This window comes from Rhizobium sp. P1_B8, from assembly GCF_056406515.1.
In genome coordinates, this window is record NZ_JBFTZZ010000010.1 from 57,672 (window position 1) to 115,342 (window position 57,671).

At 60.0% G+C, this 57,671-nt stretch carries 50 protein-coding genes; 29 read left to right on the forward strand and 21 right to left on the reverse strand.

Annotated elements, in window-relative coordinates:
• Window positions 1-71 precede the first annotated feature (71 nt).
• On the forward strand, window positions 72-578 hold the full coding sequence (locus tag AC1D2N_RS14265) for an FxsA family protein (protein WP_112906693.1): 507 nt from the start codon (window positions 72-74) through the stop codon (window positions 576-578).
• Window positions 579-679: 101 nt separating this feature from the next.
• The gene (gene secB / locus AC1D2N_RS14270) at window positions 680-1,162 is read left to right on the forward strand and encodes a protein-export chaperone SecB (RefSeq protein WP_477981462.1); all 483 of its coding nucleotides are present in this window, start codon (window positions 680-682) and stop codon (window positions 1,160-1,162) included.
• Between the two features lie 67 nt (window positions 1,163-1,229).
• On the opposite strand, the gene dnaQ is transcribed toward secB, so the two are convergent.
• The 5 genes from dnaQ to AC1D2N_RS14295 are packed head-to-tail and all read right to left on the reverse strand — an operon-like array spanning window position 1,230 to window position 4,860.
• Entirely contained in the window at window positions 1,230-1,952 is a 723-nt protein-coding gene (dnaQ, locus tag AC1D2N_RS14275; protein WP_112905593.1) for a DNA polymerase III subunit epsilon, read from the reverse strand.
• Complete coding sequence (gene coaE / locus AC1D2N_RS14280) at window positions 1,945-2,556, reverse strand: dephospho-CoA kinase (protein WP_477981464.1); 612 nt, start codon at window positions 2,554-2,556, stop codon at window positions 1,945-1,947. The genes dnaQ and coaE overlap by 8 nt, the downstream gene beginning before the upstream one ends.
• Window positions 2,556-3,413 (reverse strand): shikimate dehydrogenase, encoded by an 858-nt coding sequence (locus AC1D2N_RS14285; protein WP_130653335.1) that lies wholly within the window; start codon window positions 3,411-3,413, stop codon window positions 2,556-2,558. The genes coaE and AC1D2N_RS14285 overlap by 1 nt, the downstream gene beginning before the upstream one ends.
• Window positions 3,406-4,005, reverse strand: coding sequence for a Maf-like protein (locus AC1D2N_RS14290; RefSeq protein WP_018448408.1), 600 nt, complete (start codon window positions 4,003-4,005; stop codon window positions 3,406-3,408). Before AC1D2N_RS14290 ends, AC1D2N_RS14285 begins: the two co-directional genes overlap by 8 nt.
• Window positions 4,006-4,038: 33 nt before the next feature.
• Window positions 4,039-4,860 (reverse strand): pyruvate, water dikinase regulatory protein, encoded by an 822-nt coding sequence (locus AC1D2N_RS14295; RefSeq protein ID WP_011649834.1) that lies wholly within the window; start codon window positions 4,858-4,860, stop codon window positions 4,039-4,041.
• A 401-nt stretch (window positions 4,861-5,261) separates the two neighbouring features.
• On the opposite strand from AC1D2N_RS14295, the gene hemE reads away from it, so the two are divergent.
• The 8 genes from hemE to AC1D2N_RS14335 all read left to right on the forward strand — a co-directional run bounded on the left by hemE (window position 5,262) and on the right by AC1D2N_RS14335 (window position 14,056).
• On the forward strand, window positions 5,262-6,308 hold the full coding sequence (gene hemE, locus AC1D2N_RS14300) for a uroporphyrinogen decarboxylase (protein ID WP_130653334.1): 1,047 nt from the start codon (window positions 5,262-5,264) through the stop codon (window positions 6,306-6,308).
• 2 nt (window positions 6,309-6,310) lie between these two features.
• Complete coding sequence (gene hemJ, locus AC1D2N_RS14305; protein WP_032994780.1) at window positions 6,311-6,847, forward strand: protoporphyrinogen oxidase HemJ; 537 nt, start codon at window positions 6,311-6,313, stop codon at window positions 6,845-6,847.
• A 198-nt stretch (window positions 6,848-7,045) separates the two neighbouring features.
• Window positions 7,046-8,311, forward strand: a complete 1,266-nt coding sequence (gene rho, locus AC1D2N_RS14310; protein ID WP_011654069.1) for a transcription termination factor Rho — start codon at window positions 7,046-7,048, stop codon at window positions 8,309-8,311.
• 106 nt (window positions 8,312-8,417) lie between these two features.
• Window positions 8,418-9,737 (forward strand): tRNA uridine-5-carboxymethylaminomethyl(34) synthesis GTPase MnmE, encoded by a 1,320-nt coding sequence (gene mnmE / locus AC1D2N_RS14315; RefSeq protein ID WP_130653333.1) that lies wholly within the window; start codon window positions 8,418-8,420, stop codon window positions 9,735-9,737.
• A 70-nt stretch (window positions 9,738-9,807) separates the two neighbouring features.
• Window positions 9,808-11,685 carry a tRNA uridine-5-carboxymethylaminomethyl(34) synthesis enzyme MnmG gene (gene mnmG, locus AC1D2N_RS14320; RefSeq protein ID WP_130653332.1) on the forward strand — a complete coding sequence of 626 codons (1,878 nt, stop codon included), beginning with the start codon at window positions 9,808-9,810 and terminating at the stop codon, window positions 11,683-11,685.
• Window positions 11,686-11,710: 25 nt separating this feature from the next.
• The gene (rsmG, locus tag AC1D2N_RS14325) at window positions 11,711-12,328 is read left to right on the forward strand and encodes a 16S rRNA (guanine(527)-N(7))-methyltransferase RsmG (protein ID WP_112905587.1); all 618 of its coding nucleotides are present in this window, start codon (window positions 11,711-11,713) and stop codon (window positions 12,326-12,328) included.
• A 19-nt stretch (window positions 12,329-12,347) separates the two neighbouring features.
• Entirely contained in the window at window positions 12,348-13,142 is a 795-nt protein-coding gene (locus AC1D2N_RS14330) for a ParA family protein (protein ID WP_130653331.1), read from the forward strand.
• A gap of 32 nt (window positions 13,143-13,174) precedes the next feature.
• Window positions 13,175-14,056: a ParB/RepB/Spo0J family partition protein gene (locus tag AC1D2N_RS14335; RefSeq protein WP_018244153.1), complete on the forward strand. Its 882-nt coding sequence runs from the start codon at window positions 13,175-13,177 to the stop codon at window positions 14,054-14,056.
• Window positions 14,057-14,160: 104 nt separating this feature from the next.
• Here AC1D2N_RS14335 and holA read toward each other — a convergent pair whose 3' ends face one another.
• Genes holA through leuS form a run of 3 tightly spaced genes read right to left on the reverse strand, consistent with a single transcriptional unit; the run spans window position 14,161 to window position 18,353 of the window.
• Window positions 14,161-15,201 carry a DNA polymerase III subunit delta gene (holA, locus tag AC1D2N_RS14340; protein WP_130653330.1) on the reverse strand — a complete coding sequence of 347 codons (1,041 nt, stop codon included), beginning with the start codon at window positions 15,199-15,201 and terminating at the stop codon, window positions 14,161-14,163.
• A gap of 10 nt (window positions 15,202-15,211) precedes the next feature.
• Complete coding sequence (lptE, locus tag AC1D2N_RS14345) at window positions 15,212-15,733, reverse strand: LPS assembly lipoprotein LptE (RefSeq protein ID WP_018244151.1); 522 nt, start codon at window positions 15,731-15,733, stop codon at window positions 15,212-15,214.
• Window positions 15,723-18,353, reverse strand: coding sequence for a leucine--tRNA ligase (gene leuS / locus AC1D2N_RS14350; protein WP_130653329.1), 2,631 nt, complete (start codon window positions 18,351-18,353; stop codon window positions 15,723-15,725). Before leuS ends, lptE begins: the two co-directional genes overlap by 11 nt.
• A 200-nt stretch (window positions 18,354-18,553) precedes the next feature.
• Between leuS and AC1D2N_RS14355 the strand changes: the two genes are divergently transcribed.
• The 3 genes from AC1D2N_RS14355 (at window position 18,554) to AC1D2N_RS14365 (ending at window position 22,297) form a co-directional block, all read left to right on the forward strand.
• Complete coding sequence (locus tag AC1D2N_RS14355; protein ID WP_047622468.1) at window positions 18,554-19,213, forward strand: YggS family pyridoxal phosphate-dependent enzyme; 660 nt, start codon at window positions 18,554-18,556, stop codon at window positions 19,211-19,213.
• An 82-nt stretch (window positions 19,214-19,295) separates the two neighbouring features.
• A complete protein-coding gene (locus AC1D2N_RS14360; RefSeq protein ID WP_130653328.1) occupies window positions 19,296-21,206 on the forward strand; it encodes a propionyl-CoA synthetase in 1,911 nt (636 codons plus the stop codon).
• Between the two features lie 155 nt (window positions 21,207-21,361).
• On the forward strand, window positions 21,362-22,297 hold the full coding sequence (locus AC1D2N_RS14365; protein WP_018244147.1) for a flagellin N-terminal helical domain-containing protein: 936 nt from the start codon (window positions 21,362-21,364) through the stop codon (window positions 22,295-22,297).
• A 79-nt stretch (window positions 22,298-22,376) separates the two neighbouring features.
• On the opposite strand, the gene AC1D2N_RS14370 is transcribed toward AC1D2N_RS14365, so the two are convergent.
• On the reverse strand, window positions 22,377-23,081 hold the full coding sequence (locus tag AC1D2N_RS14370) for a DUF1013 domain-containing protein (protein WP_007632151.1): 705 nt from the start codon (window positions 23,079-23,081) through the stop codon (window positions 22,377-22,379).
• Window positions 23,082-23,313: 232 nt separating this feature from the next.
• Between AC1D2N_RS14370 and acs the strand changes: the two genes are divergently transcribed.
• Window positions 23,314-25,269, forward strand: coding sequence for an acetate--CoA ligase (acs, locus tag AC1D2N_RS14375; protein WP_130653327.1), 1,956 nt, complete (start codon window positions 23,314-23,316; stop codon window positions 25,267-25,269).
• Between the two features lie 96 nt (window positions 25,270-25,365).
• Here the strand turns inward: acs and AC1D2N_RS14380 are convergent, their stop codons facing one another.
• Window positions 25,366-25,590, reverse strand: coding sequence for a DUF1674 domain-containing protein (locus AC1D2N_RS14380; protein ID WP_018448393.1), 225 nt, complete (start codon window positions 25,588-25,590; stop codon window positions 25,366-25,368).
• A 110-nt stretch (window positions 25,591-25,700) separates the two neighbouring features.
• Between AC1D2N_RS14380 and htpX the strand changes: the two genes are divergently transcribed.
• From htpX to purH, 4 genes are all read left to right on the forward strand, one after another.
• On the forward strand, window positions 25,701-26,663 hold the full coding sequence (gene htpX / locus AC1D2N_RS14385; RefSeq protein WP_018448392.1) for a zinc metalloprotease HtpX: 963 nt from the start codon (window positions 25,701-25,703) through the stop codon (window positions 26,661-26,663).
• Window positions 26,654-28,042 (forward strand): RsmB/NOP family class I SAM-dependent RNA methyltransferase, encoded by a 1,389-nt coding sequence (locus AC1D2N_RS14390; RefSeq protein ID WP_477981470.1) that lies wholly within the window; start codon window positions 26,654-26,656, stop codon window positions 28,040-28,042. The genes htpX and AC1D2N_RS14390 overlap by 10 nt, the downstream gene beginning before the upstream one ends.
• Before the next feature lie 216 nt (window positions 28,043-28,258).
• Window positions 28,259-29,932, forward strand: coding sequence for a heparinase II/III family protein (locus tag AC1D2N_RS14395; RefSeq protein WP_130653325.1), 1,674 nt, complete (start codon window positions 28,259-28,261; stop codon window positions 29,930-29,932).
• Between the two features lie 205 nt (window positions 29,933-30,137).
• Window positions 30,138-31,754, forward strand: coding sequence for a bifunctional phosphoribosylaminoimidazolecarboxamide formyltransferase/IMP cyclohydrolase (gene purH / locus AC1D2N_RS14400; RefSeq protein WP_130653324.1), 1,617 nt, complete (start codon window positions 30,138-30,140; stop codon window positions 31,752-31,754).
• 138 nt (window positions 31,755-31,892) lie between these two features.
• Here the strand turns inward: purH and AC1D2N_RS14405 are convergent, their stop codons facing one another.
• Both AC1D2N_RS14405 and AC1D2N_RS14410 read right to left on the reverse strand, forming a co-directional pair.
• Entirely contained in the window at window positions 31,893-33,281 is a 1,389-nt protein-coding gene (locus AC1D2N_RS14405) for an MFS transporter (RefSeq protein ID WP_130653323.1), read from the reverse strand.
• Window positions 33,282-33,308: 27 nt separating this feature from the next.
• Complete coding sequence (locus AC1D2N_RS14410) at window positions 33,309-38,084, reverse strand: NAD-glutamate dehydrogenase (RefSeq protein WP_130653322.1); 4,776 nt, start codon at window positions 38,082-38,084, stop codon at window positions 33,309-33,311.
• A 276-nt stretch (window positions 38,085-38,360) separates the two neighbouring features.
• Here AC1D2N_RS14410 and pdxY point away from each other — a divergent pair, with 276 nt between their 5' ends.
• The 3 genes from pdxY to AC1D2N_RS14425 all read left to right on the forward strand — a co-directional run bounded on the left by pdxY (window position 38,361) and on the right by AC1D2N_RS14425 (window position 41,665).
• The gene (pdxY, locus tag AC1D2N_RS14415) at window positions 38,361-39,236 is read left to right on the forward strand and encodes a pyridoxal kinase PdxY (protein ID WP_026188562.1); all 876 of its coding nucleotides are present in this window, start codon (window positions 38,361-38,363) and stop codon (window positions 39,234-39,236) included.
• Window positions 39,237-39,307: 71 nt separating this feature from the next.
• A complete protein-coding gene (locus AC1D2N_RS14420; protein ID WP_018244137.1) occupies window positions 39,308-39,949 on the forward strand; it encodes a carbonic anhydrase in 642 nt (213 codons plus the stop codon).
• A gap of 96 nt (window positions 39,950-40,045) precedes the next feature.
• The gene (locus AC1D2N_RS14425; protein WP_130653321.1) at window positions 40,046-41,665 is read left to right on the forward strand and encodes a GGDEF domain-containing protein; all 1,620 of its coding nucleotides are present in this window, start codon (window positions 40,046-40,048) and stop codon (window positions 41,663-41,665) included.
• A 68-nt stretch (window positions 41,666-41,733) separates the two neighbouring features.
• Here the strand turns inward: AC1D2N_RS14425 and AC1D2N_RS14430 are convergent, their stop codons facing one another.
• From AC1D2N_RS14430 to AC1D2N_RS14440, 3 genes are all read right to left on the reverse strand, one after another.
• Window positions 41,734-42,555 carry a lytic murein transglycosylase gene (locus tag AC1D2N_RS14430; RefSeq protein WP_026188561.1) on the reverse strand — a complete coding sequence of 274 codons (822 nt, stop codon included), beginning with the start codon at window positions 42,553-42,555 and terminating at the stop codon, window positions 41,734-41,736.
• Between the two features lie 274 nt (window positions 42,556-42,829).
• On the reverse strand, window positions 42,830-43,864 hold the full coding sequence (locus tag AC1D2N_RS14435) for an aspartate-semialdehyde dehydrogenase (RefSeq protein WP_012759513.1): 1,035 nt from the start codon (window positions 43,862-43,864) through the stop codon (window positions 42,830-42,832).
• Window positions 43,865-43,975: 111 nt separating this feature from the next.
• Window positions 43,976-44,188 carry a hypothetical protein gene (locus AC1D2N_RS14440; protein ID WP_018244134.1) on the reverse strand — a complete coding sequence of 71 codons (213 nt, stop codon included), beginning with the start codon at window positions 44,186-44,188 and terminating at the stop codon, window positions 43,976-43,978.
• A gap of 87 nt (window positions 44,189-44,275) precedes the next feature.
• On the opposite strand from AC1D2N_RS14440, the gene AC1D2N_RS14445 reads away from it, so the two are divergent.
• The 5 genes from AC1D2N_RS14445 to AC1D2N_RS14465 all read left to right on the forward strand — a co-directional run bounded on the left by AC1D2N_RS14445 (window position 44,276) and on the right by AC1D2N_RS14465 (window position 50,793).
• Window positions 44,276-46,030 carry an alkaline phosphatase gene (locus AC1D2N_RS14445; protein WP_130653320.1) on the forward strand — a complete coding sequence of 585 codons (1,755 nt, stop codon included), beginning with the start codon at window positions 44,276-44,278 and terminating at the stop codon, window positions 46,028-46,030.
• 212 nt (window positions 46,031-46,242) lie between these two features.
• Entirely contained in the window at window positions 46,243-46,710 is a 468-nt protein-coding gene (locus AC1D2N_RS14450) for a hypothetical protein (RefSeq protein ID WP_130653319.1), read from the forward strand.
• A gap of 6 nt (window positions 46,711-46,716) precedes the next feature.
• Window positions 46,717-47,409 carry an ABC transporter ATP-binding protein gene (locus AC1D2N_RS14455; RefSeq protein ID WP_130653318.1) on the forward strand — a complete coding sequence of 231 codons (693 nt, stop codon included), beginning with the start codon at window positions 46,717-46,719 and terminating at the stop codon, window positions 47,407-47,409.
• Window positions 47,406-48,668, forward strand: a complete 1,263-nt coding sequence (locus AC1D2N_RS14460) for an ABC transporter permease (RefSeq protein ID WP_130653317.1) — start codon at window positions 47,406-47,408, stop codon at window positions 48,666-48,668. The genes AC1D2N_RS14455 and AC1D2N_RS14460 overlap by 4 nt, the downstream gene beginning before the upstream one ends.
• Before the next feature lie 238 nt (window positions 48,669-48,906).
• A complete protein-coding gene (locus AC1D2N_RS14465) occupies window positions 48,907-50,793 on the forward strand; it encodes an MFS transporter (RefSeq protein WP_130653316.1) in 1,887 nt (628 codons plus the stop codon).
• Between the two features lie 166 nt (window positions 50,794-50,959).
• Here the strand turns inward: AC1D2N_RS14465 and lpxE are convergent, their stop codons facing one another.
• Together lpxE and leuB are read right to left on the reverse strand one after the other, a co-directional pair.
• Window positions 50,960-51,694: a lipid A 1-phosphatase LpxE gene (gene lpxE / locus AC1D2N_RS14470; RefSeq protein WP_130653314.1), complete on the reverse strand. Its 735-nt coding sequence runs from the start codon at window positions 51,692-51,694 to the stop codon at window positions 50,960-50,962.
• A 263-nt stretch (window positions 51,695-51,957) separates the two neighbouring features.
• Complete coding sequence (gene leuB, locus AC1D2N_RS14475) at window positions 51,958-53,070, reverse strand: 3-isopropylmalate dehydrogenase (protein ID WP_018244127.1); 1,113 nt, start codon at window positions 53,068-53,070, stop codon at window positions 51,958-51,960.
• Window positions 53,071-53,240: 170 nt separating this feature from the next.
• Here leuB and AC1D2N_RS14480 point away from each other — a divergent pair, with 170 nt between their 5' ends.
• A complete protein-coding gene (locus AC1D2N_RS14480) occupies window positions 53,241-54,173 on the forward strand; it encodes a pyridoxal-phosphate dependent enzyme (protein WP_477981476.1) in 933 nt (310 codons plus the stop codon).
• A gap of 61 nt (window positions 54,174-54,234) precedes the next feature.
• Here AC1D2N_RS14480 and leuD read toward each other — a convergent pair whose 3' ends face one another.
• From leuD to AC1D2N_RS14495, 3 genes are all read right to left on the reverse strand, one after another.
• Entirely contained in the window at window positions 54,235-54,843 is a 609-nt protein-coding gene (leuD, locus tag AC1D2N_RS14485; RefSeq protein WP_130653312.1) for a 3-isopropylmalate dehydratase small subunit, read from the reverse strand.
• Between the two features lie 134 nt (window positions 54,844-54,977).
• On the reverse strand, window positions 54,978-55,400 hold the full coding sequence (locus AC1D2N_RS14490; protein WP_018244125.1) for a VOC family protein: 423 nt from the start codon (window positions 55,398-55,400) through the stop codon (window positions 54,978-54,980).
• 113 nt (window positions 55,401-55,513) lie between these two features.
• On the reverse strand, window positions 55,514-55,747 hold the full coding sequence (locus AC1D2N_RS14495; protein ID WP_018448376.1) for a hypothetical protein: 234 nt from the start codon (window positions 55,745-55,747) through the stop codon (window positions 55,514-55,516).
• A gap of 138 nt (window positions 55,748-55,885) precedes the next feature.
• Between AC1D2N_RS14495 and AC1D2N_RS14500 the strand changes: the two genes are divergently transcribed.
• Both AC1D2N_RS14500 and AC1D2N_RS14505 read left to right on the forward strand, forming a co-directional pair.
• Window positions 55,886-56,806 (forward strand): HpcH/HpaI aldolase/citrate lyase family protein, encoded by a 921-nt coding sequence (locus AC1D2N_RS14500; RefSeq protein ID WP_130653311.1) that lies wholly within the window; start codon window positions 55,886-55,888, stop codon window positions 56,804-56,806.
• Window positions 56,806-57,012, forward strand: a complete 207-nt coding sequence (locus AC1D2N_RS14505; RefSeq protein WP_018244122.1) for a DUF1737 domain-containing protein — start codon at window positions 56,806-56,808, stop codon at window positions 57,010-57,012. Before AC1D2N_RS14500 ends, AC1D2N_RS14505 begins: the two co-directional genes overlap by 1 nt.
• A gap of 100 nt (window positions 57,013-57,112) precedes the next feature.
• On the opposite strand, the gene AC1D2N_RS14510 is transcribed toward AC1D2N_RS14505, so the two are convergent.
• Window positions 57,113-57,550, reverse strand: coding sequence for a metallopeptidase family protein (locus tag AC1D2N_RS14510; protein ID WP_003589582.1), 438 nt, complete (start codon window positions 57,548-57,550; stop codon window positions 57,113-57,115).
• Window positions 57,551-57,671 lie beyond the last annotated feature (121 nt).

Here is a 57,671-nt window from a genome sequence, read left to right on the forward strand (position 1 = left end):
GATGATTCAAATGATGGCTGGCATCTTCGCCAGCGCCAAGAGGAGACCGGCGAGCCCGGGACATGACCGACATGCGTTTTTCGATCCTGCCAGCTTTCATTCTGCTGCTGCCGCTCGCCGAAATTGCCGGTTTCGTCGTCGTCGGCCGGGCTATCGGATTGTGGCTGACGCTCGCGCTCGTCATGCTGGGTTTCGTTATCGGCGTGGTCCTGCTGCGCCGGCAGGGCATTGGTATTTTGCGCCGCATGTCGAGTGAAGGACGAAACGGGGTGATGCCGGGCCGCGACCTGCTGCGGCCGGCCATGAATGTCATCGCCTCGCTGCTCCTGATCATTCCCGGCTTCCTCACGGATATCATCGCGATCCTTATTCTCATTCCGCCGGTGCGCGATCTCGTCTGGCGGGCGATCGCCAAACGCTTCGTCGTCGTCAATGCCAAGGGCGGTTTTTCCTCCGCTCCGCAACCCGATTTCCGCGACCGCAAGCCGAATTCGAAGGTGGTCGATCTCGACGAAGAGGACTATCATAGAGACCCGGATCGCAACTCGCCGTGGTCCGGCAAACATCTCGGCGATTGAGGCACTGCGGCTGATCAACCGCGCCAAGCGCCTAGGGTTGTAAGCCCTTCCCTGAAATGTTAGATGGCGGCACCATTCCCATGCCCCTCGAGGAAAAGCCAATGGCAGACGATAACAACAGCAACGGTGCGACCAACCCCACCCTTTCGATCCTTGCGCAATATACCAAGGATCTTTCCTTCGAAAATCCGGGTGCGCCGCGTTCGCTGCAGGCCCGCGACAAGGCACCGACGATCAACATTAATGTGAACGTCAACGCCAACCCGCTTTCCGATACGGATTTCGATGTCGTGCTGTCGCTGAATGCCGAGGCCAAGGACGGCGACAAGACGGTTTTCCATACCGAACTCACCTATGGCGGCGTCTTCCGCGTTGCCGGTTTCCCGCAAGAACACATGCTGCCGGTTCTCTTCATCGAGTGCCCGCGCATGCTCTTCCCCTTCGCCCGTCAGATCATCGCCGACGTCACCCGCAACGGTGGTTTCCCGCCGCTGATGATCGACCCGATCGACTTCACGCAAATGTTCGCTCAGCGCGTTGCCGAAGAACAGGCCCGCGCCAAGGTTCAGSCCGTTCCGAACTGATCGGCTCTTTCTTGTCTGAAATGCGGATGCCCGGGCTGGTCCCGGGCATTTTCAATTGAGGACCGGTTTAATCGAGGTTGGCGTATTTCGCCCAGACGCTTTTTTCACCGAGCTTGGCGACGAGCGCCTCATGCGCCTGCTCCTCGATTTGGCTAAGGCGCGGCGCGAGCGGCCGGGGCCGATCGAGCACTGCGGCAATCACCACATCGTCTTCCATCGCCATGTCACCGCGAGCTGCCTGGTTGGATTTGCCGGCCATGCCGAGTCCGAGGGCTGCCTGTCTGCCACCGATCATCTCGATATAGACTTCGGCAAGCAATTCGGAGTCGAGCAGCGCGCCGTGTTTGGTGCGGTGCGAGTTATCGATGCCGTAGCGCCGGCAGAGCGCATCGAGCGAATTCGGTCCCATCGGGTGTTTGCGCCGCGCCATCGACAGGGTGTCGAGCACCCTTTCCGGCAGGATTGGCGGCAAACCGATTCGCGCGAATTCCGCGTTGATGAAACCCATATCGAAGGTGGCGTTATGGGCAATCCACTTCGCATCGCCGAAGAAGGTAAGGATTTGTTCGGCAACCTCCCCGAAAGGCTTCTTGTCCTTCAGGAATTCATCGGTGATGCCGTGCACGGCGAGCGCATCCGGATGAACTTTCTGATCTCCAGGATTGATGAAGATATGGATCGTGTTGCCTGTGGGAAAATGATTGAAGAGCTCGATGCCGCCGATTTCGATAATGCGGTCGGCGCGGTTGTCGAGGCCGGTGGTTTCCGTATCGAAGATGATCTCACGCATTCCGGAAATCTCCTTTGGCAATCCGCGTTTTCAGGTCGGCGACGATCTCGAGCACCCGTTCCCTCGTCACCGCGACACTATGACTGGTGTCGATCAGATAATCGGCCCGCCGCCGTTTTTCTGCGTCCGGCGTCTGGCGGGACAGAATCATGTTGAATTTTTCCTCGGTCATGCCTTCGCGCGCAAGCACCCTCTGGCGTTGAATCTGTGGATCAGTGCTGACGACGACGACGATATCCACTCTTGCCTCGGCGCCGGTTTCGAAAAGCAATGGAATATCGAGCAATACCATGTCGGCGCCGGTGGCGCGCTGTCGCTTCAGAAATTCCCTCTCGCGTTTGCGAACCAGCGGATGAACGATCGCTTCCAGGCGTTTGAAGCCGTCAGGATGAAGAGCAAGCTGGCGGCCAAGTTCATGTCGGTCGACTGCTCCATCCTTCGTCGTGCCGGGGAAGGCGGCATTCACCAGGGGTGCAGCCTCGCCGGCATAGAGATCGTGGACTACGGCATCCGAATCGTTCACCGGGATTCCGGCATCGGCGAAGAGCTTTGCCGCCGTCGATTTTCCCATTCCGATGGAGCCGGTGAGACCGATCTTCAGCATCAGTGTGCTTCCATATCCGCGATGATGAGCGCGCGCAGCGCCGCGTCGACGATGGGACGCTGGCCGAACCATCTCTCGAATCCGGGCACGGCCTGATGAAGCAGCATGCCGAGACCATCGACGATCGGAAATCCTTGCTCTTCCGCCTGTGCCAGGATCGGCGTCTTCAAGGGCACATAGACAATATCGGTGACGACGGCATCGGCTGCCAGAGGCGAGAAATCGAGTTGCGGCGCCGTCTCGCCGTCCATGCCAAGCGAGGTGGTATTGATGAAGAGGCCGGCGCCTTTCATCACTTCAGTAAGCGCCCCGGCCGGGTGGGCCTGAACACGCGGGCCAAAGCGATCCGCGAGTTCACGCGCGCGTTCGACGGTACGATTGACGACATGGATCTCCTTGAAACCGCGATCGCGGACCGCCTGGATGATCGCCCGGCTGGCACCGCCGGCGCCAAAGACGACCGCCGTGCCATGCCGGTCCCAGCCCGGATGGCGTTCGTCGAGATTGGCGATGAAGCCGCGACCGTCGGTATTTGTCGCATGTAGCGCACCATCCTCCAGCCAGAGCGTGTTCGCGGCGCCGAGCTCGTGCGATAGCGCGTCCGGTTTGTCGGCGAGCCGGAACGCCAATTCCTTGTGGGGAATGGTGACGTTGCCTCCGGCAAAGCCGGAACTGCCGTCCTTCAGCGACTGAATGAAATCGGAAAAGGCCTCGGGTGCCACTTCATGAGCGCGGTAGCTGCCTGGCAGGCCGAGCGTCTTCAGCCAATGTCCGTGGATCAACGGCGAGCGCGAATGCTTGATGGGAAAGCCCGTGACAAACGCTTTCGGCCCGAATGTTTCACGTGAATCACCCATCGATCGCTCCAAGTTCTCGCAATTTTTTTAAGAGCGGCAGCATCGGCAGGCCAAGAATGGTGAAATAGTCACCCTCTATCTTTTCGAAGAGCTGGATGCCCTGCCCCTCCAATTGATAGGCGCCGACGCTGGAAAGCGCCCGTTCGCCAACCCGCGCCAGATGTCTGGCGATGAACTCTGCCGTCAGCGGCCGCATCGTCAGTTCCGCATGGGCGAGATGTTCCCACAAGACCACGCCATCGCTGACGATGGCGACAGCGCTGTTCAACCGATGGGTTACACCCGAAAGGGCTTGAAGATGACTGGCTGCGTCGGCCATGTCCTTCGGCTTATGGAAGACGCGGTCACCGAGCGACATCGTTTGATCCGAACCGATGACCAGGCTATCCGGAAAACGGCTACTCACTTCCTCGGCCTTGGCCCTGGCCAGAACGAGGGCCACGGCATCAGGCCTAACGCCGGCTCTTTCCAGCGGCGCTTCGACGGCTCGTTCATCGATCCTTGCGGCATGCGCCTCGAAGGCCAGACCGGCATTTTGCATCAGCATCCGGCGAAAGGGACTCGACGATGCAAGGATGAGTTTTGGCGTCATGGGTTCCTCGGAGTGCCGGCTTTTCGTCAGCGCTTAGCGCAGCTTCGGGCGCAGGGCAACGATCGCCGCGGCTGTTTCCTCGATTGAGCGGCGGGTGACGTCGATCAGCGGCCAGTTGTGACGGGCGCAAAGCGAGCGGGCATATTTCAGCTCCTCCGAGATCGCGGCACGATCGGTGTAGTGTTCGCGGTCGAAACCCTGCGTCACCCCGAGCACACGATTTTCCCGCACCTGGGAAATGCGGTCGGTGGTGGCGATCAGGCAGACGATCAGCGGTTTGCTCGCGACAAAGAGGCTCTCCGGCAATGGCACGCCATAGACGATCGGAATGTTCGCGGTCTTGATGCCTCGGTTGGCGAGGTAGATGCTGGTCGGTGTTTTCGACGTACGGCTGATTCCGATGATCACGACATCGGCGTCATTGTAGTCGTCGGGCATCTGACCGTCATCGTGATCCATGGTGAAATTCAGCGCTTCGATGCGCGCGAAGTAACCGGCATTCATCACATGCTGGGCGCCGACCCGACGACGCGACGGGGCCCCGAGATAGATCTGGAAGGCATTCATCACCGGCTCCAGCACATTCACGGAGGCGACGCCCATCTCGATGCAGCGCTCATCGATCAGGCTTGCAAGCTCCCGGTCGACAATGGTGTAGAGCACGATGCCGGGGGCGTCATCGATCGCCTGCAGAACTGGCAGCAGCTGCTTGCGATTGCGGATCAGTGGATAGACATGCTCGATCGGTTGCGCCGATCTGAATTGCGCTGACGCGGCGCGCCCGGCGGAGATCAGAGTCTCTCCCGTTGAGTCAGAAATCAGATGCAGATGAAAGAAGTTCGTTCTGTTCTCCACGCTATTTTCCGCTGCCTGTTGAAAAGACTGGATGAAACAGAGCTACGGCGGCGAGGCAGTCTCCGGCAAGGGAAAACATGCCTCTTTATCCACATTTCGGATTCTGCCGATCGGTTTTGGTTGGCCCTGTGGACGACGGGGAAGGGCTAGGATTCTTGAAAGCTCGTCCACAGCCTATCCACAGCTATGAGAAATATTGCCGAGCTGGAAGGATTTGGAATCATTTTCGGATTCGGCTTCTCCCCGAAATTTGGACGAGATCGACCAATCTTTCCGATGTTCTTTTGCAGCCGCGCGACAAATGGCATCGGCGGTGGATGGATTTTAATCCTTGATAGTCACCGACTCTAAGAAATAGAAACCTTTTAAAATATCTTTGTTTTTTTATGGGGAAGAAGCGCTTGAGCGATACGCGCCGAAAGATCATGAGGGTTTTGAGTGGCGAGAGCCTCTCCCCTCCTCCTCTCTGGCTGATGAGACAGGCAGGACGTTATCTCCCGGAATATCGGGAGACGCGGGCAAAGGCCGGGAGTTTTCTCGATCTCTGCTACACGCCTGACCACGCCGTCGAAGTGACATTGCAGCCGATCCGCCGCTATGGTTTCGATGCCGCCATTCTGTTTTCCGATATCCTGGTCATTCCCGATGCAATGAAACGGAATGTCCGGTTCACCGAGGGCCACGGTCCGGAGATGGATCCCATCGATGAAGCCGGTATCGGCAGATTGAATGGCGAAGAGGTTGTCGATTATCTCAGGCCGGTTCTGGAAACGGTGCGGCGGCTGCGGGAGGAGTTGCCAGTCGAGACGACGCTGCTCGGCTTCTGCGGCGCGCCATGGACGGTTGCGACTTACATGATCGCCGGTCATGGCACGCCGGATCAGGCCCCTGCCCGTCTCTTCGCCTACAGGCATCCCCGCGCCTTCGAGCATCTGCTGATGCTGCTTGCCGACGTATCGGCCGATTATCTCGTCGCCCAGATCGATGCCGGCGCCGATGCCGTGCAGATCTTCGATTCCTGGGCTGGCGTTCTCGGCGAGAAGGAATTCGAGGCGTTCGCGATCAGGCCGGTTGCGCGGATGATCGCTTCGGTCAAATCGCAACGGCCACATGCTCGCATCATCGCTTTTGCCAAGGGCGCCGGTTATCAGCTGAAAACCTATCGCCAGAAGACGGGCGCAGATGCAATCGGCCTCGACTGGTCGGTCCCGCTGGCCTTTGCAGCCGAACTTCAAAAGGATGGACCGGTTCAGGGCAACCTCGATCCGATGCGCGTCGTTGCCGGCGGCCGGGCGTTGGAAGACGGCATCGACGATATTCTGCAGCACCTCGGCAATGGTCCGCTGATTTTCAATCTCGGTCATGGCATAACGCCGCAGGCTGACCCCGAGCATGTGCGTCTGCTGGTCGATCGCGTGCGAGGTGGGCGCGTAGGAGGCGGGCCGTGACGATGGAAAAACAGACCGATCGGAGATCTGGCGCTTACGCCCGGCGTCGGGCTCATTTTGCGCTGGTTTTCTTCGCGTTGATGGCGATCGGGCTTTTTGCCTGGAACCCCGATAATCTCTACCTCTGGATCAAGGCGCTGCACATTATCGCGGTCATTTCCTGGATGGCCGGATTGTTCTATATGCCGCGGCTGTTCATCTATCACACCGATGCCGAGCCGGGCTCGGTGCAATCGGAAACCTTCAAGGTGATGGAGCGCCGATTACTTCGAATCATCATGACGCCGGCGATGATGTTGACGTGGATTTTCGGCCTCTATCTCGCTTGGTCGGTCTATGGATTCCAGGGCGGTTGGTTGCATGCCAAGATCGGTCTCGTTGTGTTGCTCACCGGTGTTCATATGTTCTTCAGCCGCGCTGTCAGAGCGTTCGAGCGGGATGAAAATCGCCGCTCGGCGCGCTATTGGCGGTTCATGAACGAGGCGCCGACCGTGCTGATGATCGTGATCGTCATCCTCGTTGTGGTGAAGCCGTTCTGAAGAAAATCGCCCTCTGGGTTAAATTTGCTTCATTTTAAGCAGCCCTCTTGCGGCAGCGATTGCGAGTCGCTATTTTCCGCGCATCTCATCTACGTGGCATGTGTGTAGAGTTCAGTCGTCTGCGAGCCCTTTCGCGGTACCGAATACGACCCAACATCGCCTTTCCCCTTTGAAATTGAAAAGAGTATTGGTCACTTCATGGCTGAAATGAAGCTTCAGGAACTTAAGAGTAAATCCCCGACGGATCTGCTGGCATTTGCCGAATCGCTCGAGGTCGAGAATGCAAGCACGATGCGCAAGCAGGAGCTGATGTTTGCGATCCTCAAGATGCTTGCCAGCCAGGATGTTGAAATCATCGGTGAAGGCGTCGTCGAGGTGCTGCAGGACGGTTTCGGCTTCCTGCGTTCGGCCAATGCGAACTACCTGCCGGGCCCGGACGATATTTACATCTCCCCATCGCAGATCCGCCGTTTTTCGCTGAAAACCGGCGATACGGTCGAGGGCCCGATCCGTGGACCGAAGGAAGGCGAGCGCTATTTCGCGCTGCTCAAGGTCAACACCATCAATTTCGACGATCCCGAAAAGATCCGTCACAAGGTTCACTTCGACAATCTGACGCCGCTCTATCCGAACGAGCGCTTCAAGATGGAACTTGATATTCCCACCACCAAGGATCTGTCGCCGCGCGTGATCGACCTGGTGGCGCCGCTCGGCAAGGGCCAGCGTGGATTGATCGTCGCGCCGCCGCGTACCGGTAAAACCGTGTTGCTACAGAACATCGCGCATTCGATCACCGCCAACCATCCGGAGTGCTATCTCATCGTCCTGCTGATTGATGAACGCCCCGAAGAAGTGACCGATATGCAGCGTTCGGTTCGCGGCGAGGTTATCTCCTCGACCTTCGACGAACCGGCCGTGCGTCACGTGCAGGTGGCCGAGATGGTCATCGAGAAAGCCAAGCGTCTTGTCGAACACGGACGTGACGTTGTCATCCTGCTCGATTCGATCACGCGCCTGGGCCGTGCCTATAACACCGTCGTTCCCTCGTCAGGCAAGGTCCTGACCGGCGGTGTGGACGCCAACGCTCTGCAGCGGCCGAAGCGTTTCTTCGGCGCGGCGCGTAATATCGAAGAAGGCGGCTCTTTGACGATCATCGCGACCGCGCTGATCGATACTGGTAGCCGCATGGACGAAGTGATCTTCGAAGAATTCAAGGGCACGGGCAACTCGGAAATCGTCCTCGATCGCAAGGTCGCCGATAAGCGCATCTTCCCGGCTATGGACATTCTGAAGTCCGGCACGCGCAAGGAAGATCTTCTCGTTCCACGCCAGGATCTGCAGAAGATCTTCGTGCTCCGCCGCATCCTTGCTCCAATGGGCACGACCGATGCGATCGAATTCCTTATCGACAAGCTGAAGCAGACGAAGAACAATTCCGACTTCTTCGATTCGATGAATACGTAATCCTTAGCCGGATTCATTCTATAAGAGCTGGGGGCATCGTCATGATGTCGCCAGCTTTTCTATTTGAGAGGAATCACGTTCGATTCCAACCGACGGACCAGGCGATATGGCCATGTGGAATGATACCATATATGCGCTTTCGAGCGGTGCTCCACCTTCGGGCGTGTCAGTCATTCGAATCAGCGGTCCCCTGACCAGAGATATTTTGGCGAGGCTCGTCGAATCAGTTCCGGCAGCCCGGCACGTATCTCACCGAACGATTCGGACTCGTAACAATCAGCCGATCGATAGCGGCCTGGTGCTGTTTTTTCCTGCCCCACATTCGTTTACCGGTGAGGATGTTGCCGAGCTGCAGATCCATGGCAGCAAAGCCGTGTTGGCGGCGCTGTTTCACGCGCTTGGCGAAATTCCAGGTGTTCGGATGGCGGTCGAAGGTGAGTTCTCCCGCCGGGCTTTTGAGAACGGCAAACTTGATCTCGTCGAGGTGGAGGGGCTGGCCGATCTCATCGGCGCCGAGACTGAAATGCAGCGACGCCTTGCGGTCGAACATAGCGCAGGCGGGCTTTCCACAATTTACGATTCGTGGGCGGAACGATTAACACGCGCCCGGGCGCTGATTGAGGCCGAACTTGATTTCCCCGACGAGGATGACGTTCCGGGGTCAGTATCGGATATGGTCTGGGCCGATATGGAGAAGCTGCGCAACGATATCCAGCATCACCTGGCCGCAGCTTCGGCCGGCGAAATTATCAGGGATGGCTTCAAGGTGGTCATCGCCGGGGCTCCGAACGCCGGGAAATCAAGCCTGTTGAACGCCTTGGCGCGTCGTGACGTCGCAATCGTGACGGAGATTGCCGGAACCACCCGCGACGTCCTGCAGGTTGATCTCGATATTGATGGCTATCTGATTAAGCTTTATGACACTGCGGGACTTCGGCAGGCGGACGACCGTGTCGAAATGGAAGGCGTGCGGCGGGCGCGTATTGCGCTTCGCGATGCCGATCTTATTCTGCTGCTGGTTGACATGGCGAAGCCTCAGATACCCGATGACTTGGAGCAGACCTCTCCACATGTTACTGTCGGGACAAAGAGGGATCTCATCGATATTTCCACGGATCGGTATGATCTCGAGATTTCGACGGCGACGGGTGTCGGTTTGCCGGAACTGCGACGGTTGATCGGCAATATTGTCGAGAAACGTTTCGCCGGTCTGTCCATGGCGATTCCCAGCCGGCAGCGGCATAAAGATTCGCTAACGAAATGTTTAGCAGCGCTCGAGGCGGCGTTATCGCAGACAGATGTGAATCTCGAACTGCGGACCGAGCAGCTGCGAATTGCCGCAGAGTATTTGGGCAGAATTACCGGAAGAGTGGATGTCGAACATCTGCTCGGGGTGATCTTCTCGGAGTTTTGTATCGGCAAATGATTCACGTGAAACCCTGGGCGTCAGCTTGCCCTGGTTTCACGTGAAACGTCCGCCGGATGTGGAGTCTTGAATGACGGATAATGCCTTCGATGTGATTGTGATAGGCGGCGGCCATGCGGGCTCGGAGGCTGCCAGCGCAGCTGCGCGCCTCGGGGCGAAAACCGGCCTGATTACGCATAGACGAGACACGATCGGCGTCATGTCGTGTAATCCGGCGATCGGCGGGCTTGGCAAGGGCCATCTGGTTCGGGAAATCGACGCGATGGACGGTCTGATGGGACGCGTCGCCGATGCCGCGGGCATTCAGTTCAGGATGCTGAACAAGAAGAAAGGCGCCGCTGTCCGAGGACCGCGGACCCAGGCCGATCGAAAGCTTTATCGCTTGGCAATGCTGGCGGCGATCGAAGCGACGCCTGGCCTGGATATCATCGAAGGCGATGCGTTTGATCTAGAAGTTGTCGATGGTCGCGTCGCTGGCGTGATCATGAAGGATGGTCGGATCTTGAAAGCGCCAGCGGTGGTTTTGACCACTGGTACCTTTCTGCGCGGCCTTATTCATATCGGTTCGGAAAAGACACCGGCCGGGCGTGTCGGTGAACCACCGTCGATCGGCTTGTCTGCTACCCTCGGCCGCTTGGGATTGCAGTTGGGACGTCTAAAGACCGGAACACCAGCGCGGTTGGATGGGAAGACGATCGACTGGCAATCCGTCGGTCGACAAGGGGCTGACGAGGAGCTTGTTCCTTTCTCCTTCATGACCGATGCGATTACCACCCCGCAGATCGAATGCGGCGTCACCAGAACGACCGAAGCGACCCATCGCATCATCGTCGACAATATTATGCGCTCGGCAATGTATTCTGGGCAGATCGAAGGCGTCGGGCCCCGTTATTGCCCGTCTATCGAAGACAAGCTGGTGAAATTTGGAGAGCGGGATGGACATCAGGTCTTTCTCGAGCCCGAGGGGCTGGACGATGACACAGTTTATCCGAACGGGATTTCCACCTCCCTGCCGGCGGAAGTACAGGCCGAATTTATTAAAACGATCCCGGGTCTGGAAGTGGCAAGAATACTGCAACCGGGCTATGCGATCGAATATGATCATGTCGATCCGAGAGAGTTGACGCCATCGTTGGAGGTCAAGCGGCTGAGAGGCCTGTTTCTCGCCGGCCAGATCAATGGCACCACCGGATATGAAGAGGCAGCCGCTCAGGGGCTCGCAGCCGGGTTGAATGCTGCTTTGCGAAGCAATGATTCGGATCCGTTTCATTTTAGTCGGACAAGCTCCTACATCGGCGTCATGATTGACGATCTCACGTCACGCGGCGTTACGGAGCCGTATCGTATGTTTACATCGCGTGCAGAGTATCGACTGACTTTGCGCGCTGACAATGCCGATATGCGTTTAACGCCCCTGGCCATGCGGCTTGGATGTGTAAGTGGCGAGCGGGCGCAGCGATTCACATCCTATCAGTCAGAAATTGAAAATGGTCGGGCGCTGTTGCAGTCGCTGACGATTACACCGAATGAGGCGCGACGCGCCGGCCTAAATATCAATCTGGATGGGCAGCGCCGAACCGCCTATGATTTGCTATCTTATCCAAATTACGATTTTTCCGCGCTCCGGCATGTCTGGCCAGAGTCGCTCGGCGCGATGAGGCCGAAAGTTGCGGAAGCGTTGGAAATCGAGGCGGGCTATTCGGTTTATCTGGATCGGCAAGCGACGGCGATTGCTGATCAGCAGCGCGACGAAGACCGACAGGTCCCACTTGCTTTCAATTATGACGCACTTTCCGGACTCTCCAACGAGCTTAAGGCAAAGCTCAATGCTGCTCGCCCTTTCAATATTGCCCAGGCTGCAATCGTTGAAGGAATGACGCCCGCGGCAATCGCATTGCTGCTTGTGCACTTGCGTCGCCTCCCCTCGCCTGAGCGTCATCGGGCCTGATTACAAGATTTGAGAGTCTTTCAGAATGGAATTAAACGGCTTGCGTGTTTCACGTGAAACACAGGAACGGCTTCGACACTTCGCTGCGCTGTTTCAGAAGTGGGCGAAAGCTATTAATCTGGTGGCGCCGTCGACCCTTGAAGACTTATGGGACCGGCACATCGCTGATAGCAGCCAGGTTTTTCAGATTCATCCGCAACCGATAAGCTGGGTCGACCTCGGAAGTGGCGGTGGCTTTCCCGGCGTCATTACGGCGATTTTTCTGGCCGAATTGCAGGACGGATGGGTACATCTGGTCGAAAGCAACCATAAAAAGGCGGCGTTTCTGCGGACAGCGTTGCGGGAGACCAATGCGCGCGGCAGCGTGCATATCCTTCGAATCGAAGATGCCTATCCGGAGATTGGCGAATGTGATGCGATTTCAGCGCGCGCCCTTGCCGATCTTGACGGGCTCCTCGGCTATTCAGCCCCCTGGATGCTTGGCAAGGAAAATTGTCGCGGCTTTTTTCACAAAGGCCGGGATTACCTGAGGGAAATCGACAAAGCACGTGGTCGGTGGGAATTCGATCTGTTAGAACATAAGAGCGCCGTCGAGCAGGAATCCGTTATCTTGGAAGTATCAAATCTCCGGCGCTTGGTTTAACAGATGGGATATTGCGGCAATGGCTGGCGAACGACATCGGATTATCACCATCGCAAATCAGAAGGGTGGCGTTGGTAAAACGACCACAGCAATCAATCTGGCAACGGCGCTCGCGGCTATTGGTGAGCGTGTGTTGATCGTTGATCTCGATCCGCAGGGCAATGCCAGCACCGGCCTCGGTATCGATCGTCGTGATCGCAAGCTTTCCTCCTATGATCTGATGGTTGGTGATCGTGGGATCCCCGACGTAACTCTCGAGACAGCGGTTCCCAACCTCTTTATCGTCCCGTCGACGATGGACCTGCTCGGCATCGAGATGGAGATCTCGCAGCAAAGCGATCGGGTCTTCAAACTGCGGAAAGCGTTGTCTTCGCCCGAAGCCATGGCGTTTTCTTATGTTCTTCTGGACTGCCCGCCGTCGTTCAATCTGCTGACGATGAATGCCATGGCAGCAGCTCATTCGGTCTTGGTTCCGCTGCAATGTGAATTCTTTGCGCTGGAGGGGTTGAGTCAGTTGCTTGAGACCGTCAGCCAGGTTCGGCGGACGGTTAACCCGCGTCTGGATATTCAGGGGATCGTCCTGACGATGTTCGATGCGCGCAACAATCTGGCACAGCAGGTTGTCAATGACGTGCGCACGCATCTCGGCGACAAGGTTTACCACACGTTAATTCCGCGCAATGTTCGGGTTTCTGAAGCTCCGTCCTACGGCAAGCCGGCTATTCTCTATGACTTGAAGTGCGCGGGCAGTCAGGCCTATCTGCAGCTGGCCTCCGAGGTCATCCAGCGAGAGCGCCAAAGGCTGGCCGCGTAATATCATTTTCGGGGTGTAGGTGAGTGTAGATCATGAATGACGATGTATCGAAGAGGCGATTGGGCCGTGGCCTTGCGGCGCTGATTGGTGAAATGGATCAGCCTGTCCCGGTGGAAGCCGAGCGGATTATCAGTGCCGACAGGATGATCCCGATCGAGTTCGTTAGCCGTAATCCCCGCAATCCTCGTCGTTTCTTCGATGATGCTGAGCTGCATGATCTCGCAAGTTCCATTCGCCAACACGGTATCGTTCAGCCAATTGTTGTGCGGACTATGTCGCGGGATCGATATGAAATCATCGCCGGCGAGCGACGTTGGCGCGCAGCTCAGCTTGCCGGGCTGATCGAGATTCCTGTCATCGTCCGTGACGTGGATGATAAGACGGCGCTCGAAATCGCTATTGTCGAAAACGTGCAGCGCGCGGATCTCAATGCCCTCGAAGAGGCATTGGGCTATGAGCAGCTTATTGCTGAATATGGTTACACCCAGAACGACCTTGGGGAAATCATTGGCAAAAGCCGCAGCCACGTTGCCAACTCTTTGCGCTTGTTGAAGCTGCCGGATCCGGTTCGCGATCTGCTGGCCGCTGGCAGCCTATCGGCTGGGCACGCGCGTGCGCTGGTTTCGACATCTGACCCGGCAAGTCTTGCCCGTACGATCGTTGCCAAGGGCATGTCGGTGCGTGACGCGGAAAAGCTGGCACAGAACAATATAAAGGCTCAGTCGGAACCACAGCAGGCGGCCTTACGACGGGATCAGAAGGATTCCGACACACTGGCGCTGGAGCGGACACTTTCCGATGCACTCGGTCTTGAGGTTGCGATCAATCACAAGGCGGGCGGTGGCCAGATCAAAATTTCCTATAAGTCACTGGAGCAGCTGGAGGAAATCTGCCGTTTGCTCGAAAGGCGCTAAAACGCTGTGCGTCCTTTCGGACGCGCAAAGGACGCACTCACCACTCTTTCAATCCTCGCATCGTGCAGGCCGAAAATCGGTTCCGATTCTCGGCCTGATGCTACTCAGGCGGATTTCCGGCCGGATTGAAGGGTGGTGGACAGAAGCGTTTGCATTGCGACGCTGTCCTCTAGCACCTGTCTCCGTCGGCTTTGCAGAATAGCGGCCTGCAGCCGATTGGATTCCCGCGCGATGCTTTCCGCGGTCCATTGGCGTAATGCCTGTTCGATGATCGGTTTGCGGCGAAAATGCAGATGCCGCCCCATCGTCTGCATGATCTGAGGCGGCTGCAGCCGTTTTTCATCCATCTCGGCGCGCATCGAATCCAGAAGCTGGAATTGCTTCAGGCATGCCTGCAGAACGAGAAAGATCGCGGTTTTCGAGCTGCTGATTTTTTGCATGGCGTGCAAAAAGGCGTTGAGATCGCCGCCGAGAATGGCATCGACGGCGTCGTCAACCGAGATGGCGCTGGCGTCGCCGATTATTTCGGTAACGTGATGTTCTTCGACTGTATCGAAGCCGCGGCAGTATAGAGCAAGCTTGCGAACCTCGTTTCGGGAAGCGATCCTGTCACCGCCGATCAAGGCTATGAGCGCCTGGCGCGCGGCCGGCGTAATGCCGAGCTTCTCTGCCCCGAGCTCAGTATCGATCAAGGCATTGAGAGCGCGGCTGTCATCGGCGTAGGACGGGATCGTCATGACAGATCGCGCGGCTTCGGCGGTCTTGCGCAGCAACGCGCCCTTCTTCAGGTCGCCGGCCTCGATGATCAGATAGGCGGCTTCGAGTGGTTTTTCGGCCAGCAGCGCCAGGGAATCGACGAGGTATTTCTCGTTGGCGGCGCCGCGGATCCAGATCAATTTCTCACCGCCGAACAGTCCGATCGACTGGACCTCGTCGACCAACCGCCCGGGATCCTTCTGCAGGTCGCCGATATCGAGTTTCGTCAGCGAGAAAGGATCATTGAGCGCGACACCAGTCTTACCGGCGAGCAAGCCTGCTCGTTCGGAAATGAGGCCGCGATCCGGCCCGTAGATGACGAAAATCCGATAGTTCCGCGCCGATTTCTGCAGGAAAGTCTCGAATTCGTGGGATTTTATCTCTGCCACATCTCCGCCCTCAGCGGCTGAGAGCAGCGGCGATATCGGCTCCTACGAATTCCGCCACCTGATCCGCCGCTCGGTTTTCGGCATCGCGGATTGCCCGCTGCTTGGCAAATTCCTGGTCAGGGAAATCCACCAGCGCCGTGGTCGCCCGGCTGCCGGCCTTGATGACGTGATTGTCGGTCGCCGCGCGCAGCGTGTAGGTGACGCTGACGGTCACACGACCGGCTCGCGAAGTATCGGCGGATTCCGTAAGCAGCGTATCGGCAACGGTGGATGAGGCGTGCATTTCGACCTGATATTCCGGTTTTTCAGGCTCGCCGGCCCCACGCGACGCAAGGAAGATCAAGTGGTTACGAACCTGCTGCTCGATGCGGCTGCCTGCCGGGGAAAAGCCGACCGAGGAAAGCTTTTCAGTGACACCGGAATTCTCGGAGTAGAGCGGGCGAACCTGGCAGGCGGAGAGAAAAGCCGCGGAGGCAAGGATCATGGCGATGCCGGCATTGCGAGCCAGCTTGCAAGCGATATCAGACGACAATGTTTACAATCCTTTGGGGAACCACGATGATCTTCTTCGGTGCCTGTCCGTTCAACGCGTTCTTCACCGCATCCAGATCCAGCACGGCGTCGGTGACGGCATTCTGATCTGCATCGCGAGAAATTGTCAATTCAGCGCGCTTCTTGCCGTTGATCTGTACCGGCAGGACGACATCGTTTTCGATGACGAGTGTTTCGTCGTATTGCGGCCAGCTTGCCCGGGCAAGCAGTCCTGCATTGCCGAGCGCGGCCCAGCATTCCTCAGCCAGATGCGGCGTCATCGGAGAGACGAGCTGAATCAGGATCTCGGCGGCATCGCGTACGGCCGCGCGATAGGTGGCATCACCCTCGCCTGCTGCAACCCTCGTCATCGGTGCGGCCAGCGCGTTGACGAGTTCATAAATTCGGGCAACGGCTTTGTTGAACCAGAGCTTGTCATAGTCGTTCTGGACCGCCTTCAGCGTCTTGTGGGCAGCCTGGGAGATTGACAACGCGTCCCCATCGATTGCCGGCGCCGGTGCGACGGCGGAGAGCGCGTCCGCGGCTTCGGAAATCAGGCGCCACAGACGCTGGGTAAAGCGATGAGCGCCCTCGACGCCTGCCTCGGACCAGATGACATCACGCTCCGGCGGGGAGTCGGACAGAACGAAGAAACGAGCGGTATCGGCGCCGTAGGAGGCGATGATATCGTCGGGATCGACGACGTTCTTTTTCGATTTCGACATTTTCTCGATCGAGCCGATCGCGACTTCCTCGTTGTTCGTCAGCAAGAAAGCCCGGCGTTTGCCGTCGAGTTCGTCGATGCGGATATCGGCGGGTGCCACCCATTCGCGGCTGGCGCCTGCGCCGCGGCTATAGGTTTCGTGGACCACCATGCCCTGGGTGAAGAGACCCTTGAAAGGTTCGGTGGCGGCCACGTGACCGGTCTCGCGCATGGCGCGGGTGAAGAAGCGGGAATAGAGCAGGTGCAGGATCGCGTGCTCGATGCCGCCAATATACTGGTCGACCGGCAGCCAGCGGTTTGCCGCCTGCGGATCGGTCGGCTTTTCCTCCCAGGGCGCGGTGAAGCGGGTGAAATACCAACTCGAATCGACGAAGGTGTCCATCGTATCCGTCTCGCGGCGTGCATCCTTGCCACAGTTCGGGCAGGAGACATGGCGCCAGGTCGGATGACGGTCAAGCGGATTGCCCGGCTGGTCGAAGGTGACATCATCGGGCAGCTTGACCGGCAGATCCTCCTTCGGCACCGGCACGACACCGCAATCATCGCAATGAATGACCGGGATCGGGCAGCCCCAATAACGCTGGCGGGAAATGCCCCAGTCGCGCAGACGGAAATTGACCTTGCGCTCGCCCTGCGGCGCATTGCCGAGCGAAGCGGCCGACAGCCGGTCGGCGACGATATTGAAGGCTTCCTCGGTCGTCTTGCCGTCGAGGAAGCGGGAGTTGATCATCACGCCATCACCGTCATAGGCGGTGTCGACGACGGAAAAGTTTGCGGCATCGCCATCCCTCGGCATGACGACGGGCACCACCGGCAAGCCATATTTCCGAGCAAAATCAAGGTCGCGTTGGTCGCCCGAGGGGCAGCCGAAGATCGCGCCCGTGCCATAATCCATCAGGACGAAATTGGCGATATAGACCGGCAGCTCCCAGGAGGGATCGAGCGGGTGCCTGACGCGGATACCGGTATCCATGCCCTTCTTTTCGGCGGTCTCGAGTGCTGCGAGCGACGTGCCGGCGCGGCGGCACTCCTCGCAGAAAGCTTCGATAGCCGGGTTCTTCGCGGCGGCATCCTTTGCCAGCGGATGATCGGCGGCGATCGCCAGGAAGGAGGCGCCGAAGAGCGTGTCCGGTCGGGTGGTATAGACGGTGACTTCGCTCTCGCCGGCCGGTGCCGTTTCCGGCACGATCTCCCAGCGGATCGTCAGGCCTTCCGAACGGCCGATCCAGTTCTTCTGCATCAGGCGCACTTTTTCCGGCCACTGATCGAGCGTATCCAGCGCGTCCAGCAGATCCTGGCTGAAGTCGGTGATCTTGAAGAACCATTGCGTCAGTTCGCGCTGCTCGACGAGCGCACCGGAACGCCAGCCGCGGCCATCGATCACCTGTTCGTTGGCCAGCACGGTGTTATCGACAGGATCCCAGTTGACCTTCGACTGTTTGCGATAGACCAGGCCCTTCTCCAGGAAATCCAGGAAGAGATGCTGCTGCTGCTGGTAATATTCAACGTCGCAGGTGGCGAATTCTCGGCTCCAGTCCAGTGAAAGCCCCATGGCCTTCAGCTGCGCCTTCATTGAGCCGATATTCTGGTAGGTCCAGGAGGCGGGGTGAACACCACGCTCCATGGCGGCATTCTCTGCCGGCATGCCGAAGGCGTCCCAGCCCATCGGATGCAGCACGTTGTAGCCGCGGGCGCGCTTATAGCGGGCGACGACATCGCCCATGGCGTAATTGCGGACATGGCCCATATGGATGCGCCCCGACGGATAGGGGAACATTTCGAGGACGTAATATTTTTCGCGCGGATCGGCATTGTCGGTCTCGAAGACCTTGTCTTCATTCCATTTCTGCTGCCAGCGGGGCTCGGCATCGCGCGGATTATAACGTTCGGTGGCCATAGTATTCGTATTTCCGGAAAATCAGGGGAGTTGGTCGAGACCTTCACCATGAAACCACCGTAGCGTCAAGTTTTGCAGGCGCTGCAAGCGTCTGATCTTGATCACGCACAAGCGATTTCGCGAAGGCGGGTCTTGGCAAGCACAGGTTGGCTGGTTAGTTCATTGCCAATCCTTTCATGCTGGTATGTCGAGGCAGAACAATGGAACTTCAAGAGCGGTTGAACGACGTGCGATCACGGATTGCGGCCGGGGAACGCGCGGCAGGTCGTCCGGCGGGTTCCGTTCAGCTGGTCGCGGTGTCGAAGACTTTCGAGGCGGACGCGATCGGTCCGGCCATCGAAGCCGGACAGCGCGTCTTCGGCGAGAACCGGGTGCAGGAAAGCCAGGGCAAGTGGCCGGCGCTGAAAGTCGAGCGTCCGGACATCGAATTGCATCTGATCGGGCCGCTGCAATCGAACAAAGCGGCGGATGCGGTAGCGCTTTTCGACGTCATCGAGACGGTGGACCGGGAAAAGATCGCCCGCGCGCTTGCCGATGAGATGAAGCGGCAGGGCAAGACGCCGCGGCTCTATGTCCAGGTCAATACCGGGCTCGAACCGCAGAAAGCGGGTATCGCTCCTGACGACACGCCGGCCTTCGTTGCCCTTTGCCGCGACGAGCTCGGCCTTTCCATCGAAGGTTTGATGTGCATTCCGCCGGCCGAGGAAAATCCCGGACCGCATTTCGCCCTGCTGGCAAAGCTCGCGCTCAAATGCGGCGTCGGAAAACTTTCCATGGGCATGTCGGGTGACTACGGGACGGCAATCGCCTTCGGCGCCACCAGCGTGCGTGTGGGATCCGCAATTTTCGGCACGCGCTGAAACGCTGCTTTGGTCGGGCTTCCTGTTCCCCTTAATGCCGCCTAGATTGATATCGAGGTTTGCATGTCCTGGGGAGGAGCAGATGCAGAACGGCTATCATCAGACCTATGCGGCCTGGAAAGGTGATCCCGAAGCCTTCTGGCGCGAAGCGGCCAATGACATCGACTGGTTCAAGCCGCCGGAGCGGATTTTCTCGCCCAATGAGGGCGTCTATGGCCGCTGGTTCTCCGGCGCGGAAACCAATACCTGCCACAATTGCCTGGACCGGCATGTGGCCGCCGGCCGCGGCGGCGAGACTGCAGTCATCTTCGACAGCGCAATGAACGGCGAGAAGCGCCATTTTACCTATGATGAGGTGCTTCGGGAAGTGATGGCCATCGCAGCAGCGTTGGTCGAGCGCGGCATCGGCAAAGGTGATCGTGTCATCCTTTATATGCCGATGGTGCCGCAGGCGGTCTTTTCCATGCTCGCCTGCGCCCGCATCGGTGCGGTTCACTCCGTCGTTTTCGGCGGGTTTGCCGCCAGCGAACTTGCGGCGCGCATCGACGATTGCGGTGCGAAGCTGGTAATCACCGCGAGCTGCGGGCTCGAGCCTGGTCGCATCGTCGCCTACAAGCCCCTGGTCGACCAGGCGATCGAGATCGCACGTTCGAAACCGGGGCGCTGTCTGGTGCTGCAGCGACCGGAGCTTCGGGCAGATCTCGTCAGCGGCCGCGATCAGGATTTCGAGGCGGCGGTGGCGCAGCACCGTGGCGCCGAGATCGCCTGTGTCTCCGTCAAGGCGACCGATCCGCTCTACATCCTCTATACATCGGGCACAACGGGCCAGCCGAAGGGCGTCGTGCGCGACAATGGCGGCCATATGGTCGCGCTCAACTGGTCGATGCGGAATATCTACGGCTTGAAGCCGGGAGAGGTCTTCTGGACGGCTTCGGATATCGGCTGGGTCGTCGGACATTCCTATATCGTCTATGCCCCGCTGCTCGCCGGCGTAACCACTCTGATCTTCGAGGGAAAACCGGTCGGCACTCCGGATGCGGGCACATTCTGGCGCATCGTTTCGGAGTATAAGGTGCGGGTGCTGTTCACGGCGCCGACGGCATTTCGCGCCATCCGGCGGGAGGATGGTGACGGCGAGTTGATGCACAAGTATCCCATGCCGGATCTACGCGCGCTCTTTCTGGCCGGCGAGAGAGCGGATCCGGAGACGCTGAAATGGGCGGAGCGTATGCTTGGCATACCCGTCATCGATCATTGGTGGCAGACGGAGACCGGCTGGCCGATTGCCGCAAATCCGCTTGGCCTCGGCGCCCTTCCCATCAAGCACGGTTCGCCGGCACTGCCGATGCCCGGCTATGATATGGCGGTGCTCGATGATGCCGGTCATCCGATCGAGGCGGGAACGCTCGGCAATATTGTCGTCAAGTTGCCCTTGCCGCCCGGCTGCCTGCCGACCCTCTGGAACGCGGACGAACGCTTCCGATCGGCCTATCTCGATGAGTTTCCCGGTTACTACAAGACGGCCGATGCGGGCTACGTCGATGAGGATGGCTATCTCTTCATCATGTCGCGCACCGACGACATCATCAATTGCGCCGGTCATCGGCTCTCTACCGGGGCGATGGAGGAGGTCTGTGCGCGCCATCCCGATGTCGCCGAATGCGCTGTCATCGGCGTGATCGATGTGCTGAAGGGTCAGGCGCCCTGCGGTTTCCTGGTGCTGAAACGACATGTTTCCCGTGACGCAACGGCGATCGAATCAGAGGTCGTGGCGATGATTCGTGATTCGATCGGGCCTGTTGCTGCCTTCAAGACGGCCATCATCGTTAACCGGTTGCCGAAGACACACTCCGGCAAAATCCTGCGCGGCACGATGCAGAAGATCGCCGACGGCATACCCTGGAAAATGCCTGCAACCATTGATGATCCAACGATTTTAGAGGAAATTGCCGAGGCGCTGCGTGGGCGTGGTTTAGGCTCCCTGCCGATGTGAATTAAACTTTCGGTAAGCCTAATTGAGGAATTGTTAACCATGTTGATGCAAGCATTTGTTAACGGCAATGGCTTGCATAGCAGGCTTTGCATGACGCGGTCGCCGTTACCGGCCTAGTCCGGATTGCCCCTTTCTCAACGATTGTGGAACGGATCATGACAAGCATCCTTACCAACAACGCTGCCATGGCAGCGCTGCAGACTTTGCGCGGCGTAAACGATAGCCTCAAGGACACCCAGGGTCGCGTTTCATCGGGTTATCGTGTCGAAAAGGCGGCTGACAATGCCGCTTACTGGTCGATTGCTACGACCATGCGTTCTGACAACAAGGCGCTTTCGGCCGTCTCCGACGCGCTCGGTCTCGGCGCGGCCAAGGTCGACACGGCCTATTCGGCCATGGACAGCGCGCTCGATGTCGTCAGCGACATCAAGGCCAAGATCGTCGCCGCCACGGAAAAGGGCGTCGACAAGACGAAGATCCAGCAAGAACTCGACCAGCTGCAGGAGCAGCTGCTCAGCATCGCACAATCGGCGTCCTTCTCCGGCGAAAACTGGGTTGCCGGCGCCTCCGGCACGAAGAGCGTCGTTTCGTCCTTCGTCCGCGACGGCAGCAATGCTGTCTCCGTCAAGATGACGGACTACGTGCTCGATTCAGGCTCGCTTGGAAACGTGCTTTTCGGCATGACGAGCACCGGTGCAATCGAGACATCAAGCGGCATCATCGGCACGGCCTTCAACGGAACCTATGGCGGCACCGTCATCGTCATGGCGTCAATATATGATCTCGACATCACCGGTTTCACCCAGGGTCAGCTTGACGCAGCCCTGACCGGTGTCGAACTGGTTCTCGGGGCTATGACCGCCGCGGGCTCGGCATTGGGCTCGATCTCGACCCGTATTCAGCTGCAGGAAACTTTCGTCAGCGGCTTGCACGATTCGATCGACTCCGGCGTCGGCCGCCTGGTCGATGCCGATATGGAAGAGGAATCAAGCAAGCTCTCGGCGTTGCAAACGCAGCAGCAGCTCGCCGTCCAGTCGCTCTCGATCGCCAACAGCTCGGCGCAGAACATTCTCACCCTGTTCCGCAGCTAATTCGAAACAGGCAATTTGCAACAAAAAACCCCGCCGGTCAGCTCATACCGGCGGGGTTTTTCATGAAATCGCTGATATCTCAGTACTGATCGTCGTCCTCGTCCTTCGGGGCCGAGCGCAGCGAGCTCAGCTTGCGGAAGACGGCATCGGCGTCGATTTCCTTTTCCTTTTCCTCCTCGCGCTCGTAGCTCGGGGTCAGGCGCTCGGTCTCCTGTGCCGATTGCAGCGTCGCGCCAAGCTCGGCGGCGGTCGGCAGCGGACGGCCCTTGGAGGCCTTTTCCACTTCCATGTCGAGATCGATCTGGCTGCAGAGGCCGAGCGTTACTGGATCCATCGGCGCCAGGTTGGCGGAGTTCCAGTGGGTGCGCTCGCGGATTTGCTCGATGGTCGACTTGGTCGTGCCGACGAGGCGGGAAATCTGCGCGTCCTTCAGCTCCGGATGGTTGCGAACGAGCCAGAGAATGGCGTTCGGGCGGTCCTGGCGCTTGGAAACCGGCGTATAACGCGGACCACGGCGCTTGGATTCCGGCACGCGCACCTTCGGTTCGGAAAGCTTCAGCTTGTGGTTCGGATTGGCCTCGGCGCGGGCAATCTCGTCGCGGGAAAGCTGTCCTGTCGAGATCGGGTCGAGGCCCTTGATGCCCTGCGCCGCTTCGCCGTCGGCGATCGCCTTGACTTCGAGCGGATGAAGTTTGCAGAACTGCGCGATCTGATCGAAAGACAGTGCCGTATTGTCGACAAGCCAGATGGCGGTCGCCTTCGGCATGAGCAGTGTTTGAGCCATGGATATAGTCCTTCTATCGTCCGCGCCGGTCGCGGTCCGTGGATTGTCACCACAATGTCCGGGAAATATGCCGCTATATAACCGCACTGTCGCATAATTGCAATTCTTCCGAAATGAAATGACCTTTGTCTAATTGCCGTGGCGATGCGAACTGCTATGAATTGCCGTGATTTCAAGTCCGGGCCCTTCCTAGCTCACGCGGCCCGTCGCATGTCCCATGAGGAGGAGTTGCATGTCGGAGAAGATCTATCCGGTCACGAAGCCGGTGAAGGCGCGCGCCCTGATCGATAAGGAAAAGTACCTGAAATGGTACGAGGAAAGCATCGAGAACCCGGACAAGTTCTGGGGCAAGCACGGCAAGCGGATCGACTGGTTCAAGCCCTATACCAAGGTCAAGAACACTTCCTTTACCGGCAAGGTTTCGATCAAGTGGTTCGAGGACGGTCAGACGAACGTCTCCTACAACTGCATCGACCGCCATCTGAAAACGAATGGCGACCAGGTGGCGATCATCTGGGAAGGCGACAACCCCTATATCGACAAAAAGGTCACCTATAACGAGCTCTACGAGCATGTCTGCCGGATGGCGAACGTGTTGAAGAAGCACGGGGTCAAGAAGGGTGATCGCGTCACCATCTATATGCCGATGATCCCGGAAGCGGCCTATGCGATGCTTGCCTGCGCCCGCATCGGGGCGGTGCATTCGGTCGTCTTCGGCGGCTTCTCGCCGGAGGCGCTGGCGGGGCGCATCGTCGACTGCGAATCCACCTTCGTCATCACCTGCGACGAAGGCGTGCGCGGCGGCAAGCCGGTGCCGCTGAAGGACAATACCGATACGGCGATCGATATCGCCGCTCGACAGCATGTCAGGGTCAGCAAGGTGCTGGTCGTTCGCCGCACCGGCGGCAAGACCGGCTGGGCGCCGGGCCGCGATCTCTGGCATCATCAGGAGATCGCCACGGTGAAGGCGGAATGCCCGCCGGTGAAGATGAAGGCGGAAGATCCGCTCTTCATTCTTTATACGTCAGGCTCGACCGGCAAGCCGAAGGGCGTGCTGCATACGACGGGCGGTTACCTCGTCTATGCGGCGATGACGCATGAATATGTCTTCGACTATCACGACGGTGACGTCTACTGGTGTACGGCCGATGTCGGCTGGGTCACCGGCCACTCCTATATCGTTTACGGGCCGCTCGCGAACTGCGCGACGACGCTGATGTTCGAGGGCGTGCCGAACTTCCCGGATCAGGGCCGTTTCTGGGAAGTCATCGACAAGCATAAGGTCAACATCTTCTACACTGCGCCGACGGCAATCCGCTCGCTGATGGGTGCCGGTGACGAATTCGTCACGCGCTCCTCGCGTTCTTCGCTGCGCCTGCTCGGCACGGTCGGCGAGCCGATCAATCCCGAGGCCTGGGAGTGGTATTACAATGTCGTCGGCGACAAGCGCTGCCCTGTCATCGATACGTGGTGGCAGACGGAAACCGGCGGCCATATGATCACGCCGCTGCCTGGCGCCACCGATCTGAAACCCGGTTCGGCGACGACCCCGTTCTTCGGCATCAAGCCGCAGCTGGTCGACAATGAGGGCAAGGTGCTGGAAGGCCCGGCCGACGGCAATCTCTGCATCACCGACAGCTGGCCAGGTCAGATGCGCACGGTCTATGGCGATCACGAGCGCTTCATTCAGACCTATTTCTCCACCTACAAGGGCAAGTATTTCACCGGCGACGGCTGCCGGCGCGATGCGGACGGGTATTATTGGATCACCGGCCGCGTCGACGACGTGCTGAACGTCTCTGGCCACCGGCTCGGTACGGCAGAGGTGGAATCCGCGCTTGTCTCTCACAACCTGGTTTCGGAAGCCGCAGTCGTCGGTTATCCGCATCCGATCAAGGGCCAGGGAATTTATTGCTACGTGACGCTGATGTCCGGTCACGAGGGATCGGATACGCTTCGCCAGGAACTGGTGAAACATGTTCGTGCTGAAATCGGCCCGATCGCCGCGCCTGACAAGATCCAGTTTGCGCCCGGCCTGCCGAAGACCCGCTCCGGCAAGATCATGCGCCGCATCCTGCGCAAGATCGCCGAAGACGATTTCGGTGCTCTCGGCGACACCTCCACACTTGCCGATCCGGCCGTCGTCGACGATCTGATCGCCAACCGGCAAAACAAGGCCACCGTCTGACATATCGATCCGCTCCGGCCCGTCCGGAGCGGATCGCTCGTTAGTTAGCCGGATTCTCGGCTATTCCGATCGTAAGACGCCAATTGGAATATTGACTTAGAAATCAATCGCTCGGCCATTGATTTCGTAATCGCCGAAGCGCGCCGGCTCGGCTCCGCCGCGGCCGCCGATCTCCGGCGGTAGTTCCAGCGGCTTCTGGCTCTTTCGCCGCTCCTCGGCTTCGGCAAGGGCGCGTCTGGCAGCCGGGGACAGCATCTTACGCGGTGGCTCCGTTCCCTCGGCCATCGGCGTTTCGCTATTGTCGTTATCGGCGTCCTGCATGGCCGTCTCCTGCCGGAAATATTGAAAATGGCTGGTGAATAACCAAATCATAATGCGCCGGTGCCGGGATTAAAAGCTTGTGACGCCGAAATCGGAGATGGAGATCCGCAATGAACCTCGTTCGCACTGCCATGTTGCTTGCCTTCATGACGGCGCTTTTCATGTTTGTCGGCTTCCTGATCGGCGGTCGGGCCGGCATGATGATCGCATTCGTCATTGCCGCCGGCATGAATTTCTTCTCCTACTGGAATTCCGACCGGATGGTGCTTTCGGCCTATCGCGCGCAGGAGGTCGACGAGCGCAATGCGCCGGAATTCTTCCGGATCGTGCGCGATCTCGCCCGCAATGCCGGCCTGCCGATGCCGAAGGTCTATCTCTACGACAGCCCGCAGCCGAATGCCTTCGCCACCGGCCGCAATCCCGATAACTCAGCCGTCGCCGCCTCGACCGGCCTGCTCAGCGCCTTGTCTCCCGAGGAAGTCGCAGGCGTGATGGCGCACGAACTAGCGCACATTCAGAACCGCGACACGCTGACGATGACGATCACGGCAACGCTTGCCGGCGCGATCTCTATGCTCGGCAACTTCGCCTTCTTCTTCGGCGGCAACCGTGAGAACAACAACAATCCCCTCGGCTTCGTCGGCGTCATCGTCGCGATGATCGTGGCGCCGCTCGCTGCCATGCTGGTGCAGATGGCGATCAGCCGCACGCGCGAATATTCGGCAGACCGCCGCGGCGCCGAGATCTGCGGCAATCCGCTCTGGCTCGCTTCGGCGCTCGGCAAGATCGCGCGCGGCGCTGCTCACGTGCCGAACGAAGATGCCGAGCGCAACCCGGCGACGGCGCATATGTTCATCATCAATCCACTCTCCGGCGAGCGCATGGACAATCTGTTTTCCACCCATCCGAATACGGAAAACCGCATCGCTGCGCTGCACGACATGGCGCAAGGCGGCATGAATGTCTCGACGTCGCCGGCTCGTACTGCTAATCCGTCGCGCAAATCGCGCTCTGTTCCGGATACGGGCCTCGGTCGCGGTGGTTCGCAACCGCCAAAAGGTCCGTGGTCTTGAATTCAGACGGCACGAAGAAGCCATTCCGCAAGCATAAGCCCTCCAGTGAGCGATCTGCGCCTGATAAGCCAGGCTTGCAGGCCCGGGCAGCGGCGGCAAAAATTCTTGCAGCCGTCGTCGACCGCAAGCTGCCGCTCGACGGCGCTCTCGATCATGAACACGGCAATCCGGCCTATAGGGCGCTCGGCGAAAGCGACCGGGCGCTCGTCCGCGCCATCCTGAACACGACGCTGCGCCATCTGCCGCGCATCGATGCCGCGATTGCCGCGTTGCTGGATTCGCCGCTGCCGGAGGGGGCAAGGGCGCTGCATCACGTGCTCGCCATCGGGGCGGCGCAGATCCTCTATCTCGATGTGCCGGATCATTCGGCTGTCGATCTTGCCGTCGAGCAGGCCAATCTGGATCCACGCAATCGCCGTTTCGCCAAGCTCGTCAATGCCATCCTCCGCCGGCTCGGCCGCGAGAAGGAGCAGGTGCTTGATGCGATCGGCAAGGTCGCGCCGATGCCGGCCTGGTTCATCGCCAGGTTGGAAAAGGCCTATGGCCGGGACGCGGCGCTGGCGATTTCGGAATCCCAGCTCGAACCGGCCGCAATCGATCTGACCGTCAAGTCCGACCCGGAAGGCTGGGCGAAGCGGCTTACCGGCGTCGTCCTGCCCACGGGCGGCGTGCGGCTCGCCGCCTTCGACGGCGGCATTCCTTCGCTCGAAGGCTTCGATGAGGGCGCGTGGTGGGTGCAGGATGCGGCAGCAAGCATCCCGGCCAAGCTGTTCGGCGATCTCTCCGGCAAACGCACCGCCGATCTCTGTGCTGCGCCCGGCGGCAAGACGGCGCAGCTCATCCTGGCCGGCGGCGCAGTCACCGCACTCGACCAGTCGGAAAGCCGGCTGAGACGGCTGCGCTCGAATCTCGACCGGCTCGGCCTCAAGGCGGAGACGATTGCGGCAGACCTGACGACATTCGAGCCGGCGGAACGCTTCGATGCGATCCTGCTCGACGCTCCCTGCTCTTCCACCGGCACGACACGCCGGCACCCTGACGTGTTGTGGACCAAGGGGCCTGAGGATATCGCCCGGCTGGCGGCGCTGCAGGAGCGGTTGCTGCGTCATGCGCTGACATTGCTGCAGCCGGACGGCACACTGGTTTTTTCGAATTGTTCGCTCGATCCTGTCGAGGGTGAGGAAGTCGTCGCCCGTGTTCTTTCCGATACGGATGCGGTCGAGCGCGTTCCGATCGGCGCCGGCGACTGGCCCGGCCTTGAGGCGGCGATTACGCCGCTCGGCGAATTCCGTACGCTTCCCACCATGCTGAAAATGCCTGATGGCATCGGCTCCGGCCTCGACGGCTTCTATGCGGCTGTGCTGCGGCGCGTGGCCTGATTGCAAGGCTTGAGCGCGCGCGGCGAGCCTGCACTATACGAGGTGCTTCATAGCCTCGGGTCACGCATGCCCTTTTCCAAAACCGTCCCCACGATTTCAGGCGAAACGCGTTAATTTGCGTATATTCGAACCTTGTCACGAATTAATTCATTGTGGACGATGAAATCGGCCGCTTTTCACCTATTCTTAACCACGAGGGTCAATAGACAATAGAATATGCAGTCCGGTCGGCGTTTTGCGAGCATGTATGTTCGGGAGGCTTGGCGGCGCGCCTTGCGCCGCGTCGCGTTGCTGCGCCTGAAGCTCTTTCGTCATTCGATCAAGGTGCCCGAGCGTCTGATCGTCGCGCCGACCGATCTCCGCAGCATCGATCCACATGTGGCCGACGAAATCCTCAACGGACGGTTTCTCCTGGCCGGGCGCATGCTGGAAACGAACGGAAAGTCGCCCTTCACCTTCACCCTGCCCTCGCGCCCCTTCGCGACGCGTCTTCACAGCTTCGGCTGGCTGCGGCATATGCGGGCGAACAAGACGGAGCGTAGTTCGGCTGCGGCCCGCGCGATCGTCGACAGCTGGCTTTCCATCCATGCCGGTCGCATGGAGGGGATTGCCTGGGAGATCGACGTCACCGCCCAACGCGTTATCGCCTGGCTGTCGCATTCGCCGGTGGTGCTGCAGAACGCCGACCGCGGCTTCTATCGCCGCTTCATGAAGTCGCTGGCGTTCCAGGTGAGGTTCCTGCACCGCATGGCGCCGTTCACCCTCGGCGGGTTGGAGCTGTTTCGGCTGCGTATCGCGCTCGCCATGGCCTCCGTCGCCATGCCGGCGCGCGCCTCCACGCTCAGAAGGGCGGCGCAGGCACTCGACCGCGAATTCGATAGCCAGATTCTATCAGATGGCGGCCATGTCTCGCGCAATCCGCGCGTCGGGCTGGAATTGCTGCTCGATCTGCTGCCGCTCAGGCAGACCTATGTCAATCTCGGCCATGACCTGCCGCAGAAGCTGATCTCCGGCATAGACCGGATGTATCCGGCATTGCGGTTCTTTCGCCATCAGGACGGGGACCTGGCGCTGTTCAACGGGGCAACCTCGACGCTCGCAAACGAGCTGATGTCGGTGCTGCGATATGACGAGACCGCCGGCCAGCCGTTCAAGGCTTTGCCGCAGTCGCGCTATCAGCGGCTTTCCGGGGGAAAGACGGTGATTATTGCCGATACCGGCACGCCGCCTTCGGGAGGCGCACTTCGGACCGTGCATGCCGGCAGCCTCTCCTTCGAGATGTCGTCCGGCCGTCATCGGTTCATCGTCAATTCCGGTTCGCCGAAATTTGCCGGGCATCGTTATGTCCAGATGGCGCGCACGACGGCGGCGCATTCCACCGTCATCCTCAACGACACGTCGTCCAGCCGTTTTTCGCCCTCACCCTTCCTTAGTCACGCCATCACCGAACCGGTGAGAACCATCACTGTCGAGCGCGCCGAAACCGAGGACGGACGCGACGGCATCAAGCTCAGCCATGACGGTTATCTCAGGGGGTTCGGGGTGCTGCACGAGCGTGAGCTGACACTCAATGCCGCAGGCTCGATCGTGACAGGCCGCGACCGGCTCGTCGTCCGCGAAGGATATGAGCATGATGAACCTCTGAAGGCTGTCGCCCGTTTTCATATCCATCCCTCGATCGTCCTGCATCAGAGTGACCGGGAGTCCGTGCTGCTGACGGCGCCGGACGGCGAAAGCTGGCTGTTTTCGGCGCCCGGCAATGAGGTGCTGATCGCTGAGGACATCTTCTTTGCCGACAGCTCCGGCATCTGCGGTTCGGACCAGATCGAAATCGACTTCGATCTTGCCGAAAAGACGGAAATCCGCTGGTTCCTATCTCGCAAAAGCTAGAGGCGGATGATTTTAGGCCGAGTGGCCAAAGATTGAGATCGCCTTCACGGCAAGGAAGTAAGGTATGATGCCATCCAAAAATGGCTCGTGCTTTCGACATCTGCTCTGACGCCTGTTTGCGCGGCGGCAAACCTGTGCTAACGCGGCGCCAGCATGCGAACATCCCTTGCGGATGTCCTCCCGAAGCCCGAACGGAGAAGGTTTCATGGCCGTCATTTCCAAGAAGATCCCCGCCCCCGACAAGGTCGAAATCAAGACCGCGCTCATCTCCGTCTTCGACAAGACCGGAATCGTCGAACTCGCCCACGCCTTGTCTGCCAGAGGTGTGCGCCTGCTTTCGACCGGCGGCACCTATAAAGCGATCGCTGCGGCCGGTCTTGCCGTCACCGATGTCTCCGAAATCACCGGTTTTCCAGAGATCATGGACGGGCGCGTCAAGACGTTGCACCCAATGGTGCATGGCGGCCTGCTGGCGATCCGTGACGACGGCGAACACCAGGATGCGATGAAAACACACGGCATCGAGGGCATCGACCTCGCCGTCATCAACCTCTATCCCTTCGAGGAGGTGCGCGCGGCCGGCGGCGACTATCCGACGACGGTCGAGAATATCGACATCGGCGGTCCGGCGATGATCCGCGCATCGGCCAAGAACCATGCCTATGTGACGACCTTGACCGATCCGGCCGATTATGCCGAGCTGCTGGAGCAGCTTTCCGCAGATGGCGGCAAGACCGCCTATGCCTTCCGTCAACGTATGGCCGCCAAGGCCTATGCCCGCACCGCCGCCTATGATGCAATGATCTCCAACTGGTTCGCTGAGGCGCTGTCGATCGACACGCCCCGCCACCGGGTCATCGGCGGCGCGCTGAAGGAAGAGATGCGCTACGGCGAAAACCCGCACCAGAAGGCCGCCTTCTACGCGACCGGCGAGAAGCGCCCGGGTGTTTCGACAGCAGCTCTTCTCCAGGGCAAGCAGCTATCCTACAACAACATCAACGATACGGATGCCGCCTACGAACTCGTCGCCGAGTTCCTGCCTGAGAAGGCGCCGGCCTGCGCGATCATCAAGCACGCCAATCCCTGCGGCGTCGCCACCGGGTCCAGCCTGGTCGAGGCCTATCAGCGGGCGCTCGCCTGCGATTCCGTTTCCGCCTTCGGCGGCATTATCGCGCTCAACCGGACGCTGGATGCCGAAACGGCCGAGGAGATCGTCAAGCTCTTCACCGAAGTGATCATCGCGCCCGATGTCACGGAGGAGGCAAAGGCGATCGTCGCCCGTAAGCCGAACCTGCGGCTATTGTCCGCTGGTGGCCTGCCCGATCCGCGTGCGGCGGGCCTGACGGCGAAGACCGTTTCCGGCGGCCTGCTCATCCAGAGCCGCGACAACGGCATGGTCGAGGATCTGGAACTCAAGGTCGTCACCAAGCGCGCGCCGACGGCACGGGAACTTGATGACATGAAGTTCGCCTTCAAGGTCGGCAAACATGTGAAGTCGAATGCCGTGGTCTATGCCAAGGACGGCCAGACCGCCGGTATCGGCGCCGGCCAGATGAGCCGGGTCGATTCCGCCCGCATCGCCGCGCTGAAGGCCGAAGAGGCGGCCAAGGCGCTTGGCCTTGCAGTGCCGATGACACATGGCTCGGCGGTCGCCTCCGAGGCCTTCCTGCCTTTTGCCGACGGTCTTCTGTCGATGATCGCCGCAGGGGCGACGGCGGTTATCCAGCCGGGCGGCTCGATGCGCGACCAGGAAGTCATCGATGCCGCCAACGAACACGGCGTCGCAATGGTGTTTACCGGCATGCGCCATTTCCGGCACTGAGTGATTGCGACTGCATAATTCCTTAAATCGGAATCGATTTAAGGATGAAATTATCCAGCAACTCAAAGTGCTACAGCGTCGTTTGCGCGTCTTAAAGACGCGCGGCGCTGTAGCCGCCGGCCAGGGCAGAGCTGATTGCTATTCCCGGTCGGCCGGATAGGGTGTGCGAAACAAGAGCACCAGTCCGCCGGCAAGAAACAGGATCAGCGTAGCCATCCCGAGCCGCGGTGATCCGCTCATATAGGTCATCAGCGAGAAGAGCAGCGTCGCCATGAAACTCGTGGCGCGGCCCGAAAGTGCATAGATGCCGAAGTAGCGGCCGGCCTCCTCCGGACTGACGCTGCGGGCGAGATAGGAGCGCGACGAGGCTTGCACCGGCCCGAAGGCGAGCCCGATCAGCAGACCATAGAGGATATAGGCCTTTTCCGCCGCAGTACCGAAAAGGCCGCCGGAATCGGCCGTCGGCAGCGGCATCAGTCCGAACAGGGTGTAACCCGGTCCTGTCGAGATGATGCCGATCGTGGCGAGAAGCAGCATGCTGAGGCTGATGACGACAGTCACCTTCGAACCGACGCTCCTATCGACGCGGCCGGCGATCAGGCAGCCGAAGATCGCGACAACATTCAGGATGATGCCGTAGATACCGATCTCGATCGTCGCCCAGCCGAACATGCCGGCCGCGAAGATACCACCAAGGATCAGCAGGCCGTTGACGCCGTCTTGATAGATCATGCGGGCAATGAGGAATGTCAGGATGCCGCGGCGTTCTCTGAGTTCGCCAAGCGTGTTTCTGAGTTCCCGCAAGCCGGAGCGGACGGCGGTGCCGAAGGGAAGACCCCTGCCGACGTCGGGCGTGAAGAAGAACATCGGCAGGATGAAGATCAGATACCAGACGGCCGAGATCGGCCCGGTGATACGTGCATCCTGGCCGGTCTCAGGATCAAGACCGAATAGCGGATCGAGACCGAGGATGGTCTTGCCGGTCTCGGGGCTCGCCGCCAAAAGCGTCACGACGGCGATGAGCACGATTATGCCGCCGAGGTAACCGAGCCCCCAGGCGGTGTTGGAGAGCTTGCCGACCTCGTGCTTTCCGACCAGACGCGGCATCATCGAATCATTGAAGACGATCGAGAACTCAGCCGAGATCGAGGCGAGGATCATGAAAATGACGGGATAGACAACAGGCGAACCGGGGGCTGCGAACCACAGGCAGAAGAGACTGGCGATCTTGATGATCGCGAAGAAGCCGATCCAGGGTTTGCGTGCGCCGGACTGGTCGGCGATCGAGCCGAGGACGGGTGAGAGCAGGGCGATGATCACCGAGGAGATCGTCGCCATATTGCTCCACGTCGTCTGCGCGGAAACCGGGTCATCGGTCAGGCGGGAAACGAAATAGGGTCCGAAGATAAAGGTTGTGACCACGGTGAAGAAGGGTTGTGCTGCCCAATCGAAGAACATCCACCCCCAGATGCCCTTCTCCGTGGCCTTCGGCGGTTGCGTTCCTGTCCAGTCAATGCGATTCAACATCCGCTCCTTCTTTTGACGCGGACTGTCTCACCTCGCCCGGTCGCGCGCAAGATCGGTCAGGATACCTGCAGCAACGGTAATACGCGCGAGATTGGGATCGCCGCCGTCGCTGAGGCCTGAAAGCTCCTCGAGGATGCGGTTAATGCGGATGCGATCCTGCGCGTGCCAGGCTTGAACGGGAAGCTTTTCCTTGCCGTGATCGGAAAGGGCCGAGATGACGATGTCGCGCCTTGCGCTGGCGATCTGGTCGATGCTGCGGGCAAGCGCCAAATTCTCGTAATGGTCTGAGGTGAGGATCCGCCCGCCGGCCGCCAGCAGTCTGCCGATACGGAAGGTCTGCGACACCGCGAAATAGTTTTCGGCGGCGCGCACTAGGGGCTCGCCGGTGCGTTCGGCAATCTGCATGATCTCAGGCACCAGCGCGAAGCTCTGCAGGTTGGCGATCTCGGCCGCGAGTTTCTCGGGCACGCCCGCCTGGCTATATTCCGCTTGGCGCGGGGCGGCATCGCCGGCCGACTGTTCGGCGAAGGCAGGCTTCAGTTTCTTCAGAGCGGCCTGCAGCCGGCTAATCACTTCTGCCATATCCGCCTTGGTCATGCCGGTCTTCAAGAGCAGCCGCGTCAGAACGGTAAAGCTATGGCTGATCTCCTCGTAGATCCGGTTCTGCATATCGCCGGAAACCTTGCCGTCGAGAGCGTCGGTTTCGGCCCAGAGCCGGGTCAGGTCGAAACCGTCGCGGGCAACGATTGCGGCGCGCACCACTTCCGGTGCCGAAGCTGCCGTCGCGTCCATCATGGCGACGGTGAAGCTTGGTCCGCCACGGTTGATCGCTTCGTTGGCAAGCACGGTCGCGACGATTTCGCGCTTCAGGCGGTGACTGGTGATATCGCCGGCATTCGACTTCTGCATCTTCACAGGGAAATAATTCAAAAGCGTCGCGATGAAATAGGGATCGTCCGGCAGATCGCTTGCGGCCAGCGCGTCGAAGAGCACGATCTTGGCATAAGATACCAGCACGCCGATTTCCGGCCGCGTCAGCGGCTTGCCGGCCGTATAGCGTTCGGCAAGGGTCTGGTCGTCCGGCAGCGTCTCGACCTTGCGGTTCAGCTGGCCGGCGCCCTCGAGCACAGTCATGAAGCGCCCAAGCTGCAGACCGTTTGCCGTGCCCTTGCGTTCCGTCAGTGAGATCGCCAGGGACTGCAGGTAGTTGTTGCGCAGCACCAGGGTTGCCACTTCGCCGGTCATCGAAGAAAGAAGCTGGTCGCGTTTTGCGCGCGTCAGGCGCCCGTCATGCATGGCGGCTGCCAACGCGATCTTGATGTTGACCTCGACGTCCGAGGTGTTGACGCCGGCCGAGTTGTCGATGGCGTCGGAGTTGCAGCGCCCGCCCTTCAGACCGTAGGCGATGCGGCCCTTCTGGGTAACGCCGAGGTTTGCGCCTTCGCCGATCACCTTGGCGCGCACTTCCACCGCGGTGATGCGGATCGGGTCGTTGGCGCGGTCGCCGACTTCGGTGTCGGTTTCGGACGGCGCTTTCACATAGGTGCCGATGCCGCCGAACCAGAGCAGGTCGACCGGGCTCTTCAGGATCGCCATCATGATCTCGAAGGGGGTGGCTACGGCCTTGTCGATGCCGATCGCGGCAACCGCTTCCGGCGTCAGCGTGACCGATTTCGCGGCGCGGGAAATGATCATCGCACCCTTCGACAGCGCGCTCTTGTCGAAATCCTGCCAGCTTGAACGCGGCAGGTCGAAGAGCCGCTGGCGTTCGGCCAGCGTCTTTTCCATATCGGGGTCGGGGTCGATGATGATGTCGCGATGATCGAAGGCTGATACGAGCCGGATTTTGGGAGAGAGCAGCATACCGTTGCCGAAGACGTCGCCCGACATGTCGCCGACGCCCGCGACGGTAAAGGGCGTCGTCTGGATATCGATGTCCATTTCTCGGAAATGGCGTTTCACGGTTTCCCAGGCGCCGCGGGCAGTGATGCCCATCTTTTTATGGTCGTAACCGGCCGAGCCGCCGGAGGCAAAGGCGTCGTCCAGCCAGAAGCCGGCTTCCTGTGCCAGTGCATTGGCGGTGTCGGAGAAGGTCGCAGTGCCCTTGTCGGCGGCGACGACGAAATAGGGGTCATCACCGTCGAGCCTGACCGTATCCTTCGGCGGCACGATATCGGCGCCCGATATATTATCGGTGATTGAAAGCAGCGTGCGGATGTAGGTCTTGTAAGCTTCACGGCCGGCATTGAAGATCTCGTCGCGGCTGCCGCCGACAGGAAGCTTCTTCGGATAGAAACCACCCTTGGCGCCCACCGGCACGATCACCGCGTTCTTGACCTGCTGGGCCTTGACGAGGCCGAGCACTTCGGTGCGGTAATCCTCGGCGCGATCCGACCAGCGAAGGCCGCCGCGCGCCACCTTGCCGAAACGCAGGTGAACGCCTTCGACTTCGACGCCATAGACGAACATCTCGCGGAAGGGTTTTGGCTGCGGCAATCCGTCCACCAGATGCGGATCGAGCTTGAAGGCCAGCATCGGCTTCGGCGAGCCGTCCGGGTTCTTCTGGAAATAATTGGTGCGCAGCGTCGCATCGACGATATTGACGTAGCGGCGCAGGATACGGTCGTCGTCAAGGCTTGGCACGTTTGCAAGCTCGGTCTCGATCGCCTGATGCAATTCGGCAAGCTTCTTCACGCGAGCCTTCTCCGAAAGCCTGGTGTCGAGCGTGTCATGGAAGAGACGGAAGATAGCAGCGGCGACACCGGGATATTTGTCGAGAGTCGTTGCGATATAATCCTGCGAATAGGCGATGCCGGCCTGCCGGAGATAACGCGCATAGGCGCGCAGAACGTTCGTCTCGCGCGCCGAGAGCCCGGCCGAAAGGATCAGCCGGTTGAAGCTGTCATTGTCGATCGTGCCGGCGAAGGCGGCGACGAAGGCTTCCTCGAGGGCGGCGCCGTAACGCTGCAGGTCGATTTCGCCGCCGTTGCGGGCCTCGAGCTCCATGTCGTGCAGCACGACGAGTTTGGTTTCTCCATCAGCGGCAGGCACCCCGATGTCGAAGGTGCGTTCGCTGACGACATTGAAGCCGAGATTCTCGAGGAGCGGCACTCGGCGCGACAGCGCCAGCTGGCCGCCGGCGTGAAAGATCTTCAAGGAAAGGGTGCGGCCCTGTGCCTCCTGGCGATGGTAGAACTGAATGCGAAGCGGCTCGCCGGCGGCGCAGGCGCCGATATCGGCGAGGTCGGCCACGGTTTCCTCCGGGGTGAAGGAATCCTGGAAGGCTTGGTCGACGGATATCTTCGGCGCTTTGGCCCCGGCCAGCGCCTCGAAACGGTCGTCCCAGCGGGCCGTGATCTCGCGGATCGCCTGCTCGAGCTTTGCCTGCGGGATGCGCGGCGTCTTGCCGCCCGAGCGGCCGATGATGAAATGCACGCGCGCCACGCCCCCTTCCGGGAAAGCCGGGTAATAGGCAGAGACACGGCCGTCATAGACAGTCTTCAGATAGGTGCCGATCCGTTCGCGTACGATCGAGTCATATTCCTCGCGCGGCACGTAGATGATCACCGAGACGAAGCGGTCGAAATGATCGATTCGTGGCAGGACGCGCACGCGTGGCCGATCGGCCAAGTCGTTGATCTGTTCGGCAAAACTTGCAAGCAGCGTCGTGTCGATCTGGAAAAGGTCGTCGCGCGGATAGGATTCCAGCGTGTTGTCGAGCATGCGGCCGGAATGGCTCATCGGGTCGAAGCCGAAATGTTCCTTCACCTTCTCGATCTTGGAACGCAGCAGCGGGATTTCGGAGGCGAGCGACGTATAGGCCGTCGAGGTGAAGAGGCCGACGATGCGCAGTTCGCCGGTGACGTTGCCGTCAGTGTCGAAGCGCTTGACGCCGACATAATCCATATAGGCCCGGCGATGGACGATCGATTTCACATTCGCCTTGGTGACGATCAGGAAGTCGGGGCCGTCGAGGAAGGCAAGGATCTCAGGCGTTGTCGTTACGGCGTCCTTGCCGGTGCGCAGCACCAATACATCGGGATTGGAGAGGATGCCGAGGCCAGCACCCTTGTCGCGCTCGACCTTGGCATTGCTCCCCTTGCCGGAATAGACATATTCCCGCATGCCGAGGAAAGTGAAATTCTCGTCGCGCAGCCAGGTCAGGAAAGCGACGGCTTCGTCGCGATCGGCCTTCTTCCGGCTGGCGCCATTGGCCGCAAGCTCTGCGATCACTCCGTCAATCTTGGAAAGCATCGGCTTCCAGTCGGAAACCGACAGGCGGACCTGTTCGAGCACTTTTTCGATGCGTTTGACGAGATCGGCGGCCTGGGCGGAATTGAGCGGCGCAATATGAAGCTGGATATGGCTGACGCGGTTGGCCGGATCGCTTGGGTGATCGGCGGAATAAAGCGCCGGCGCCTTGCCCTTCTCCATGATCAGGATGGGATGCACGGCCATGAACAGGTCGCGATAGGTGCTTGTCACTTCGCCCATGACCGATTCAAAAAGAAAAGGCATGTTCTGGTCGGTGACTGAAAGCACCGAGACCGCGATGCCATCAGGCGTCACATCGGCAATGGTGTCGATGCCGACACGAGGCACCTTACCGTTCCAGGCGGCGAGCTCCTTTGCCGAATGCACGGCGGAGAGTGCCAGCATCTCAGGCGTGTAGAGTTCGAGATCGTCATTGCTTGCCCGGCCGAAGAGAATTTCCGGATCGAGATGCGCTTCACCCGTCGCCTTGGCGATCTTGCGCGCGCTTTCGATCTGCTTTTCCCGTTTCGGATTGTTTCTGGCAGCCATGGATCGCCTCCCTCAATGTCTGATTTTTCGCAAGCTAGCAGAAGATTCTTCGAAAAAATCTCTAAAAGAGCGGTCCGAAGGATTGTTTTGATGCTTTTTTGGCGCTGGAAATGAGAAATTGTAAGAGATTTTCCGCTTTCGTCGCCAAACGAAAGGGAAAGTCCCGTCTCCCGGTTTTTCGTCCCGGCGAACATTTCCACGCTCGCATGAAGAATGGTTGACAGCGTGGCGTCAAAAAGATCATCAAACGCGGTCATCATTCGGATCTTGGGTATCATGTCGGAAAATGCAGCGGGCGCAGTCATCGTCATTTCCAGCCATGTGGTGCGTGGCTCGGTCGGAAACCGGGCAGCCGTCTTTGCATTGGAGACGCTCGGTCATCCGGTCTGGGCCATGCCGACCATCGTGCTGCCCTGGCATCCCGGCCACGGCCGCTCGACGCGGCTAACTTTTGCGGAAACGGATTTCGACGCGGCGATCGACGATCTGATCCGCGCGCCCTGGATCGGCGAAGTCAAGGCGGTGCTTTCGGGCTATTTCGGCAATGCCGCCCAGGCGCGCTCCGTCGCTCGGCTGATCGGTGCGCTCCGGCAAAACAATCCCGAGCTGCTCTATGTCTGCGATCCCGTCATGGGCGATCTCGGCGGCCTTTACGTGCCGGAAGCAACTGCAGAGGCTATTCGCGATCATCTCATTCCGCTTGCCTCGCTCGCGACGCCGAACCGGTACGAGCTTGCATGGCTTTCGGGGGCGGCCCTCGAAGACAACAGTACGATCATGGAGGCGGCGCTCGCGCTCGGACCATCGCGCATGCTCGTCACTTCAGCCGTGCCGATGATGGCGGGCGGTACCGGCAATCTTTATCTTTCCGGTCGCCACGCGCTTCTTGCCGAGCACCGTGTCGTCGAAAACCCGCCCAATGGTCTCGGCGACCTGCTCGCCGCCGTCTTCCTGTCGCGCCTGCTTTCCGGGCTCGAGGACGAAAAGGCGCTGCAGCTTGCCACCGCCAGCGTCTTCGAGGTGCTTGCGCGGGCCGTCAAGCGCGGCAGCAACGAGTTGATGCTGGCAAGCGATGCTTCCAGCCTTTCAACGCCGATGGCCATGGTGCAGATGCGCCGGCTCGTGCACCCGGCGCAGCGGCGGAAAAAGTGACGCATCTGCCAATATGTTCATTTTGCGGTGCAGCAGTTGATCTTGTCGTCCGCGCGCGCTAATCCAGAAGCATGCAGCGTTTTCCAAACCCTCTTCTGGACGGCTATCGCAACTTCATGAACGGGCGCTATTCCGACGCCCGCGACAGGTATCGGCAGCTTGCCGAAAACGGTCAAAGTCCCCATACGCTTGTCATTGCCTGTTCGGATTCTCGCGCGGCACCGGAGCTGATCTTCGATGCCGGCCCGGGCGAGCTCTTCGTCATCCGCAACGTCGCCAACATGGTCCCGCCCTACGAGCCGGATGGCCATTTTCATTCGACGTCGGCCGCACTCGAATTTGCCGTGCAGGTGCTGAAGGTCTCGGATATCGTCGTGATGGGTCACGGCCGCTGCGGTGGCATCCGCGCTGCGCTCGATCCGAATGCCGAGCCATTATCGCCCGGTGACTTCATCGGCCGTTGGATGTCGCTGGTCAAACCTGCCGCCGAGCAGATCCAGAGCAACGACGTGATGACGGCCGCCGAGCGGCAGACGGCGCTGGAGCGTGTATCCATCCGCAATTCAATCAACAATCTCAGAAGCTTCCCCGACATCAAGGCTCTCGAGGAAGCGGGAAACCTTCATCTCCACGGCGCCTGGTTCGACATTTCGACCGGTGAACTCTGGGTCATGGACGCCGAGACACGCGACTTCATTCGTCCCGAAATCTAGGGACATGCCAGTTTATCACTTTTTTAAGGATTGTTGTTAAGCTCGCCGTCAATTGGTCGGGTACGACCGAGGTTTTGATCACCGTGGCGATTGGCGATGAAGTTCGAAACCATCAAAAAGGTTATCCTGGCCGCTATCATGCTGCCCTTCGTCTTCATGCTCATCGAAGGCGTCGTCGTCATACGTTCTTCGGTCACACAATACAGGAACCTCGAAAAGGACCGGCAGTTCGCCGATGTGCTTGCCCGTGGCGGGTCCATCGCCGCCACCGAGATCCTGAGTGAAATCGGCGCCACCCGCCGCTACCTCGCACGTCCCAACAGCCGGACTGCCGCCGACATGTTGCAAAGCCGGGTGACGCTCGATCGGGAACGCCGCGCCTTTTATGCCAGCCTTCCCTCCCGCGATGCGCTCGACGAGGGGCTCGTCGGCGAATTATCGATTCTCAGCCTTGCCTACAGCCGCATCATCGCTGCGCGCAGCGCCGTCGACCAGGGGCGTTATACCGGCAGCGATCCCGGTTCCATCTACTGGTATGCGGCTCTCAAGCAGCTTGCTGTCGTCGATGCGCTCTCACCGCTGATCAGCGATCCGGTGCTGCTTGAGAAATCCAACCAGCTGATGGGCATCCTGCTGACCTATTACGGCGAAAGGCTAATTACCGGCGTTGGCACCCGCTACCTCGATCACGGTGTTTCCGCCAGATTGCCGGTAGAGCTCTTCGTGCAGGGCAAGGTCATGCTCGGCGAGGGCATGGATCATATGGTCTTCCATTCCTCCGCGCCGATCGTGCGCGACATCGTTGCCTATCTCGGCCGCAGCAACCAGGTGAAGGCGAATGCGATCACCGATGCCATTCTCGCCGGATCGCGGCCGACAGGCGCCGTGCATGACGTCTGGGCCGCTGCGCAGAGCGAACGCATGACCTTCCTGCAGCAGAAGATGATCGAGGCCGCAAAAGATATTCACGAGACCGGCGAAAATCTTTCCATGCGCTCGCACATTCACCTGACGCGGATCCTGGCGCTGTGTGCCGGCCTGCTGATTCTCGCCACATTGGTGATGGTGCTGGCGGCAAAGGGGCTGCGGCTGATCGACCGGCTGACGCAGGATAGGGAGGCGCTGGTGGGCGAGTTGCGTAGCGCCGCCCAGACCGATCTTCTGACCCTTCTTTACAACAGGCGCGGCTTCGAGGTCGCTGCATCTGCGCTTCTCACACAGGCCGAGCATGGATCACGCTGGATTTCCGTTGTGCTCTTCGACCTCGATCATTTCAAAAAAATCAACGATATCAACGGGCATGACGCCGGCGATGCCGTGCTCCGGCAGGTCGCGGGCGTTGCACGTGAGAATTTTCGTTCCTTCGATCTCTTGGTGCGCCATGGCGGCGAGGAGTTCCTGGCGCTTCTGCCGGATTCGACGCCTGACGATGCCGCAATCGTCGCCGAGCGCGTGCGGCTGGCAATCGAGGCGGCGGAAATCCCGTTGCCGAGCGGCGATGTTCTCAAGGTGACGGCGAGTTTCGGGTGCGCCGGACGGCCAAATGAAGCCTCCAACCGGAACTTCGAGGATCTGGTCAAACGTGCCGATCTGGCGCTTTATGCCGCCAAGGCCTCCGGCCGCAACTGCGTCGTCTCGGGACCGACCCTGCCGGCCCCGGCCCAGGAGGAGCGACGCAAGGCGGCGTCGGGCGGCGGCTTTGATTTCCGCAAATGAAAAACGCCGCATGTCGCAGCGGCGTTTTCGGGTATGGGTGTCGATGAAGGCTTATCTACCGAGAAGGCCTACCTGCCGTCGATCTCCTGGCCGATATAGGCGATCGCCTGCTGGTAGACGCTGGCGGCGTTCCAGCCCTGGATGGCGACGAAATTGGGCTCTCCAGGTTGATAGCCGGCGCCGGCGCGCCAGCCATGGCCCTTGAGGAAATTCGCTGTCGAGGCCAGCGCGTCGGCGCGGGAACCAACCATGTCGACGCGGCCGTCGCCATCGCCGTCGGCGCCGAAGCGCACGACATTGCGCGGCAGAAACTGCGTCTGGCCGATTTCACCATGGGCGGCACCCTTGGCCTGAGGGCTCAGATACCCCTCGGAGACGAGTTGGAGCGCGGCATAGAGCTGGTCGGTGAAATATTCCGAACGGCGGCAGTCATAGGCCAGGGTCGAAACAGCCGACAGCGTATGCTGGTTGCCCATATAGCTGCCAAAACCGGTCTCCATGCCCCAGATCGCAATCAGCGGGCCGGCCGGAACGCCGAAACGACGCTCTATCGAGGCAAAAAGCGCCTGGTTGGCCGCCTTCATGCTGCGGCCGCGGGAGATGACCGTGGCGCCGCCGCGTTTCTGCATGAAAGCGTCGAAGGAGAGCTTGAAGCTCTTCTGGCCGCGGTCGGCGGCGATCGTCGGCTTGTTGTAATTGACGTTGGCGAAGGCGCGGTCGAGGACCGAGCGGCTGACGCCGTTTGCCGCCGCTTCCTGCTTGAAATCGGCGACCCAGGCAGTGAAACCGCTGCTATTATTGCCGCATTGGGCGCTCTGGGCCGCTGCCGGCAGCGCGTGGAGAACGCCGGCTGCCGTAAACGCCGCCAGAAGGAATGTTGTCATGCGCATGAGGAACCCCGCTCCGGTCTGCTGAAGCGCGCCGCGGCCGATCGGGACCATGCGACGCGCTTTAAATCTTCGTTCTGTTCATGTCGTTGTCCCAAAACCGCTACACGGTCTCGGGCGGCATAGCTTGGCTTGACGCCGGGCAGAATGCCAGCCGAAGGCGATTTTGTCACGATCACCTTTTAGTAAGCGCTTATGGATAGAGGGCGCCTACGGCTCGGCAAAAAGCCCTGCCTTCATCAGCAGGGCTTTAGCATATTATGGTTTACAAATGGTATCAGGCGGCCTGCTTGCGCGGCTTGACAAGGCCGCGATTGACGAGCAGCTCGGCGATCTGAATGGCGTTCAACGCAGCACCCTTGCGCAGGTTGTCGGAGACTACCCAGATGTTGAGGCCGTTTTCGACCGTTGCATCCTCGCGGATGCGCGAGATGTAAGTCGCATCCTCGCCCGCGGATTCATATGGCGTGATGTAGCCGCCATCCTCGCGCTTGTCGATGACGAGGCAGCCTGGTGCATCGCGCAGGATGTCGCGGGCCTGGTCGGCAGTGATCTCGTTTTCGAATTCGATGTTGACCGATTCCGAATGACCGATGAAAACCGGCACACGCACCGCCGTGCAGGTGACCTTGATCTTCGGGTCGAGCATCTTCTTCGTCTCGGCCAGCACCTTCCATTCTTCCTTGGTGTAGCCGTCCTCCATGAAGACGTCGATGTGCGGGATGACGTTAAAGGCGATACGCTTGGTGAACTTCTTGTTCTCGATCGGATCGGCCACGAAGACGGCGCGCGTCTGGTTGAACAGCTCGTCCATGCCGTCCTTGCCGGCGCCGGAGACCGACTGGTAGGTCGAGATGACGACACGCTTGATCTTGGCGAAGTCGTGCAACGGCTTCAGCGCCACCACCAGCTGGGCGGTCGAGCAATTCGGATTGGCGATGATGTTGCGCTTGGTGAACTGGCTGATGGCATCCGGGTTCACTTCCGGCACGATCAGCGGCACGTCGGCGTCGTAGCGCCAAGCCGAGGAATTGTCGATGACGATGCAGCCCTGCTGGCCGATCTTCGGCGAGAATTTCTTGGAGACCTCGCCGCCGGCCGACATCAGGCAGATGTCGGTATCGGAGAAATCGTAATTCTCCAGATTGGAGACCTTCAGCGTCCGGTCACCGTAGGAAACCTCGGTGCCCTGCGAACGCGAGGAGGCGAGTGCCACGACCTCATCGGCGGGGAAGCCTCGCTCGGAGAGGATGTTGAGCATCTCCCGGCCGACATTTCCGGTCGCTCCCGCAACTGCTACTTTGAAACCCATTTCTCAAGCTCTCTTTCTCTTCTCTCCTCTTGTCCGGTGAGGGGAAAGGCGCGATTAATCGCGTCTTCCTGTCCCCAGCCGAGCCGGGGAGAGAGCGGCAGGCCAGAGACGTCAGACGGTTTTCGTCGTCGTTTTGGCCTTGGTTTTGGCAGAAACCGGAACGGCAATGTCCACCCCGGCAACCCGTGCCCGGTCATTGCATTCGGCAATGGCGTGTTCGTCGCGAACCATGGAGATTCCTTTTCCGATGTTGCTCTTAGAAGGTTTTCCACAGGAGTCAAGGTTTTTGCGCTTAGAGCCCGCAGGCGAAAGCTGCCGCCGCAATGCTGCGACGTTTTGTCATGCCGCTGTCATCCTCGGGAGGTATCCCGGCCCGGTTGTTAATGTCTGCAACGAAAACGGGGGTTTTCCATGCGTACGCTTCTTGCCGCCTTTGCGGCCACCACCATCCTTGCGGGCGCCGCTCAGGCGACGACGGTCTATCCGCTTGATCGTGCGACGATTCTTGCCGGTTCACCGTTTGATTTCAAGGTCGAACTCAACAAGCAGGTCAAGCCTGAAGACGTGAAGATCACGGTCAATGGCCAGGACTACAAGACCGTCCTCGGGGGCGAGGCGCAGTTCGTCGAACTGGAAAAAGGCAAGGATGACAAGGCCCTCGGATCTGCTATCCTGTTGCGCGGCCTGAAGATTTCCGCTCCGGGCGACTACAGGATCGAAGTCGCGGCCGGAGACGAAACGAAGTCCGTCACTTGGAACGTTTACGAAACAGCAGCCCAGCCGAAGGCCAAGAACATCATCTTCCTGCTGGGTGACGGGCTTTCCGTTGCGCATCGCACCGCTGCCCGCATCATGTCCAAGGGTATGACTGAAGGGAAGGCGAATGGCCGCCTGAATATGGACGATCTAGAGCGTATGGCTTTTATCGGCACGTCGGCGACGAATGCCGTCGATACGGACTCGGCCAACACCATGTCGGCCTACATGACGGGTCACAAGACGGCCGTCAACGCGATCGGCGTTTACGCGGACCGTACGCCGGCCTCCCTCGATGACCCGCGTGTTGAAACCTTCGCAGAAGCCGTTCGCCGCCTGACCAAGAAGTCGATCGGCATCGTTGCAACGGCCGAGGTTGAAGACGCCACGCCGGCGGCGGTTGTTTCCCACACCCGCAACCGCAACGACAAGGCCGACGTCGTCGGCATGCTGCTCGACGTCAAGCCGGAAGTTCTCCTTGGCGGTGGCTCGGCCTATTTCCTCGGCAAGGAAGTCCCCGGCTCCAAGCGTAAGGACAACCAGGACTACATCAAGCAGTTCCAGGATGCCGGCTACAAGCTTGCGACCGACAAGAACGAGCTCGCAGCCAACGCATCGGCTGAAGGCAATCTCCTCGGCCTCTTCCACACCGGCAATATGGACGTCACGCTTGATCGCGAGTTCCTGAAGAAGGGTACCGTCGACAAGTTCCCGAACCAGCCGGGTCTCGTCGCCATGACCAAGGTTGCGCTCGACCGCCTTTCCAAGAATCCTGATGGTTTCTTCCTGATGGTCGAAGGTTCCTCGATCGACAAGATGTCCCATCCGCTCGATTGGGATCGTGCCGTCATCGAAACCATCGAATTCGACCAGGCCATCGGCGTTGCCCGCGAATTCCAGAAGGCCCATCCGGACACGCTGATCGTCGTCACCGGCGACCACACGCACGGCGTATCCATCATCGGCACTGTCGATGATGAGAAGCCCGGCACGGAAATGCGCGAAAAGGTCGGGACCTATGCCGAGGCTGGCTTCCCGAACTACAAGGATGAAAACGGCGATGGCTATCCCGATAAAATCGACGTCAGCCGCCGGCTGTTCCTGAGCGCCAATAACGGCCCCGATCACTACGAGACCTTCCGTCCGAAGCTCGATGGTCCGTTCGTTCCTGCCGTCCAGAATGAAAAGAAGGAATATGTCGCCAACGAGCAGTATAAGGATGTTCCCGGCGCGGTCTTCGTTCAGGGCAATATTCCGAAGAGCGGCGATAGTGGCGTCCACGCCGTCGACGACGTCGTCCTGCAGTCGGCAGGTCCTGGCGCTGAAGGCTTCCATGGTTACATGGAACAGAGCGACGTCTATCGCGTGCTCGCCGACACCTTCGCTCTCGGCGCCAAGCAGACGAACTGATCTTTAGATGCGGATGATTTTAGGCCGGATCGGCCTAAAATCTGAATCCGCATCTAAATCAAAGAAATGGAGCATGATGTCGTCCGAAAACCGCGCACACTTTTCGGCATCATGCTCTGGTCCATCCGGCTAGGCCGCTTGCCGGCCCTGCCTCTTTCACCGATCATGGTCCCGGCCGTCCAGCGGCCGGGATTTCATTCTTGGAGATCGCCATGGAAAAGCTACCTTCGCTGCATCTCAGCCGCCGCGGCCTGATCGGCGCCATCGGTACGCTGGCCTTCGCCGCTGTTGCTCGCCCGAGTTTTGCTGCTGATCCCTTGATCAGCTTCGATGAGCTCTACGGCAAGTTCGGCGTGCTCGGCCTCGAATTTTCCGACAAGGTGAAGCGCCTTGCCGGCAAAGACGTCAGCATGAAAGGTTTCATGGCGCCGCCATTGAAGGCTGAGGCCCAGTTCTTTGTGCTCACCGAGGTGCCGATGTCGCTCTGCCCCTTCTGCTCCTCGGATACGGACTGGCCGGACAATATCGTCGTCGTCTATCTCTTGAAGAAGCAGACCTTCGTGCAGCCGCGCCAGACGATCGAAGTGCGCGGCACGCTGGAATACGGTTCGTGGATGGATCCGGACACCGGCTTCGTCAGCCTGCTGCGGATCCGCCAGGCCGAATATTCCGCCGTCTGAACCGATATGCTCTCTCTCGATATCGAAAACCTGACCGTTGCCTTCCCGGGCCTGTCCTCGCCGGCACTGGCGATCGGCCGCCTGTCGATCGATGCAGGCAGCAGGGTCGCCATCACCGGGGCGTCCGGCTCCGGCAAGAGCACCTTCGTCAATATCGTTGCCGGGCTGGAGCGCACACGGCAAGGCCGTATCTGCTGGAACGGTGAGGATATCGCGAGTTTTTCAGAAAGCCGGCGCGACCGGTTCCGTGCCGCCAATATCGGCCTGGTCATGCAGGAGTTCCATCTCTTCCCCGGCCTGTCGGCGCTGGAGAACGTACTCCTGCCGGCGCGGCTTGCCGGCGCTGCCACAGTCGATGTCATCGAGCGGGGGCATGCGCTTTTGGGCACGGTCGGTCTTTCCCGCCCCGGCCAGAAGATCGAGACCATGTCGCGCGGCGAGATGCAGCGTGTGGCGATCGGTCGGGCGCTGCTGCGCAAGCCCGGCGTCATCATCGCCGACGAGCCGACCGCAAGCCTCGATGCCGAAAGCGGCGAGGCGGTCGGCGATCTCCTCCTCGATCTTGCCATTGCCGAAGGCAGCACGCTGATTGTCGTTTCACACGACCAGCGCTTGGCGGGCCGCCTCGACCGGCGCATCACCTTCGGCTCCGGCCTGATCAGCGAAGATTCCGCAGCAGCGGCGGGAGAGGCTGCATGATCCGCTTCATCCTTTCCGATCTTCGTCGCCTCTGGGCGGGGTCGCTGGTGGTCGTGCTGCTGGTGGCGCTTGCGACCGCGCTCGGCGTTTGCGTCGTCCTACAGGAGCGGGCGCTTCGTCTCGGCAGCGCGCGCGCCGCTGACAAGTTCGATCTTGTCATCGGCGCCGGCGGCAGCGAGACGCAGCTCGTGCTGTCCTCTGTCTTCCTGCAGCCCTCGCCCTTGCCGCTGATGCCGGGCGAAGTGCTGGGCAAGCTTGCCGCAGATCTGCGGGTCGATTGGGCGGCCCCGATCGGCTTCGGCGATTCCTTCTCCGGCTATCCGATCATCGGCACAACGACCACGCTGACGCAGAACCTGTCCGGCGGCTTAGCCGAAGGCAAGATTTTCGCGCGCGAGGGCGAGGCGGTGATCGGCGCTGCCGTCAAGCTGTCGCTCGGCGGCGAGATCAAGCCGATGCATGGGTCGCTGGAAGAGGGCGGCGAGACTCATACCGAGCTCGTCTATCACATCGCCGGCCGCTTGCGGCCGACCGGCACCGCCTGGGACCGAGCCATTCTCGTTCCCATCCAAGCCGTCTGGCACATTCATGGCATGGAGGCGGAGGAACATGAGGAGGACAGTGGGCACGAACATGAGAAGGCCGGCGCTGATCACGATGGGCATGGGCATCACGGGAAAGCCGATCCGGATGCCGCGCTTGATGAGACCTTGACTGCGGGCGCTCCCGGCCTTCCCGCCATTCTCGTCAAGCCGAAGACGATCGCCGATGCCTACAAGCTGCGGCAGGAATATCGCAGCGGCAATACCGTCGCTGTCTTTCCCGGCGAGGTGCTGACCAATCTTTACGCCACGCTCGGCGATGCCAAGCAGATCCTCGTCGCGGTCGCCTCCGGCGCGCAAGCTCTCGTCGCAGCCTCGCTGGTGCTGGTCACGGTCATCCATATCGGCCAGCGCCGCCGTCAGATCGGCGCACTGAGGGCCTTCGGCGCCCCGCGCGGCGCGATTTTCGGCATCGTCTGGCTGGAATTCTTCTTCCTGGTGGCGGTAGGCATCGCACTCGGATTCGCGCTCGGTTATGTCGCGGCTCTCATCTTGTCCGGTATGTTCTCGCAAACGAGCGGGGTCGCCATGCCGGTCGTCTTCACGCGTGAAGACGTCGGGCTTGCAGCAGTGCTGCTTGCCTTTGCCGCAATTCTCGCTGCACTGCCGGCAGTGCTCGCTTATCGGCAATCGCCGGCGCAGGCGCTGAGAGTATAACGGACCCACGTCGCAAACCGCAGTGAAACCTGCTTTCAAACCTCCGGCAGCTCAATCGTCACGGACGGCCTGATGTGCGTGAGAACCGCGCCAATCTTAGACTAAAGTCATAATCCCAAAGCATCTCTCTTTTTGATCTGTCGTTTCTGGCACACTCTCGTCAGGCGTGTCGCGGCCAGGGGTATGCTTTGAGGAGAGTAGGTCGCGCGCGTGATCATCACTCTGTGGAGGACAGACAATGGCAAATGTCGCAAGCATCGACGGCGCGAAGGCCGGTCCGATGACCGGCGAGGAGAAGAAGGTCATCTTCGCCTCTTCGCTCGGCACCGTTTTCGAATGGTACGATTTCTATCTCTATGGCTCGCTCGCCACCTATATCGGCGCGACCTATTTCACCCAATATCCCGAGGCAACGCGCAACATCTTCACGCTGCTCGCCTTTGCCGCCGGCTTTCTGGTGCGCCCCTTCGGCGCGCTGGTGTTCGGCCGTCTCGGCGATCTCGTCGGCCGTAAATACACCTTCCTGATGACGATCATGATCATGGGTCTGTCGACCTTCCTCGTCGGCGTCCTGCCGGGTGCCGCCACCATCGGCATCGCAGCCCCGATCATCCTGATCGGGCTGCGCCTGCTCCAGGGTCTGGCGCTGGGCGGTGAATATGGCGGTGCGGCAACTTACGTCGCCGAACATGCGCCGAACGGGCGCCGCGGCTACTTCACCTCATGGATCCAGACGACAGCGACACTCGGCCTGTTCCTGTCGCTGATCGTCATCGTCTTTGTTCAATATCTGATGGGTGCGGCCCAGTTCGCCGCCTGGGGCTGGCGCATTCCGTTCTTGGTCTCGGTTGTCCTGCTCGGCATTTCCGTCTGGATCCGCCTGAAGATGAACGAATCGCCGGCGTTCCAGCGCATGAAGGCGGAAGGCAAAGGCTCCAAGGCGCCGCTGACCGAGGCCTTCGGGACATGGAAAAATGCCAAGATCGCGATCATCGCGCTTCTCGGCGCTACCATGGGCCAGGCGGTCGTCTGGTACGGCGGCCAGTTCTATGCACTGTTCTTCCTGCAGAACGTGCTGAAGGTGGACTTGTTCTCGGCCAACGTCATGGTCGCCATCGCACTTCTCCTCGGCACGCCGTTCTTCGTCATCTTTGGCGGTCTCTCCGACAAGATCGGCCGCAAGCCGATCATCATGGCAGGCCTTCTCATTGCGGCGGTGACCTATAATCCGCTGTTCAAGGCGATGACCTGGACGGCGAACCCGGCGCTGGCCGAAGCGCAGGCTTCGATCCGGGCAACGGTGACGGCTGATCCGGCCGATTGCAGGTTCCAGTTCAACCCGACCGGTACCGCGAAGTTCACCAGTTCCTGCGACGTGGCAACGGCGTTCCTGACGAGGAATTCGGTGCCTTACGACGTCGTGCCCGGTACCGCCGGACAGCCGGCAACGGTGAAAGTCGGCAACGCGACGATCCCAAGCTTTGACGTCGTCGCTGCCGGCGACAAGGCCAAAGGCATGACCGCCGCCTTCGAAAAGGGCGTCAACATCGCGCTCCATGATGCCGGCTACCCGCTGAACCGCGGCGTCGTCAAGGTGCCGGATGTCAAGCTCGATGCCTTCATCGCAGCCAATCCGGAACTGTCCCTCAATGCCGATGCCGTGCGCGCCGGCGAGAAGGAAACCGTACCAGCGGCCAAGCTGGTCGAGACCAAGCTGCTGACGGCGGATGAGGCCAATGGCGTCACCGACATGGCGGTCTACAACATCGCCAATGGCGGCACTTTCGCCATGGTTGCCGATCCGGCCCGGGTTAACTGGATCGGCACGATCGCCGTGCTGTTCGTCCTCGTCCTCTATGTGACGATGGTCTACGGCCCGATCGCCGCTCTGCTGGTCGAGCTTTTCCCGACCCGCATCCGCTATACCGGCATGTCGCTGCCCTATCACATCGGCAACGGCTGGTTCGGCGGCCTGCTGCCGGCGACAGCCTTCGCGATGAGCGCTGCCGCGGGTGATATCTATTACGGTCTCTGGTACCCGATCATCTTTGCGTCGATCACACTGGTGATCGGCCTGATCTTCCTGCCGGAAACGAAGAACAGGGATATCCACGCCATGGATTGAGCGGCGGATTGAGGCCAATCCGCGCTTGAGAAAAAGGCCCGGCGCTCACAAGGCGCCGGGCTTTTCCATATTACAGCGCCGCACGTCTTTTCGGACGCGCAAAGGACGCTGTAACATTTTGAATTGCTGCATAATTTTATCCTTAAATCGATTCCGATTTAGGGAATTATGCAGTGAAAAACAGGCGCTTCGAGAGTGGCCAGCCGTCCGGTGCCAGCTTGAAGAGCAAGCCGCAGCGGGCAAAGACGATCGCCGTCAGCAGTGAGAACCAGCCGCCGAAGGCAAGGCCGGCGATCACGTCGCTCGGATAATGGGCGCCGACCATGACACGCGTCATGCCGAGCCAGATGGCGCAAGCGATGAAGGCAACGCGGTAGCGTGGAAACAGCAGGGCAAAGGCGGCGAAGAAGGCGCCGACCGTGGTGGAATGGCCGGACGGGAAACTTTCGAAAGCGGAATGGCCCGAAAAGGGCGTGAAGGAAAACATGCCGTAGTCATGGAAATGATCGGGACGCGCTCTGCCGATTGCCCGCTTCAGCAGATTGGCGAGAAGCCCAGAGAAGACAACCGTGATGAAGAGATAAGCGCCGATCCAGCTGACATAAAGCGCTTGCGCCTTGGAGCGCGCCGTCTTCACAAGCTTGTAGCCTGCCCGGCCCTGAAAGAACAGCAAGATGCTGGTGTAGATCAGCCAGGCGGAATCGCCGAAACCGGTCAGCATCTCGCCGAGGTGCTTCACCGGCGCGGGAGCTTCGCTGGCGCCGATCGGCGCGTCGAAGAGCAGCATGGAGAGGATCACCGCATTGAGCGTGATGAAGAGGCAGGCCTGCCAACGCAAAGGCGGCATGCCGGCGCTACTCCGGCGCCAGCGCCTGTTCAGGGAAGCCCAAAATGCCCGCATTCCGTCGTCCGTTCGAATTTGCCCTAAAGTGCCACGACGCGCTAAGGACGCTCTATTATTTTGAATTGGCGCATAATCCATTGGAAGATCGTTTCCAATGTCGAGGTTATGCGCTCGTTAAAATCCGGCGCAAAAATACACGAGATTGTGGCCGAGGATAGTCGGTTTGGGATAATTCGACCAAGCCGATGCGGCTCGCGGCCTTGAGAAAAAAGCCCTCCGCAAGAATCCTGCGAAGGGCCAGAACTGTTTCACGTGAAATATCAGGCGGAAAGCGTCTTGAACTCGGCGAGGATCGCATCGCCCATCTCGACGGTGCCGACCTGCCTTGCGCCATCGGCCATGATATCACCGGTGCGGATGCCCTTGTCGAGCACGTTGGCGATCGCCTTTTCCAGATCGTCGGCTTCCTTCACCAGATTGAAGGAGTAACGCAGGCACATGGCAAAGGAGGCGATCATGGCGATCGGATTGGCGATGCCCTTGCCGGCGATATCGGGGGCCGAGCCGTGTACCGGTTCGTAGAGCGCCTTGCGCTTGCCGGTCTTGCCGTCAGGCGCGCCGAGCGAGGCCGACGGCAGCATGCCGAGCGAGCCGGTCAGCATAGCGGCGACGTCGGAGAGCATGTCGCCGAAGAGGTTGTCGGTGACAATCACGTCGAACTGCTTGGGCTGGCGCACCAGCTGCATGCCGCCGGCATCGGCCAGCATGTGTTCGAGCTGGACGTCGGAATATTTCGCCTTGTGCGTCTCGGTCACCACCTGGTTCCAAAGCACGCCCGACTTCATGACGTTGCGCTTTTCCATGGAGCAGACGCGATTCTGCCGCGTGCGGGCCATTTCGAAGGCGACACCGGCGATGCGCTCGATCTCGTAGGTATCGTAGACCTGCGTGTCGATGCCGCGTTTCTGGCCATTGCCGAGGTCGATGATCTCCTTCGGTTCGCCGAAATAGACGCCGCCCGTCAGCTCGCGGATGATGAGGATGTCGAGGCCTTCGACCAGCTCCGGCTTCAGCGACGAGGCCGCAGAAAGGGCCGGATAGCAGATGGCAGGACGCAGGTTAGCAAAGAGCTGCAGATCCTTGCGCAGGCGCAGCAGACCGGCTTCCGGGCGCACTTCGTAAGGAACGCTATCCCATTTCGGGCCGCCGACGGCGCCGAAGAGAACGGCATCGGCGGCAAGTGCCTTCTGCATGTCGGCTTCCGAGATCGCAGCGCCATGTGCATCATAGGCGCAACCGCCGACAAGGCCTTCGTCGGTGACGAAACCGGCATTCATCGCCTCGTTCATATAGGCGATGATCTTGCGGACCTCGCCCATGGCCTCGGGACCGATGCCGTCACCCGGCAACAGGAAAAGATTGCGCGCTGTCATGAAACCCTCCTGGGAAAAACTAGTTGCGGCTTCTTAGACCCCGGAAATGGGCATTTCAAGCGACGGAAGCGGTGAATCGGTACGCTTCGCTCTGAGCAGCGATGGTTGCTCCTGCGCCCGCAAACAGATTAGAACGGCAGCCCCGACCTTTATTTCCCTGGATGGTTCCCATGCCTTTCGCGCCTCTCCATCTCGACACGCCCTTGGTCCAGACGGCACCTGGCTACAGCGTTAGCGGCAAACCGCTCTGGCTGAAGCTCGATGCGCTGCAGCCTTCCGGCAGCTTCAAGCTGCGCGGCGTCGGACGGCTTTGCCAGCACGAGGTGGAAAATGGGGCGCGCGAGATCTTCTGTGCTTCCGGCGSCAATGCCGGCATTGCCGCGGCTTATGCCGGCCGGGCGCTTGGTGTGCCGGTCACGATCGTCGTGCCGGAGACGACGGCGGCCGATGTGCGGCAGACGATTGCCGCGACGGGCGCGAATGTCCTCGTTCATGGTTCGGTTTTCGATGAGGCCAATGCCCATGCGATCGAACTCGCCCGGAGCCGCAAGGCAACCTATGTGCATCCTTTCGACCATCCGCTTCTGTGGGATGGCCATGCCACGCTGATCGACGAGGTGGTGGCGAAGGGCGCAAAATTCGATTGCGTCGTCACCAGCGTCGGCGGCGGCGGGTTGCTTGCCGGCATTGTCGAGGGGTTGAAGCGCAACGGGCTTTCCGATGTGCCTGTTATCGCCGTCGAAACTGAAGGGGCGGCCTCGCTCCATGCCAGCCTCCAGGCGAGTGAGCGTATCACCCTTCCCGCCATTACCTCGATTGCCAATTCGCTCGGGGCGCGGCAGGTGGCGCAGCATGTCTTCGACCTGCCGAAGCAGCATCCGATCGAAAGTGTTGTCGTCAGCGACGCCGATGCCGTTGCCGCCTGCCTGAAATTTGCCGATGCGCAGCGCATTCTGGTCGAGCCGGCTTGCGGTGCGGCCCTTGCCGTTGCCGATGTGCATGCAGGGCTGCTTCAGCGCTTCGACAATCCGCTTATCGAAGTCTGCGGCGGCATCGGCGTGTCGCTCGAAAAGCTTGAGGCCTGGAAAGAGAAATTTCTCTGATGTGCCGCAAAAGAAAAAGCCGGGCAAAAACCCGGCTTGATCGGTAACCGATTGGAGAGGCTCAGGCTGCCCAGGGGTGCGAAGCGGCGTTCTTCTTTTCGAAGCTGTCGATCGCCGTGCCCTTTTCCAGCGTCAGGCCGATATCGTCGAGACCGTTCAGCAGGCAGTGGCGCTTGAATTCGTCGAGATCGAACTTGATCAAGCCACCATCGGGGCCGGTGATCTCGAGGTTCTCAAGATCGACAGTCAGGATGGCGTTGGAGCCGCGCGACGCGTCGTCCATCAGCTTGTCGAGATCTTCCTGGCTGACCTTGATCGGCAGGATGCCGTTCTTGAAGCAGTTGTTGTAGAAAATATCGGCGAAGCTGGTCGAGATGACGCAGCGGATGCCGAAATCCAGAAGCGCCCAGGGGGCGTGCTCGCGCGAGGAGCCGCAGCCGAAATTGTCGCCGGCAACGAGGATCTTGGCATCGCGATAGGCCGGCTTGTTCAGCACGAAATCCGGGTTTTCGGAGCCGTCCTCATTGTAGCGGGCTTCCGCGAAGAGGCCGGTGCCGAGGCCGGTGCGCTTGATCGTCTTCAGATAATCCTTCGGAATGATCATGTCGGTGTCGACGTTGACGACCGGCAGCGGTGCTGCAACGCCGGTGAGCTTCACGAATTTATCCATGATCCATGCTCCATTTCAGCAAATCTACTTTCTGAATTTGCATCTAGTCCAGTTTTTCGCCGAAATGAAGGAGAATCTTTCACAGACGGCGGCCACGCGACGTTTCGCGCGATCCGCCGATTGCGCCTGTCCCCTTATTTGGACGGTGCGTTCAGGCCCCAGAGGACGCCGAACGGATCGCGAAGCTGGCCGTAGCGGTCGCCCCAGAACATCAGTTCGACCGGCATGACGACTTCGGCCCCGGCAGCAACCGCGCGATCCCACCAGAAATCGATATCGTCGATAACCAGTTGAATGGCGAAGCCTTCATGGCCTTTGAAAGGATGGCCGTATTCGGGATAGGCATCCGACAGCATGAGGGAGCTGCCGTTGATGTAGAGATGCACATGCATCGTTCGGCCGCTCTCGTCGACCGGCACGAGATATGCCTCTTCGGCGCCGAAAGCCTTCTTGTAGAATTCCGCAGCTTTCACCGCGCCGTCGACCGTCAGATAGGGCAGCAGGCCATTCTTGACCGGTGGCATCTTCGTCGGGTTGCTCTCTGTCGTCGTATCCATGCTCGTCCTCCATACGTTTTTCACGAGCCGGCAGAATGCCTGGCTGCTTCAAGGACGCATGATGGAATCTCACGCCGACAGTGTCGGTCAAAATTTTTTGGAAAATTCGGTGATCAGAGATCGATGATCGTACCGCGGCCGTCGTTCCACACGCGCATCTCCGGCTTACCATTGTTCGCCTTGGCGCGGACCGGAGCGGGCTTCATCTTCATCGAAAGCGCGCGTCCGACCATGAGCACGGTCAGGATGGCGCCGACGGCGAGCGTCACCGAAAAGGTGAGAAGCAGCATGGCCACGAAAACGGTGGCGCCGGCAAGCATGAGGAAGATGGAGCGAATGTTCTGCATGGTTAGAGACCTTTCTTCGGAAAGGAATGTGGTCCTTCTCTTTCCTCTCTGCAAGGCAAGCATGGCTTTTTGTTGTTCTGCTAGATGTTCTGGGGTGGGCTGCTTGCTTCGACTGTCAAAGCTTGGCACTAATTCGCCATGAGCCGAAACCCCGCGACCCGCTCCGCCCGCCTGCGCCGTTCGGTGCTGAGCGTGCCTGCCATCAATCCCCGCGCCCTCGAAAAAACCCATGCGGTCGATTGCGATGCGGTGATCTTTGATCTCGAGGATTCCGTGGCGCCGGAAAGGAAGGCGGAAGCGCGGGAAAATCTGAGGAATTTCTTTTCGGCTCGGCCGCTCGAAGGCAAGGAACGGATCATCCGTATCAATGACCTGTCGACCAATTTCGGCCTGGCGGACATGGAACTGGTAATCGCGCTCAATCCCGACGCCGTGCTGCTGCCGAAGGTCGACGAACCGCAGGATGTCATGGCGGTCGGCGACCTTCTCTCCGAGGCGGATGCACCGGAAGATCTGCGCATCTGGGCGATGATCGAGACGCCGCGCGGCATCCTGAATGCGGCTGTTATCGCCGAAGCCGGGCGCACGCCGGGCTCGCGGCTCGATTGCCTCGTCGTCGGGCTCAACGACCTGCGCAAGGAAACCGGCGTGCTGCCGCAGCCGGGGCGGAGCTATCTCGTGCCGTGGCTGATGCAGGTCGTCCTTGCGGTCAGCGCCTACGGGCTCGATGCGATTGACAGCGTCTTCAACGATTTCAGGGACGAACAAGGTTTTGATGCCGAATGTCTGCAGGGCCGGGCGATGGGCTTTGCCGGCAAGATGCTGATCCATCCGGCGCAGATCGAGCCCGCCAACCGCCATTTCGGCCCGGATCCGGCAGCGGTTGCGGAAGCGGAGGCGATCATATCGGCCTTTGCCGATCCTGCCTCCGATGGGCTGAACGTCATCAATGCAGGCGGGCGGATGGTCGAGCGGTTGCATCTTGTCCAGGCGGAAAGTCTGGTCCATAAAGCCCGCCTGATCGCAGCCCGCCAGGCTGCAACACGAAAGACGATGTGATGAAACTCTACCGCTTCCTGACCGGTCCCGACGATGCTTCCTTCTGCCACAAGGTCACTGCCGCCCTCAACAAGGGCTGGTCGCTGGAGGGCTCGCCGACCTATGCCTTCAATGCCGCAACCGGCGCGATGCAGTGCGGCCAGGCCGTCGTCAAGCATGTCGAAGGCAAGGATTACCATCCTGAGATGAAGCTCTCCGAGCAGTGAGGCTCAGCGCATAACCCCGAAAATCGTAATCGATTTTCGGGGTTATGCGTGATTGAAAGTGATGGAGCGTCCTTAGCGCGTCCTTTGGACGCGCGGCGCTCTAGCGCTCGGCGGCTTCCTCGGCGCTTGCCTCGATCCGCTCCATGTCATCGTCGCTCAGCCCGAAATGGTGGCCGATCTCGTGGATCAGGACGTGGGTGATGATATCGCCGAGCGTCTCGTCGTTCTCAGCCCAGTAATCGAGGATGGGGCGGCGGTAGAGGCGGATGCGGTTCGGCATCTCGCCGGTTTCCAGCGTGAAACGTTCGGAAATGCCCCTGCCCTCGAAAAGGCCGAGCAGATCGAAAGGGGTTTCCAGCGCCATGTCCTCGAAAACGTCGTCATCGGGGAAATCTTCGATCTCGATCGTGAGGTTGGTCGTCAGCTGGCGGAATTCATCCGGCAGATGGCTATAGGCCTCCATGGCCAGCGACTCGAAGGTGCTGATCGTCGGCGCATGGCGGTCCCGCCAATCATCGCTCTGGTCTATGCGGGCCATGAATATTCCTTCCTTTGCGGGCCCATATAGAACCTTTATCGCCGATTTTCGAGTGCGGAATCAAAGGCAGGAATAAATTCATAGAAAATGGCCGTTGACTCTTCATTAGCTCTCTGGAATC

Coding starts and splice junctions, on each gene's coding strand:
- AC1D2N_RS14265 (WP_112906693.1), top strand. CDS start 72: ATGCGTTTTTCGATCCTGCCAGCTTTCATTCTGCTGCTGCCGCTCGCC.
- dnaQ (WP_112905593.1), bottom strand. CDS start 1,952: ATGCGTGAGATCATCTTCGATACGGAAACCACCGGCCTCGACAACCGC.
- coaE (WP_477981464.1), bottom strand. CDS start 2,556: ATGCTGAAGATCGGTCTCACCGGCTCCATCGGAATGGGAAAATCGACG.
- AC1D2N_RS14285 (WP_130653335.1), bottom strand. CDS start 3,413: ATGGGTGATTCACGTGAAACATTCGGGCCGAAAGCGTTTGTCACGGGC.
- AC1D2N_RS14290 (WP_018448408.1), bottom strand. CDS start 4,005: ATGACGCCAAAACTCATCCTTGCATCGTCGAGTCCCTTTCGCCGGATG.
- hemJ (WP_032994780.1), top strand. CDS start 6,311: ATGGAAAAACAGACCGATCGGAGATCTGGCGCTTACGCCCGGCGTCGG.
- rho (WP_011654069.1), top strand. CDS start 7,046: ATGGCTGAAATGAAGCTTCAGGAACTTAAGAGTAAATCCCCGACGGAT.
- mnmE (WP_130653333.1), top strand. CDS start 8,418: ATGGCCATGTGGAATGATACCATATATGCGCTTTCGAGCGGTGCTCCA.
- mnmG (WP_130653332.1), top strand. CDS start 9,808: ATGACGGATAATGCCTTCGATGTGATTGTGATAGGCGGCGGCCATGCG.
- rsmG (WP_112905587.1), top strand. CDS start 11,711: ATGGAATTAAACGGCTTGCGTGTTTCACGTGAAACACAGGAACGGCTT.
- AC1D2N_RS14330 (WP_130653331.1), top strand. CDS start 12,348: ATGGCTGGCGAACGACATCGGATTATCACCATCGCAAATCAGAAGGGT.
- AC1D2N_RS14335 (WP_018244153.1), top strand. CDS start 13,175: ATGAATGACGATGTATCGAAGAGGCGATTGGGCCGTGGCCTTGCGGCG.
- leuS (WP_130653329.1), bottom strand. CDS start 18,353: ATGGCCACCGAACGTTATAATCCGCGCGATGCCGAGCCCCGCTGGCAG.
- AC1D2N_RS14355 (WP_047622468.1), top strand. CDS start 18,554: ATGGAACTTCAAGAGCGGTTGAACGACGTGCGATCACGGATTGCGGCC.
- AC1D2N_RS14360 (WP_130653328.1), top strand. CDS start 19,296: ATGCAGAACGGCTATCATCAGACCTATGCGGCCTGGAAAGGTGATCCC.
- AC1D2N_RS14365 (WP_018244147.1), top strand. CDS start 21,362: ATGACAAGCATCCTTACCAACAACGCTGCCATGGCAGCGCTGCAGACT.
- AC1D2N_RS14370 (WP_007632151.1), bottom strand. CDS start 23,081: ATGGCTCAAACACTGCTCATGCCGAAGGCGACCGCCATCTGGCTTGTC.
- acs (WP_130653327.1), top strand. CDS start 23,314: ATGTCGGAGAAGATCTATCCGGTCACGAAGCCGGTGAAGGCGCGCGCC.
- AC1D2N_RS14380 (WP_018448393.1), bottom strand. CDS start 25,590: ATGCAGGACGCCGATAACGACAATAGCGAAACGCCGATGGCCGAGGGA.
- htpX (WP_018448392.1), top strand. CDS start 25,701: ATGAACCTCGTTCGCACTGCCATGTTGCTTGCCTTCATGACGGCGCTT.
- AC1D2N_RS14395 (WP_130653325.1), top strand. CDS start 28,259: ATGCAGTCCGGTCGGCGTTTTGCGAGCATGTATGTTCGGGAGGCTTGG.
- purH (WP_130653324.1), top strand. CDS start 30,138: ATGGCCGTCATTTCCAAGAAGATCCCCGCCCCCGACAAGGTCGAAATC.
- AC1D2N_RS14405 (WP_130653323.1), bottom strand. CDS start 33,281: ATGTTGAATCGCATTGACTGGACAGGAACGCAACCGCCGAAGGCCACG.
- AC1D2N_RS14410 (WP_130653322.1), bottom strand. CDS start 38,084: ATGGCTGCCAGAAACAATCCGAAACGGGAAAAGCAGATCGAAAGCGCG.
- pdxY (WP_026188562.1), top strand. CDS start 38,361: ATGTCGGAAAATGCAGCGGGCGCAGTCATCGTCATTTCCAGCCATGTG.
- AC1D2N_RS14420 (WP_018244137.1), top strand. CDS start 39,308: ATGCAGCGTTTTCCAAACCCTCTTCTGGACGGCTATCGCAACTTCATG.
- AC1D2N_RS14425 (WP_130653321.1), top strand. CDS start 40,046: ATGAAGTTCGAAACCATCAAAAAGGTTATCCTGGCCGCTATCATGCTG.
- AC1D2N_RS14430 (WP_026188561.1), bottom strand. CDS start 42,555: ATGCGCATGACAACATTCCTTCTGGCGGCGTTTACGGCAGCCGGCGTT.
- AC1D2N_RS14435 (WP_012759513.1), bottom strand. CDS start 43,864: ATGGGTTTCAAAGTAGCAGTTGCGGGAGCGACCGGAAATGTCGGCCGG.
- AC1D2N_RS14445 (WP_130653320.1), top strand. CDS start 44,276: ATGCGTACGCTTCTTGCCGCCTTTGCGGCCACCACCATCCTTGCGGGC.
- AC1D2N_RS14450 (WP_130653319.1), top strand. CDS start 46,243: ATGGAAAAGCTACCTTCGCTGCATCTCAGCCGCCGCGGCCTGATCGGC.
- AC1D2N_RS14455 (WP_130653318.1), top strand. CDS start 46,717: ATGCTCTCTCTCGATATCGAAAACCTGACCGTTGCCTTCCCGGGCCTG.
- AC1D2N_RS14460 (WP_130653317.1), top strand. CDS start 47,406: ATGATCCGCTTCATCCTTTCCGATCTTCGTCGCCTCTGGGCGGGGTCG.
- AC1D2N_RS14465 (WP_130653316.1), top strand. CDS start 48,907: ATGGCAAATGTCGCAAGCATCGACGGCGCGAAGGCCGGTCCGATGACC.
- lpxE (WP_130653314.1), bottom strand. CDS start 51,694: ATGCGGGCATTTTGGGCTTCCCTGAACAGGCGCTGGCGCCGGAGTAGC.
- leuB (WP_018244127.1), bottom strand. CDS start 53,070: ATGACAGCGCGCAATCTTTTCCTGTTGCCGGGTGACGGCATCGGTCCC.
- leuD (WP_130653312.1), bottom strand. CDS start 54,843: ATGGATAAATTCGTGAAGCTCACCGGCGTTGCAGCACCGCTGCCGGTC.
- AC1D2N_RS14490 (WP_018244125.1), bottom strand. CDS start 55,400: ATGGATACGACGACAGAGAGCAACCCGACGAAGATGCCACCGGTCAAG.
- AC1D2N_RS14495 (WP_018448376.1), bottom strand. CDS start 55,747: ATGCAGAACATTCGCTCCATCTTCCTCATGCTTGCCGGCGCCACCGTT.
- AC1D2N_RS14500 (WP_130653311.1), top strand. CDS start 55,886: ATGAGCCGAAACCCCGCGACCCGCTCCGCCCGCCTGCGCCGTTCGGTG.
- AC1D2N_RS14505 (WP_018244122.1), top strand. CDS start 56,806: ATGAAACTCTACCGCTTCCTGACCGGTCCCGACGATGCTTCCTTCTGC.
- AC1D2N_RS14510 (WP_003589582.1), bottom strand. CDS start 57,550: ATGGCCCGCATAGACCAGAGCGATGATTGGCGGGACCGCCATGCGCCG.